The following is a 57,671-nucleotide window of genomic DNA, read 5'->3' as shown; positions in this document are numbered from 1 at the left end:
TCTGATTGCCTTTGGTAGCCGACCGCCTAGTTTTGTGCCGCAGAATGATTACTACGGCTTGTACAGCATTATGATCCCGGTTTACGCGAGCCTATTTATTCCGGCCCGCGCGGCGATCGCGGGAGACTACAAACGGTTTCTTGAACGCAGCGCAAAGATCCAAGCGGGGCTATTGATCTGTGTTTATGCACTCAGTTACGCGCCCGCGCTGTTGGATTTGGATCTCGTCCGCACCGGTGGTGAACCATGGACGGGAAGTAACGTCAGTTTGCTAATCTTTTTAGTGGTTGTCGCACAGCTCGCATCGGTTTTAGAACGCGGGTGGAGCAAGCTTGCCGGACGCCATGTGATCGCAGAAAAAATTAACGGCTCCCGGACGTGGGAAGGCGTTCTCGGTTCGATGGTGACGACGGGTCTGATCGCCGCGTCGTTGTACTGGGCGACTCCCTTTTACCCTTGGGAAGCAGGCGTCTTGGCTGCCGTCGTGACCGTGATGGCTTGCGGAGGGGCGATGACAATGAGCGCGATTAAACGCGATCGCGGCGTGACCGACACCGGGACCTTGGTCCAAGGTCACGCCGGTGTGTTGGATCAAATCGACTGTGTTTGTTTTGCCGCGCCCGTGTTTTACCACCTCACTCGATACTTCTTTTCTGCCTAATGACCCTTCGCCTCTTTGATACGCACGCCCACCTGAATACGGATGCCTTTGATGATAATGTCGACGATGTCGTCAGGCGGGCTCGCGAGGTCGGCGTCGAAGCGATCATGGTCATCGGCATTGATGCCGCTACCAGTCGTCGTGCCTGTGAGTTAGCGGCACAGTTTCCAGGCGTTCTGTATGCCGCCGTTGGCATCCAACCAAATTCGGCTGCCGAAGCCGCACCGGACGACTTTTCGGTCATCGAAGAACTAGCGGGATATCCTGGTGTTCGCGCAATCGGCGAAACGGGGTTGGATTGCTATTGGGATGACACGCCGCTGGAAATGCAGCATGACTACTTTGATCGCCATATAGAGCTTTGTCGTCAGACGGCACTTCCGATGGTCATCCACATGCGTGAAAGTGGTGGATTGATCGTCGACCAGTTGCGGCGTCAAGCGGCCGTTCCCCCTGGCATCATGCACTCCTTCACCGGCGACTGGGAATGTGCCTCGGCATGTTTGGAGTTAGGCCTGCACATCAGTTTTGCCGGAATGGTGACTTTCAAGAAAAGCAATGAACTTCGCGAAGTCGCCAAGCAGGTTCCGGCGGATCGACTGCTCGTCGAAACCGATTCGCCTTACCTGAGCCCCGAGCCGCTGCGTGGAAAACGGCCGAACGAGCCGGCCCGCGTCGAGCACACGCTACGCTGTCTCGCCGAGGTGCGCGGCGTCAGTCCGGAGTCGTTGGCCGAGATCACGACCGACAACGCACGTCGGTTATTTCAGTTGCCGTGATCGTTCGGAACGAGCGTTCCTACCATGCCAATTTACCCGGCATGTATTCGTCGATCAGCTCCAGATAATATGGCTTGAGTGCTTCGACGTCCGGCCGTTGGTCGCTTTTGGTGTAAAGGTCATAAGGGTTGAATTTTTGCACCCACTGGAACATCTGGTGATCGTGATCGTTCAGCAAATGATCGTACGCCGACTCGCGATGTTGGGGATAGAACGAGTGGTAGCGAATCATATAGAGTGCTTCCTCGGGCAGGTAATCTTTGACGACATGGTACAGGTACTCGTCGTGTCCCCAAGACATCAAGACGTTGTCTAGACCCGTGTTTGGTTTGTACACGCCGAACTGCGTGTTGTAGCGGGGATCGTTCGAGTCGGGGTTGTCGGCAAAAAACTCGGCAAGCACAATTCGGTCCGAGAACTTGCAACCAACCGGAAAAGTATCCCCCACGACTGCCCATTGAGGTTCGTCAAACAGGCAAAGGATCTTTCCCAGATCGTGTATCAGGCCGGTCAGGATCATCCACCGCGGATGTCCGTCGGCGCGGATCCCTTCGGCTGTTTGCATCAAGTGCTCAATCTGCGATAGATCCGTATCGGGATCGCTCTCGTCGACAAGCTGATTGAGATATTCCATCGCCTCCCATACCGTCATCGCTCGGCGATCTAGCCCCAGGAATTCGGTGCGTTTCTGTTGAACGAAATCGTACGTTTGATAGCGATGGTTCTGGCGATAAAATTCACGAACACCGGGCCTGGTTTGCTCGCCATAATCGCGGAATTCATCCTTCGCTTTCTCCGCCGGTTGGTCCTGCTCCGGATACCTTTGTTTGAGGTCGTCTTCCCAGTCGTCGAGCGTGTTTAAAGGTCCGTCGTATTTCATATCGAAAGTCATCCAAAGGCGCTATAGGGATCGCGAATCCAGCATCGGATCGGCATGGATACATCAAGCTGATCGTTAAAGGCTTCGCTAATACGACATCATACGCGACCGGCCTGTGGTTGTGATACCGAATCGAACAAACTTTCGTACCACACGCGAGCAAAGTTATTCGGCGTCGCTTTCATCTTCCAAAACGTCTTCGATGTACGCCATTTTGACGATCGTCGAACCGGCAGCCAGCAGGGGCGATGCGACGACGGCTCCAAGAAATCCAAGTGCTACCCCGAGAAATGCTTGAAACGAAATCAACAGTGCCGGTGGCATCGCGACTTGTTTTTGCTGGATCAACGGTGTGATTACATAGCTTTCAAGTAGTTGCAGTCCGACATAGCCAACGGAAACCAAGATCGCGGGCGTCGTACCTTCGGGGAGCGCCACCAATAACGATAGACCAAATGCTACGACGGCTCCGATGTTCGGAACGAAAGTCAAGATCGCAGTCAGTAGTCCGATCGTGGTTGCCATGGGGATTCCTAGCACCGTCAACAAAAGGAATGCACCGAATCCCGTGATCGCCATCGTGGCAAGTCGACCGAGCGTCCAACGCCATAAGGTTTCAACGGTCGCGGAAACGATTTCGGATACACGCTCGCGTTTGTGAACTGAGAAAAGACGCACAAATCCCCGGTGATAGATCGACGGCGAACTCGCTATGAATATTCCGACAAAGAAAATCAGCAGTGCATTGACGAAGAAACCCAAAGTGGTCTGGAAGACCTGGCCGGCGGCACGCGCCGCGTTCTCGATGGGCGACGACCAGCCGTTTGACATCGATGACGTGTTTGTCTGCTCTGATGCTGAGTCACGATTGGCCTTCGGATTCGATTCCGTGTTTCCCGAATTTGCCCGTTGGCCTTTGACAAACTCATTGAGGATCGGAGTTGATTTGACCATTGACTTTACCGTCGGATAGTCGTCGACCGTCTCCAGCAAACGACTCGCTCCTTTTTCAAGAGTGTCTGCCATCCGGTCCATTTGGCTTTGCGCCTGCACGAAGAAGATTAAGACTCCGATTCCCATCAGGACTAGAAGCGCCGTAACGACAATACCGAGGGACCAGGTTTCCGAAAGCGGTGTGGCACGAGCGAGCGCCTTCCGAAGATAAGTGAGGAAGACGCCAAAGATCAATCCGAGGAACAATACTAAGAACACCTCATACGCGAGCAACAGTGAGGTAGCGATGATCGCGGTGAACAGTATCACGAGATAAAAGCTTGAACTCGGAGCAACTCGATCGTTCATGGGGCATGGTCAATAAAAAGGGATGATAAAAGTGGTCTTGTTTGTCGTCGTGTGTGAGCACACCCCGAAGTGACATTGGTTGTCGCACAGCCATGGCCGAAACGATGCGACCAAAGCTGGTTTCGATTGGATCCGGTTTCGAAGTACAGATTAACGTCTCCAAAAATGTTTGGCCGAACACGCTCACGCTGATCTTGTCGAACCAAATCGGCATGATGCGGCGTTCATGCCAACGACTTTGCCATTCGAGAAGTAGGTCGAGATGCATTCGTCATGCCAACAATTGATCTCATTCGTGAAAATCGATGTTGTTTGGCATCATCTTTGCTTCGTTTGCGGTTCGCGTATTGAAAAGTTCTTGCTCTCTACAGTCGTCTGGTGGCGGTAGATTTCCTGGAGCGAGAGAGGTCAATCGTACTTCGTCCGTCTTTGTATTGCGGAGCATTCGGCCTACGGGAATCAGTCACGTTTCACGCACACAAACCGGACTGACGTCGGTTAACTGGTCGGATCCAAAACAAAAGTCAAAACGTCACACCGCTACGAATTTTGAGCCACCACACGGTTCACTCGTAGCGAATCGCCAACCAATGAGAAAAACATGAGATTCCAATACCGATGGCTCTTCAGTCTTGCGCTAGTCACCCTGCCCGCGATCGCGTCGGCTCGCCAATGGTCCGACCAGTCGGGACGCTTTCAAGTGGAAGGTCAGCTTGTCGCCTCTGACGAAGATAAGGTTGTCGTTCGAACGGAAGAACAAGGTTTGCTGGTGCTACGAATCGATCAGCTTTCCAAGGCCGACCAGTCCTACCTGGCTGAGAAAGGATCAAAGTCGCAGAAAACCGATGATACAAGCGAGTCAGATGACGCGTTGACTCCCGCGAAACCAGCAGTCGATACGACTTGGAGACTAACCGATGGTGAAACCGTTACCGGACGTTTAGTCGGTTTCGGAAAACAAACATTGGTTCTGAAGCGTCGGGATAGTGACGTGGTCGTCAACGATGTCGCGCTCGAAGATCTTCCGAAAGCTTATGCGAAGATTTTGCCTGAAGCGATCGAGGCGATCGATAGAGTTGAGATCGAAGACCCGGCTGACCTTGAAGATCATCTGATCGACTTGGGGACCGGACCGTTGGAATATGAAGTCAGCGGCGTGCAGCTTGCGTTGCCAGAAGGCGGGATGATTACGCTGCCGATCAACATTCTAGCCGGTCCAGATGCGTCTGCGGTTCGCCCCGGATTTGAACGCTGGTTGGCCGCACAGAATGAGGCCGTCGAAGAAGACGAACGCAGTCAGTCGAGTCAATTCGAACGGCTGATGCTTGATAGCTACAGTCGGATGTCAGATCGAAGTGTCGCAACCACAGGCAACCTAGATTCGACGGCGATGACCCGGGCGAGGCTGATGGACTTGCAATTGCAGGCTGCGACGGCGGGCGTCACCGACGTTTGGCAAGTCGGACTGATCCCTCGAGTCTCTTATCGATACCCAACGACGGTGGTCGTGTATGCCGAAAATAGTCGCGGCGCTCGTATTGCTGCGTCGGCAAAATATCCCGGTTGGCGAATTGGGCCGATTCGAAAGCTGAGTTACTAAACGAGGCGAGAAATAGTCCCCGGCGATGATCCGAACTCGCTAACGTCTGGCCGACACGGTCGATCCCAGCAAGCCGCCGGGAGTCTCGCGAGATAGCGCCACGTTTCGGCGCTGGTGCGTTTCGGCACTGTGGGATATCGAACAGTCCTTGCTCTGGCTGGACCTAAGAACAAAGGCGAGTGCTAGAAAAACAGCACTCGCCTTTGTCGTATTTGTCGGACATCTCGTCTATCAGCGGTTCGTCATCCGTGATGGGGACAAAAGCAGACGGTTATCGTACTGCGTTGCAATGACGATGAACAATAATATCGAACAAATAAGAACGAGCTTTCAAAGCCATTGATCTTTCACCATTAACACCGCATCCGAACAAACTCTTCAACGATTACCTTAGGCATTCGAATTCGCATGATCGCAAAGAACCTGGATCTCTTGAATCAAGGCTTCGATTCGCGGCAATTCCTTCGCGAAAAGCACCTTTAATTCTTCCAGGTTTCCTCGCCGTGCCATCGCAAGCATCTCTTGGATCTCGATGACCACACCATCAGTTTCATAGGTGCTTAGCATGCCTTTAAGCTTATGCAGTGACGATGCTGCCTTGGCACTGTCGTCCGCATCAAGATCATTCTGGATTCGAGCGAGTACATCAGGGCAGTCTGGTAGCGTCACCGCCGCCATTTCACAGAGAAGCTCGAAGTCGCCATCGAGACGCTGTAGCGCCCCCGCGAAACGTTGTTTAACAGCTAGATTTTCATTCACCGATTCTTACTCCACTCTCAAGACGAATATCGTAACTGGCGATACGGTCACGAAGTTTCCCGCGAGTAATTCCGAGAATAGCCGCCGCCTTACTTTGATTACCTTCCGTTTCGCGGAGCACTCGCAATAGCAAGTAACGTTCCGCATACGCTATGACTTCCGAATACATGTCGGTTGACTTCTGTTCGAACAGGTTGTCCACCAGGGCCGGTAGCCCTAAGCCGTTTGGCTCATCCGCATCGGAGTCGTCATGGGAAAATGGCATTTCGTTTGACATCGAGGCCATCCCGTCAACCGCATCGGTGCGACCGCCCGGGGCCGCGAGCGCCGCCGCCGAATCTTGGCCGATCCCACTAGCGGAATCTCCTACTCCGCCGGCTACCGAAATACCATTACCGGATGAGCCATTTCCAGCCACTGTGGGAGATGGTTGTCCATTTCCGTGAGACGCTGTCGATACGGAGTCTATTGCCGAGGCTGGTCGTTGAGTCGCCGATTTCGCAAGTTCTTCCTTGATCGCATTGGGAAGGACTTCGGGTACTAGGACTGGGAGTGCCGAATCGAGAACACAGCGACGGACGACGGCACGTAGCTGACGGACGTTCCCTGGCCAAGAGTAGCCCTTTAACATCTCCACGGTTTCAGGAGACGCGCCTTCGAGGTCTGGCTTGTTAAACTCGACTTTGGCCTGACTTAAGAAGTGTTGGATCAACATCGGGATATCACTGGGACGCTCCCGGAGCGGCGGAAGGTGAATGGTGACCGCATTTAAACGATACAACAGGTCTTCGCGGAATGTATTTTCAGACACCATTTCTTCGAGCGGCCGGTTGGTCGCAGCGACGATCCGAACGTCGGTCTTTAGTTCGTTATTTCCGCCGATTCGCTCAAACCGCTGATCCTGCAAAACACGAAGTACTTTGGCCTGAACGATGGACGCCATGTCTCCAATTTCATCCAAGAAAAGCGTCCCTTTGTTGCATTGTTCGAACTTTCCGATCCGTCGTGAATCGGCGCCCGTGAACGCTCCTTTCTCATAGCCAAACAACTCGCTTTCAAGAAGCGTATCTGGTAATGCGGCACAGTTGACAGCCAGAAACGGGCCTTCCGCTCGGTGGCTGTATTGAAACAGTGCCCGCGCGACCAACTCCTTCCCTGTCCCGCTTTCACCACGTACCAACACTGGAACATTCTGTTTACTCACGCGTCCGATCGCTTTAAAAACTTCTAGCATCGGCGTGCTGCGTCCAATAAAAAGCTCACCCGATTCTTTGGCAAGTTCTTCGTCGGCGACAATTGCAACCGGCACCGAAGCAAGTTCGCGTTGCTCGATTGCGCGAGAGATAAGGTGACGCAGTGCGGAAACGGATAGTGGTTTGGCGACGTAGTCAAACGCGCCTAATTGCATTGCTTCGATCGCCGTACCGCTGGCCGCCTCGACGGTCATGAAGATGACCGGCAAGCGACGATCCTTTTCTTTGATCTCGCAATAAAGTGCCAATCCATTGCGATCGGGAAGCATGATGTCTAGAAGGACGGCATCAAACTGCCGCCGATTAATCAGCTCTAAACCTTCGTCGGCAGTTTCTGCGGTAACGATATCTGCGACCCCGTCGAGCGCTTTCCTGGTCAACAGGAAAACTGAAGGGTCATCGTCAATTACTAATACGGTAGGCATTCGTGGTGTCATTGGTATGGGGATGCTGGAGAAGGCGATTCCCCGGAGATCGGTTCGTCAAGCGAACGGATTAAGTTGAAACGGATTCGTTTTTATGGGGCTTGCACAGTAGATTTAATCGTGCTCATTGTGATGGCTTGCCGATGCCACGTCGACTGGGAGAGTTGCTTCGGGGCTGGATCCCGCCTGAATCCGCATGGGAACGCTGTCCTTGAAGGTAAGAGTTCGATAGGGAAACGGAATTTCGATGCCTTCACGATCGAGTGCGGACTTGATTGCCGAGACCACTTCGTCACGACTGCGACGGACTTCTCCGGGAGTCGATCCGGTCCACCAAGCAACCTCGTAGTTAACACTTGAGTCGGCGAACTCTTTTGCAAACACCTCGACCAAGCGGTCTCCATCGACGGTGATACAGGCCCGAACTGCGTCGGCGATCACGTCGCGTGCACGATCCACGTCCTCGCCGTAGGCAACGCCGCAGACCAAACGCACACGCCGCGATGACTTATCTGTAAGCACATCGACCGCGGTTTTGAATAGCATCGCATTCGGTACGACTGCCAATTCTCCGTCGAGCCGCCGGATCATCGTGTTTCTGACTGTGATTTCTTCGACTTGACCGGTGAGGTCTTCGCTGGAAATGAAATCGCCAAGATCAAATGGGTATCTCCAAAGGATGAGGATACCGGCAAAAAAGTTTTCAAAGATGTCTTTAAATGCAAACCCGATCGCCACCGATCCGACCCCAAGCAGCGTCAACGCTCGCGTCGGTGTCATCCCGGGGAAGACAACGACTGCTGTCACCAACAAACCTGCGATCCAGACGCCTATGGTTACGAGCTGGAAGATAAGGTCTCTAAGGCTGGGGCGGATTCGCTTTTGGCGACTGAAAATCTTAGTCAGCCCCCAAGCGACTGATTTGGAAACAACACTCGTCAAAACAATGGTGATGACCCCGGCGATTAGTAGTGGCAGACGCCGTAGAAAGTCTTTCCACAGCGCACCAAGGCTCGACGAGATCACACCCCAGTTTTCGGCGATGTCGATTTCGTTTTCGACGTTTGCCAAGTTGTCAACGACAACGACGCCTTCGGTTCGCTCGGCGAGATCAGTTGCCCAGTCCGCATCTTCCTGCGTTTTAAATAAACCGTCAAACGAAACCACGCCGTGATCGGCGGTAATGGTCACGTCAGAAAAATCTTCTCTGGCATCAAAGATGCCGCTAAGCCGTGCTTCAATCGCACGATCACTAACCACCTCTTCCACCTGCACCGAAGAAGACGCAGGTTCATTCGTCGCGGAGTCTTCGGTGGACGCAGATGGCGCGCCTCCGAATTGCATCAGTGCGACAAAGGTGATCAGGAAAACGTGCTGCATTTGGAAAGGTGAATCGAACGAATTAAATAGGGTGAAAGGGACGCTACGTTGTCTCGGCGAACTGCCCACAGGCTTCACTGGCCTGTGCTGGCTCCGTCCTATTGCCGCCGCTCTGTCTAAAGAGTCGACTTAACGGCGTTAGTGGGTTGGGCTGCTGGTCGAAACGTCTACTGACTTAATCTTGTTGGCTGGCCAGCGTTCTGCGCCGATGCTTTCCAGACAAAGTTGCATCACGTCGACGATCCTTGCCCGTGGTCGATCATCAGACGACAGTTTCAAACTGAGGTCAGAACTAACCAGTAGCCCTGAAATCGAATCGTCTTCGTGCAACGACCCGTGGCTGCCACCGGGGTGCTGGCGAACTTCGGGGACGGAAAACTCTGCGCCTGGTTTTGCCGTAACCCAGACAGGGGACGCACCTTCGGTGAACGCGCCCTCGATCCTTTCAAACGCGTTTGGGTAACGTCCTTCGATCACTTTGCCGTGCTCGTCGACTCGGCAATCGACCGTTTCGAGGTCGCCACAGAATGCCCATCGATTTCCGTACGGGTCTTCGGCACGATGAACCCGATGGTGTTCATCGAGATCACAATGGTCATCGTCGTCTCTTCCTCCCGCCCTCCAGAACTCCAATCGTCCCCGATCGGAACTGGCAACGATATATTTCTTCCGCCCATCTAGTTCGACGTTTTCCATGATGATCTGATCGACGTTCGGGTCCTTTAAAACGCGATAGACCACTTCACGCCGGACGTCGAAACACTCGTCGGCAAAGTAGATCGCTGCCGAACGCATGTTGGGGCAAATCAGAAGCTGGACGTCGTCGCTGATCCCGTTGCCAAAATCTCCACGACGAAAATCGTGCAAGTGATCGTCAAGTTGAATGCTATTCATCTCCGCCCCTTTCGGTTCGGATTGCGAATGATCGCCGACCATGATGAAAGAGAAGTCACGCCCGACCACGCCCCAGCCGCCAAGCTGTTCCACAAATTCGCCGAGAAATTCGTCGAATCGAGTTAGCCGCTTGGAAGCAGCCTGTGTCAGTCCTTCCTCATGCGCGTCCGAATCGTTCAGCGGGTAATAGGCAACGGTGAGCGGCGGCAGTTTCCCAGCCTTCGCCATCGCCATAAGGCATGCCGAAGTCGTGTCGTCATGAAACCCATACTTGCCGAACATCCCGGTTTCCATTCCTTCAACCTGGCCGACACCTTCGGGGAGGTCGTGAACGAAGTCACCGAGCTTCAAGTATTTCGGCCCATAAACTTCGTCGCCCAAGCTACCAGCGGCGAGTCGGATACCGATCGGGGTTGAGCGTGAATGGCGGTGTGGTCCCCGGAACCACATGAAGTTCAAACTCGCCGAATCGATCCCCTGTGCAGAAGCCTGTTCGTAGATCAAGGGCGATTTGAGGCGTTCAAAGTTCAGCCGATCACCAAAGTCGACGAGATACTCATGCATTCCCTCTTGGAGGACCAACCGCAAGTCGTCGCCAAAGTATGCCGTATCATTTGTTTCTGAGTCGTACCAACACGCTCCTTCGATTCCGTGTTCCTTTGGGTAACAACCGGTCGCGATGGAACACGTCGCAGCGGGAGTGATCGATGGAAAAATCGAAACACAAGGATGCAACGATCCACCATCCTGGATCATCCGAGCGAGATTGGGCAACCGGTCGGATGCTAGCCAGTCGCGGACCACATCGAACGCCATCGCATCAATGACGAAAAGAATACTCCGTTTGGACACGTTTTACTCCACCATTGCTTCGCGTAAAGTTCGGATCGCCGCATGGCCTTTCTTGACCGTCTCGTACTGCCGAAGTAATACCGCGTTGAGCGCGCTGCCGGCCGTTCGCTTGATCACATCCTCGTAAGCTTGCTTGATATAGTCTTCGCCCCGCTCGGCCTCGATCAGGATGACCTTGGGGTCACCGCCGCTGATCGTCGAACGAAGCTCGATCCAGGAACGGTGTAGCGCGGCCAGCCAAGTCCCCTCGGTAGGAGCTGTTTCTCCAGCGTAGGCGATGTGCTCTCGAAGTTCTTTGACCAGCAAGCTTCTCGTTTCAGCCATGCTTTTAAACAAATCGCTCAGCTGGGCATCGTCGACCTCGCCGGAGATTTCGTCGAACCCTTTTGCGGAGTCCAAGTTTGCCTGGACGAGATTACGTGCGGCTTCGAGCGTTGTCGCGTCAAGTTTGCTCTCAGTTTCAGTATTCATATTGGTTCGATTGAAGGGTCGTCGTGAGGTTTCTGTGGTGAGTGAAGAGCCTCCTTTCGCCTCGATCGCGTCATCGACCTGGTTCCGACGGCGGGACTAGCGATCACGTCTCGGCGACGGTGATCATCATGAAGCAACAACTATGCCAACACGCAACCGGGAAATTGCTTGGCATTTCAGGCTGTGATAGATGGGTGCGCGCCCCGATTTTGTAGGATGTGGATGATCCCAAACCCCTGATTCCCCCAACGAGAGTCCCGTCTGGTCTTCAATCGACCGTCCTGGTCGTAAAGCTGCCGAAGCGTCCCGGTCAAATCGCGCGACAGCATTGGCCGATCGCCGGCCAGCCACAGATTTGGCACGACGGATGCAGATTATCTGATTTCGGAGCAGAGGATTCGCAAGCTGTTCGTGCCCAAGATTTGTACGCCGGAGTTAGCAACTGGGTATGCAAATCGCGGCGGAACAGATCGGTTGGATCATGGCAGCCCGATGCTCTTCATCAAAAGTTGAACCGCTGTAATCGACGTGCTGCTCGTCGAGGTCACAAATTTTGATGTGACCGCGTGCCGAGGATGGTCAAAACACAATGACCATGAGAGTCCTCTGGCCGCAAAACAGAATTTCCACTCAGAGGAGTTTAGAAATGGCAGAGTCAGTGACACAATCGAGTCCAAACCTGAAGACGCAACGGCCGAAGAAGGACCCGCTGCCGAAGGAAGAGCAACCGCTGGGCGAGAAGGCACCGGGAGCGCCGTTCGCCATCGTCGGATGGTCGTATCTACTGGTGCTCGCGATCGTGACAATCATCATCGCCTTTACCGTTTGGTTAGGCCGCTAGTAAATGTGGTCGGTCGATCGAGTTGTCGTCGATCACAGTTTCTATCCGACTGTTAAGTGTTCGTCTGATTGGACGGGTGACGTTAGGCGATCGAGCTTAACGTTGCTGACCTCAAGTTTGGTGCTCTCGGCGTAAATTCCCAGGGCACCACGACTGAAGATTTGGTCGGCGAGAGACAGGATCACACGCCCGTTGATCGTTAATTCGATATAGCTGCCGTGTGCGATTAATTGCAGTTCAGCTGTTCCCGCGACCGGGTTGTACCAGAAACCACTCTGGAGCGTTTGGAATTGCATCATCGTTTCGCCGCTATATTCATCACCCGTTCCCCAAGCTCGCAGTTGCGCGACGCCCTTCTTAAGATCCAGTGAAAGGTAGTAGCCGTCGTGCGTCGATCGATTGATTCGAAAAACGAGTCCACACTTGCCCTGATCGATCATTCGAATCGTAGCTTGGAGCCGAAAGCAATCGGCATCGTCGTTGAATAAGAAAGCTTGGAATCCACTGTAGCTGCTCAGTGTAAGAACGCCATCGTCACAGGTCACGCTGTCGCCAGGACGCGCCGTCTTCATGGGGCCAAGTCGGTTGATCGCTAACGGACCGGTGACGCGGTCATTAAATCCTTCGAATGACTCGACTCTTAAGCGTCCATTCGGATCGCACATCAACCGTTTCGGCGGTGGCATCAGGTTGCGAACCGTCCGGTCGGCTCCGTCGTCTCCAGGGGTGAAAAAGCACCAGAGCAAAACCCCTTTGTCATCGTGACAGATTCTTCCTGCGTAGTTGCCCGACGCCAATAAAACGTTGTCATCATAGCTTTGCCACGGGCGGCCGATTTCCGATGTATGCCAATAGCGGATCTTCGCATCTTCACGAATGCTACCGATCAGAAAGTACTCACCGCGAAGGTTCAACAAGTTTGGTACTTCGATGTCATCGTACAGACCGGGGTGGTGCAGCGGCGGACGTGGACTGAACTGGTTCGGGGCAGTTTCCTCCATCACCGCCACGCATCCTCGGCGAACAACTGGACCGTCTTTGACGCGGCCCGCACAGAGCAACCATCCGCGGTCGTTGTCTCGGTAGTAAAACGGGTCCCGCCATGACACCCAATGCCGACCTTCGTCGATCGACGATTCGTAATACAGTGGGTCTGGTCCAACCGGATATGCACTTTTTCCATCGAACTGATAAGTCGGCTGGGGTGGCCGCCCAGGAAGTTCGTATGGCAAGTCGGATCGGCGATCTACCCAATGCACGCTGGATTTTTTCCAGGTGTAAAGGTTGTCGCTCGTCGCCATGCCCAAACGCTGTTTCAAGCCATGATCACGGCGGGACAATCCGGTGTAAAACATCCTCCAACGCCCAGGATGGTGTGGGTCCGGTCCAACATGCATTGTCCACAGCATCGAATCATCCCAGCTACCGGGATCACCAATGTGCAACGCATTTTCCACCCGCCGCCAGTGAAAACAATCGTCGCTTACCGCGTGCGCGATGTAGTCGTGGTTAGGCAAGACCAGGTGAAACAGATGGTAAATGCCCTCGTGATAGATGATGTCGACGTCGCCGAGAGTCTTTCGGCTTCCAGTGGTTTCGCTGTACATGAATGCAATGCGGGTGAGAAGAACAAGACGAGAGTTGGGAGCGAGCGACGTGAGACAGGAAATCCGATGTAGCGTTCGACACCACTGAAAAGCAGCTGCCGGAGCGATGCGTTCTGCACTACGCCAGACTAATCTCCGAGAAGTGCAACAAGCCTTCTAACACACCCGCCGTCGATGGTTCTACGGCAAAGTAAATACTCGGTGAGTCTAGGGCTTCCATTGCAGAACGAAGGTGGTGATCAGCATTTGCGACCACCACACCGTTGACGCCGCAGTTCATGGCGGCCGAGTCATTGCCGGAATCACCACAGTAAACGGCAGCTTCGAGCGGTCGGTCGTGATGTTCGAGCCACCAGCGGAGCGCGAATCCTTTGTGAACACCCTTAGGTAGTACGTCGATCAAGCCCAGTGGACCGTCGATCTGTTTGCTTACAACGATGGACACGGGGGCTCCACTATCGTTGATCCAGGAGCGGACTTTGCCGCAAACATGTTCCTGGTTGGCGAGTTCAAAGAAGAAGCTGATCTTGAATTCTGACTGGCAATCTTGCGGTTGTGGCCAAATCGCGGGGCCGAGGGCATCGATTTGTCCGAGCACATCGGAAGCCTTCCAGCCTCGGAGGATTTGCCGCAGTCGCTGTGCGTAATCTTCCGATATCTGATAGTTTGGGATCGAACCTTCCCGGTCGGAATCGCCGTTATCACCGGTATCCGAATCGTTTTCTGCCGGGATCAGCACCGTCGTTCCGACATCGCAAATCGCAGCGTCCGGAAGTGGAAGCTTGTGTTTGTCGATCGCTTCCCGAACAAGTTTCCATGATCTGCCGCTGACATACAGCAATTCCAGTTGTTCTACGGCAAGCGTCTCTCGCAGTGTTTCCAATGCGTTCTTTAGCCGTATCGAATCGTCGATCGGAATCAACGTACCATCTAAGTCGGTCGCCAGAGTTTGTATCGGCATCATCGAGATTACTATTGACCGCTGCAGGGTCGGTGAGTGGATAAGAAAAGTGTGTTGGGCGGGGCACTATTAGGCAGAATCAAGTCTGCCGGACCGCCACCAGCGAGGCCGGGAAATGAGTCGGGACATTGATTGACCGTCTCGATCGTTATTATTCACGTGGGCGATTTCGCCAATGATGGCTTCCCGCCCGGTAGATTTGGCTTTGTCCCAACTGTTTCGCTAGCTGATCAACGACCTTGTCGACACGGCGCTCCGCGACCGCTTGGTCTGGATTGTCAAACAGCGATAGTTGCGTCGGTGTATCTCCGGAGACCAGTGACGAAAGTGAAACACCGATCAGTCGCACCGGACGCGGTTGTGTCTGCCGCATGGTATGCAACAGTTCGGTGGCAACACGGATGATGCTCGCCGTATCATCGATCGGTGTCTCAAGTGCTTTGGATTTGGAGAACGTCTGAAAATCCTCGCGGCGATATTTCAAGCCAATCGTTGCCGTCTTTCGTTCGTGGCGTCTGAGTCGCATCGCGGTTTGTTCGCACAGGAAACAAACAACCGAATGCAGGAATTCGAAATCGGATTGATCTTCGGAGAACGTTCGCTCGTGGCTGATTTGTTTTGCCCGGCGGTCGGAAACGACTTCCCGAGAATCGATGCCGTTGGCCAGACGCCACAAATGACAGCCCCACGAACCGAGCTTTTGTTTGAACCAGCTTTCTTCATAGCGACGGATATCGGCGATCCGTCGCAAGCCCAAACGGTGGAGTCGCTGGGCCCCAACTTTCCCGACACCCCATACTCGTTCGACGGGCAACGGGTCTAAAAACTCATGAATCTGATCTTCACGGACGACGACAAAGCCCTTGGGTTTGCCATAGTCACTGGCAATCTTCGCAATAAACTTTCTCGGTGCGACGCCGACACTCGAGGGTAGATTCAACTCCGTCGCGATTTCCGTTTGAATGCGTCGTCCGATCGTTTCGGCGTCCCCGAATAAACGTTCCGTTCCCGAGACATCGAGAAAGGCTTCGTCGAGAGATAGCGGTTGGATGACCGGGGTGTATCGCGTGAAAATCTCGCGGACTTGGCGGCCCACCTCTGCGTAGTGGGCATGTCGACCGCGGACGAAGATCGCGTGGGGGCACAACTTGACGGCACGACTTCCCGGCAAAGCACTGTGAATGCCGTATTCTCGTGCTTCGTAACTGGCGGCCGCTACCACGCCACGACCGCCCCCGCCCCCGACGACTACGGGCTTCCCTCGTAGCTCCGGGCGATCTCGCTGCTCAATCGACGCGTAAAAGGCGTCCATGTCGATATGAAGGATCATGGTCTTCGACCGGTGCGATGAAAAGCGTGATCGAGTGCTTCGTTCTGGTTGAGTATGCGGAGACGCAAGTCTGCCGCTGACGGGCGATCCCACTGTTTGCCGCATTGGGACCGGTGCCAACGGGATGCGGCAAATCCCAATCAACAAACTGGAACACGACACAGATTTTTGTTCCAGTTGAAAAATCGGACGTGATGGGTCAACGGATTGGGGCTGGATGATCATAAACCAGATTTGACGATTTGTCCCGCCATTGATCGAAGTGTGATCAGCAAAGCCATCATTCAGAACAGGCAGCAAATGGAAGCCGGTTGTCTTTAGCCTGCAGATTTCATTGTCGACCGGTTTTCCAGCGACCGGCTCGTCCCAGGGATCTATCCAAATCTCCGCGTCTAGGTCGGGCGGGGGTGCTAACGTGGCTTAGTCGTTAGATTGGCGAGAGATCGACGACAACGCCACGAAGGATCGTTTGCCTTATCCAGCGGTCGTCCCAGGCGAACATGACCGTTGACAAGGCATCGCCGGAATCACGCCAAGGAATCGTCGGGTGGATCACGACTAGGTCGGCAGGATGTCCGACCTGAATACGTCCCGCTTCGGCCCACCCCATCGCTTCCGCGTTGCCGGCCGTGATTTGGTACCAAGCTTCCGATGCCTTGGGGACGCAACTAAAGTCAACAGACCCGGTCGAATCAAATGCGTCCGATTGAAATTGTTTTGCGATCGCGGCTTCGATCATGGCCCGGCCGACACGAACCATCGACCGTTCAAAACCGGCGCCGATGTCACTTCCGAGAGAGAGGCGGACCTGACGGGAAAGATGATCATGGCGGTTCATCACACCGCTTCCCAAAAACGAGTTCGCGGTCGGACAATGGGCGATCACCGCATTCGCATTTCGCAAACGTCCTATTGCCGTTTGATCGAGGTAGATCCCGTGACCGAATACGCTACGCTCGGTCACTAGACCCATTGTTTCGTAAACCCCGGTGTATTCCATCCCATCGAAGTGATCCGAGATGACTTGGCATTCCCGGCGGGTTTCGGCGAGATGAGTTTGGATGGTTGCTCGGAACTCTTTCGCAAGATGGGCGACCGAACGCATCGTTTTTTCGGTACACGAAAGCGCGAATCGGGGAGTGACTGCGGTCGCCATTCGTCTATCGGAAGGAAACAATTGAAGCGCCGATTGAACTTCGTCGATCAAGCGATCGGTTGGAATGGTCAATTCGTCGGGACCGCCACGGTCCATCAATGATTGTCCGATCACGCCTCGGATCCCAGCCTCCGAAAACATCTCCAAGGCAGCGATCGTGGCTTGATAGGAAGACGTCGAATATGCACAAACGCCGGTCGTCCCGACAGAGACACATTGTTCAATGACACGCTTGATCATTTTTCGAGCGTAGTCCAGATCATTCCATTTCGCTTCCGCCGGAAAAATGACTTGCGAAAGCCAATCTAGCAACGGCATTCCCAATGCCCCGATGGAATCGAACTGCGGTAAGTGAAGATGAGTGTCGATTAGTCCGGGCGTGACTAAGGTGTTTTCGTCTCCGAAATCGACCGTCGTTGGTATGGAACCGAACTGGATGTCCGTGATCGTTTCGTCGGTTAGCTCGATCACTCCCGGTTGTAGCGAGCAGGAACGATCGGCTCGGCAGCGAAGAATCTGTCCGCCGACCGTGGTTTTCGTAGACGCCATGCCGTTCAATTACCTGGGCAGCAAGATGTGTGGGCTTCTTTCGAGTCGATTGATCGCGACGATGGCTACATTCGACGTCGGACAATTGAATGTGCCAAACGCAGGGACGGTTCGTAAATGTGTTATGTTGGATTGCTCACCAATCCATTATTGCCAATGTCGTCAGTGAAAGGTCATGACCTACAACTCATTCAGTTCGATTTGCCTCGCATTGGTTGTCATCACGACGAACGGTTGCGGCAATTCCCAGCATTTGCAGGAGCCCCAAATGTCTTCGATCGAATCCGATGATTTTCAATCGTTGCTTGATGCCAGTATGCTGGAATTGCAACTAAAAACGGAAGCCCACAAAGCATGGGGATTGGGAACGTTCGACCGATGGAACATCGACCAGGAAGACGGCAACCTTGTGTTTTCCAATGCCGACGGAACGACCGCAGTGGCCCCTGCGCAGATTATCGGTTCGTTCAGTGCCAACGATCATTCATGGCTATGGGCTTGGGACAACCCGTCGATCGTTGACCCGTTGAAAACGCATTCCCGAAAGGTGAAGGACTACGGCGAAGAACACGGAATCGACAAACTGACAACGCGTAAATGGACAGGAACCGAAGACGACGCGTGGGCGATGGCCGCACTTGCGGTCAAACTTTGTGGGGCAGAAGGCGCCTATCGCGGCCCGGCGGGACAGTCATTTGTGTTTATGACGTTCGGCGAAGTCAGGATCAGCAAGCCCAGCGAATAGTGTTTCGTCAACAACTGAAATGAGCATTGGCCGCAGGGCGTCGCCACGATTTCCGTCCAACCACCGGCGTGGCGTCTGTCGGCTGATCAACCGCTCACAGACGTCTGATCTAGCCGGACAAGAGGATCGATCGCGTTCTCTGCTCGCAAGTTCGTGAAACTTTCGAGCGTTCTTTAGCGATGAAACGCGGCACGGCATCAGGGCTTCATCGTCTCGACAGGCGTTACAGTTTGCCCATTCTTCCGAACCTTTGTGGCCGGTATGTGTTGTAGGTTTGGTAGCTGTTTGAACGATTCGTCGTCGTTATCGAGGTCAGTTTGACTGTAGGGAATGCAAGGGCAGCGACGATCAGTCCTGATGGGCGGAGGAAGCGCTCTTGGAGCTCCGCAGATTGTTGAATTGACCCATACGAACATAGGTGTTACCCGTGCACCCTCACGCGAACTCCGATAGCTGCCGCACTCGCCTGCTGCAGTTGATCACTCCGGTGACCGGTCGGACGAGAACTCTCGTCGCGGCCAAGCTCAGCACGCTCGTGGTGGCTGCGGCATGTTGCGCCCCGACGGCGGTCGGTCAGACGATGCCTTCTGCGGCAGGCAACGGCAACCCGAATGTGCCCGGTGGAGCGTCAACGGCTCCGTTCCGGATGCCGGCGATGGCAAACGCGGGTAGCTATGCCCAAGCGAACGCGTCGCAAATGCCGAACGCTTCGATTCGACCGGTGTCCGCGACTTCGGTGGCGCCGAATCCGACCATCGGTGCGACGACCAGTCAAGCGCCCCAGCTTCGAAAACTGTCCGTCCCACCGGTTCACGCACAGGCCATCGCGACGGCGTTGAACCTGCGGTTTCAAGGCACCCCCGGTGTTACGATTGCCCCGGATCCCAAGAGCGGGCAACTGGTCGTGATGGCACCTCCGGCAACCCAGGCAACCATCGCGGGTCAAGTGAAGCAGATGGTCGCCGGTGCGATTCAACAAACATCCGCTTCGGTTAGTACTCCGTTGACGTTGCGACTGGAAAATATTTCCTGGCGAGAATTCGAACGCGATTTGAAGCAGGCGGCCGGAAGTGACATTCCGATGACGACCCGTAACAACGGGAACGAAGTGACGTTCCAGATGAACGTGGCTCCCATGAAAGGGACGATCGTCCAAGTCGATCGTCGCCAAAATTTCGTCACCGTACATGCTCCCGATCCAGCGCTTCCGGGTTGGGAAAAAATGATCCAAGCGCTCGATCGCGTGCCCCATCGCTACGACGATGTGACCAAAGTCCATCGCCTGGAAGACGCCGAGATGGCGCCTGTCCAACGAACGATGCGGTTACTCAAAGCGCTTCGTAACGATCCATTGCCCGAAGCTCCCGCAAGCGTGTTTGCCAACGCAGTGCTGCAAGCGGATCAATCCGCCGATCCGGCCGCACAACCCGCCGGCGACGGTGGCGAGGTGGCTGACGGCGAAGAAGGCGGCGGTCCGCTAGGCGATGTCCAAATCGAGTACGTCCCTGAACTCGGCCAGATCATTGTCAAAGGAACGACGCGCGACGTGCAGCGTGTGATGGAATTGATTCAAGAAATCGAATCAAAAGCCGAATTGACTCAGCCCGATTCGAAAGTGGTCAGCCTGCAGCATGCCGACGCAAACGCGGTGAGTGAATTGCTGACCCAGTTGTACGAGGACGTGCTCTCGAGCCGGCAAGGGGACGTCAGCATCACATCGCTCGACAATCCGAATGCGTTGTTACTGATCGGGCGGACCGAAGCGATTGCGTCGCTCGAAGAGTTGATCGCGAAGATCGATCAACCCATCGACCCGTCCAGCCGACTGCGTGTCTTCCGGTTGCAAAATGCCTCTGCGGTTGATGCCCAAGAAACCATTCGTGACTTCTTCACCGATCGTCCCGGGTCGGAAGAGGACGTGCGTCCCGGATTAGGAACTCGTGTTCGTGTTTCGGCTGATTACCGGACAAATTCACTGATCGTCAGTGCCGCGCCGCGGGACATGACCGAGGTGACTCGCTTGATCAATGAATTGGATGTCGAGAAAACGACCGCCAAAATGGAATTGCGAGTCTTCCAGTTGCAAAACGCGATCGCCGAAGACCTGGCAACGACACTTCAAGACGCGTTCACCGGAGGCGATGTCACGGCTAGTGAAGACGCGACGGCACCTTCGGCTTCGCTGACAATCGTTTCGGTGGATAGCGATGAACGCAAAGTCGTCGAATCGGGGATTCTCTCCGGGGCAACGATCACGGCCGAAACCGCCGGTAACTCGATCGTCGTCCGAGCCCCCGCGTCAAGCATGCCACTGATCGCCGAGTTGATTCGTCAGCTCGACCGCGCACCGGGAATCGATTCGCTGGTCAAAGTCTTCACCGTTGAAAACGGCGATGCATCACAGTTGACCGCCGCGCTTGAGCAACTCTTCGGCTCAGACGCTTCCAATACCGGAACCGGAGTCGGTGCGGCAAACTTGGCCGGACTACCGGCTTCGACGGCGGCCCAAGAAAGCTCGCTGGTCCCACTTCGATTCTCGACCGACATCCGAACCAACAGCATCGTGGCCAGCGGATCGGCGTCGGACTTGGAAGTCGTCGAAAGCATCTTGATTCGGCTCGATAGCGAAGGTTTTGCCGAGCGGATCACCGAAGTAATCTGGCTCAAGAATAACAACGCAATTGATGTTGCCGCGGCAATCACTAACTACGTCAGTACCCGTCTGCAATCGCAAACGCAAATCCAACAGTTCCAGCAGGGACTAAGTGCCTATGACTTGCTCGACCGTGACATCATCGCCGTTGCCGAGGAATACTCCAACAGCATCTTGTTGAGCGTCTCTCCGCGACTGTATGAAGAAGTGCGATCGTTGATCGATCGGCTCGATCGCCGCCGCCCGATGGTGTTGATCAAGGTTGTCATGGCGGAGGTCAACTTGAATGACCAATTCGAAATTGGAACAGAGCTTGGGCTGCAGGACTCGTTGGCCTTCAGCCGTGACCAAGCCGTCTCGGATATCTTTGGCTCGCGAGCGACCGGGGCGTCTGGGTTTAACTTCAACAACGCCGGAGTCGCGAACGTCAACGATGTCAATCGTGAAAACATCGTTGGCGGTGCGGTTTCGACCTTCGGGCTCGGACAGACCAACCCCTCGATCGGTTACGGTGGATTCGTTTTGAACGCGGCTAGCGAATCGGTCAGCTTGCTGTTCCGCACGCTACAAGATGCCGGTCGAGCACAGATCATCAGCACACCGAAGCTGATGACCGCCGACAACACGATCGCCAGGATCGAAGTCGGTCGCGAGATCGCCCGTTTCCGTGGAAATACGGTTTCCGGCAACGGCGTAATCTCCCCTGAGATCGAAGACATCCAAGTCGGTTTGATCATGGAGATCTTGCCACGAATTGGTCGCGATGGAACGATCGCACTGAACCTCGATGTGACGCGATCGGACCGCGACCAAGGCACCGGAACTTTGGTTCCAACGGGTGTCGATGGTGAAACGGTCTTGATCGAAGACATCATCAACACGACCGCCCAAGTGACCTTGTCCGTCTACAGCGGACAAACCGTGATCGTCGGTGGTTTGATCCAAAAGATCCGTGCCAACCAAAGTCGACGGATGCCAATCTTGTCGAACATTCCGATCGTGGGCAACTTGTTCAAATACGACTACGAAGCGGAGACACGAAACGAATTGTTGATCGTAATGACGCCGATGCTGGTCACGAGTGATCAGGATCTTGAGTACATCAAGCAAACCGAATCGAGTCGAATGAGCTGGTGCTTGGCCGACGTCGTCGAAGCTCACGGTGACGTCGGACTCAGCGGTGGCTATGGACTGTGGGGACCCGCGATCGGACCAACGATCTATCCCGACGTTCAACCGACGATCGATGGCGAAATGGTTGTCGGTGACGTCCCGGCCGGTCTGGTCCCCGATCGCAGCCGTGACCTGGAAGCCGAACTCGCAGACCCGAACGGCAACTTGCCAGTTCCCGGCGGACCGGTCATCACCCCAGCTCCTGGGATCGCACCGCCGGCAATGCTGCAGGAAGAATCCGTGCTGTCTCCCGCAGACGAAACAGTATTGCCTGGCCCAGTCATCAACCAGCAGTCGTTCACGACTCCCAATGGCAACGGCCAAGGCGAGCAGACTCTGCCGGCAAGCTGGATCAACGGCAAGTAACAGCGGAATGGATTCCGCTTCGATCTCGGGTCGCTCTGAAGGTGATCCGAGATCCACGGTGAAAGGACGAATCTTCACGGGGCTGGATCCCGCCCCGGCCCCGTGAAGGTTGACGAGCATCGAATTGCAGAACGTTCGATGTTGAATCACTCACAACCTATCAAATGACGGTCTGACCCATGAAACGACGCCCCTATCAAATCGCAGTCATTGTCGCGTTGGCGGCCGGACCGCTCACGATGACTGGTTGCACGACGCCGACCACGCGTGAAGGCGCAAAGCTTGCCAAGTTCTTCAACACACCCGAGTGGGCGACCAAAGCCCCGTGGTCAAAGAAAGACGACGAGCCACCGAAGCCTTATCCCAATCCATCGAAAGTTGCCGCCACCTGGACGAGCGATGTTTTGGTTCAAGCGGGGCGTACACCGACTCGCGGCTTCGGCGGACGACTGTTTTTCTTCGATGAAAAGTCCAAATCAGTTCCCGTCGAAGGCACGTTGACAGTCCATGGATTCGAAATCGGGGCGACCGGAAAAGACTCTGCCATTCGGCCGTTCAAGTTCACGCCCGAGCAGTTCACCACGCACTTCAGTCAAAGCGATTTTGGGGCGAGCTACAGCGTGTGGATTCCATGGGATGCCGCCGGAGGGATGGAAAAGCGAGTTTCACTGGTCGCGACTTTCCAAACCAAGGAAGGCAAGATTGTCCAGGGAGCGCCCACCACGATTGTCTTGCCTGGCAAGAAGGCACAAGCAGCGATGACCGATGCTTCGTTAGTCTATTCTCCAGAATACCGTCGTCATCTCGATGCGATCGACAACCAAGCGACACGCCCAAGCGGCTTGGTGACGACGACGATTCGGCGTACTCACGCAAAGCTTGAAAACGGCGTTGCGGCACCCATAGAGCCATCGATCCGGAAACGAATCCAGGCGATCGCCGCTGAAACGCAAGCCCTCGCCGCATCGGGCGAAACGCCATCGATCGATATCCCGATGCAGCGTCAAACCCCACAAATTATGGCGGCGAGTGCCGAGATTTCGCGAGACACGAGTCCACGTCAACCGGCGGTACGTCAGGCGTCACCCGCCGCAACAGCCCCTCGCCGAATCAGCATCCAGCCATAACTGGTCGTTATCGACACGCCCCGTTGGCGGCCGCTGTCTCACGCCAAGTCCGCCGAAAGGTTAGCCGATGTCTCTGCAGGTTTGAGACGGGCAGCCCGCTGCTAGTGCCTCGTCCGCCGTTGAAAGGAGGATTAACCGCGGTTTGGTTGCATTAACCGGGGCTAACGCCCGTCGGCTGATTGGCTGAACCCGAGCAGTTGGTGCAGATGGCGCATGAGTGCCCTCGGCTCACCGGGAAGTAAAGCGTGAGCCGACCGAGCTACCGCCGAACTTACGTCGCTAGAACCGAGAAACACCGACGACCGCGGCCTAGGGAACAAATTCGGTGAACCCGCGGCGATCGCCGTCCGGTTAATCGCAAAGCTATACAGATCCGCTCGCACGCGGGCGCGTTATTTCGCATGATCATTCTGCACGGCTAACACGATCCATGAACACACAGAAACCGCGACGGAAGAGCCGAGCGCCGCAACGGCCAGACGGTCCACCGTGGCGGGTTTTGATGCACGATGTCATCTTTGAATCCGATACGCCGGCGGGATGGACATTTGATGTTGGTTTGCTGATCGCCATCCTTTGCAGCATCAGCGTGATTTCGTTGGAAACGATTCCATCGATTGCGAAGCAAGAACTCTTCGTTCTTGAGGCAATCGAATGGTTGCTGACGATTCTATTCTCGATTGAATACGTCGCGAGACTTGTCTGTGCCCGCCACCCGTTGCGATACGCATTTAGCTTCTGGGGCATCGTCGACCTTCTCAGTATTTTGCCGACCTATATCGGGTTCTTCTTTGTCCCGCAAAATCAAACGCGTAGCTTCGCAATCCTGAGGAGTATCCGCCTGCTTAGGGCGTTCCGGGTGCTGAAGCTATGGCGGATGATGAGCGATGCCGACGAGCTCTGGCATGCGGTTTGGAACGCGAGGCACAAGATTATTGTGTTTCTGATCGTCGTCATGGTTGCCGTGACGATTAGTGGGACGCTGATGTACTTCGTCGAAACAATCGTTCCGGCTCTTGTCGCAGGGGTCCGCCCTGAACAGTACGACAGTCGGTTCGATTCCATCCCACAAGCGATGTATTGGGCGATCGTAACGATGACAACCGTCGGTTACGGAGATATTGTCCCGACGACGACGACCGGGAAGGTGATCTCCGCGACCCTGATCTTACTTGGATACAGTCTGATCATCGTTCCGAGCGGCTTCGTCACCGCCGAATTGTCGTCGCGTAGCGAGTCCGAGAAACGGACCGGAGATTCTTGCCCAAGATGTGCGACCGATGAACATTTGGTCGGTGCGATTTATTGCCATCGATGCGGCGAACGATTAGGTCGGAGTCACCAAGACTCTGAAGATCCTCTGAGAAAAGATTCTTAAAAGTTGCCCGAATCGATGCCGAGAATCTTCGTGAATGAATAAAACGTTTTTCAAAAAACGAGCCGAATCGTTCGCATTTTGCGATTGAGTGTCAAAACTGTCCAATCAGGCGGTGGTTGAAAATTCAGCAGACTGTTTCAGATGCAACCGGGAACGTTCCGTTGTGGACTTCGTTTCCCCACGAGAGGATTCACGCTTGCTACGTCGTTCTTCGTCCTGCACCTTTAAAAATGCAACTGTGGTGGGGAACGATAATCCATGGACCGTTTGATAGCTTGCCATACCGTCGGCAGACATGATGAGTGACCTCCAAAAAGGTTGAGTCAAGTGAAAATGTGAATCGTGAAAACGGATCAAGAGAGGGTGCAAACGGTATGCCGAACTTGGCTGCGACGTATCCTTGGCGGAAGCGTAAACTTCAGCGGTTTCGTGAAACATCAACACCCGACCCCCAGCCCCTATGCTTCCTTCGCCACCAAGACCACGACCGTTTCGAGCCGCGATCCTGCTTATTGCGGTCTGGTTATCCGTGGTCAGTCTCGGCCCCGTCAGCCAAGTTTGTGCTCAGCCGGCCGCACCACAGAAGCCAGTGAATCAATATCGTTACTGGACGACAAATTGGTCGTTCGAAGATATCGAAGTCGGCACGCTCGCCGGGCGGTTGGAACGGCTGGGCATCGAGCTTCCAGTCGACGTCGACGGAATCGTCACCGTGAATTTCGAAGTTGGGATTCCGCTCAATGCTCTTCGTACCGGCAAGGCGTATCGAATCGAAGGCACGCTGACGGGACGAAACGTAAAAGCGGATCAACTGGTTCTCGATTCGGTTCGTGCGGAAGTCAAGTTCGATGATGGCACGCTGACATTGCAAAAGCTAGACGCTAAACAAGGCGGCGGAACGATAGCTGGCGATGCGAAGTTCGAGCTTCTTCCGCGCGGTGACTTTTCAGGACAATTACAGCTAAGCCAGTTTCGAACCGAAGCCGTGTTTGATTTGCTCGCGAAATTTGGCGGCAATTGGGCAGAGGCTTGGTCGATCGCGACCGTGGACGGTAAGGTCGATGTCAATGGTCGGACGGATGACTTGAAGATTCCACTGAACTGGAATGTGGCCGGTGAAGTCTCGGCCAACGAAATTCGCTACGGGAAAGAGTTGCAAGTCGACCTTAACGTTCCCGAATTTCGGTTGAAACAACGGCGGGTGACGATTCAAAATACGAGCCTTCGGTCGAGCCAGACGCGGCCATCAGGACAACCTATCTTTCTAGCAAACCTGTCCGGTTCGGTTGATCTTGCAGACACGCCGAAAGTCGACCTTCGTCTGACAGCCGACGACTTACCACTGGGGATGTTCAGCAAAGCGGTCGAAGGGAAAATCGATGTCGACGGACGAGTCCAAGGAACGGTTTCGACCGAGGCAATCAAAAACGACGCGACTGATCCACTTCAGATTAGGGCGGCGATCGCGTCACCTCGTCTTAAAATCGCTGGCTTAGATCTCGGGCGTTTGGAACACGATCTCACATTGGATCGTCAACGTTTTCGGTTGGCTCCTCGTGCCCCGATCGAACCGGACGACACTTCACTCGCTCGCATTCGGTCGTTGTCTGCTCAATACGCGGTCTCGGATGAGCGACTTCAAGTCAATGCGTTCGAAGCCGAATTGTTCCAGGGAAAGCTCAACGGTACGGCAAGCTTAGCGTTGACCTCGCGGGGCCAGCATCAGTTCGACGTGCGCTGGGATGATCTCTCCCCCGAAGTTACGATCACGCTACCGCTTGCGACCAAACCAACCACGCTTGCTGCCACAACGTCGGGAAGATTGAATTGGCGAGTCGAGGCGGATCAACTCGATCAACCGCTGGCTCATCGCGGAGCGGCGATCGTTCGCATCAGCCAACTCACCGCCTCCGGAGAGAGCTTGGGACGGTTAATCGCAGAAGTCAGCGTCGACGGTGACGGTATCGAAGCGGCGGTCGATGGGGAAATCCTTGGCGGCCGGTTGACCGTTCATTCGACGACAACGCCGGACCCACAGGCTTCTTGGGCCGATTTGCTTCGATACACCGTCGTGGATCGTTTTTCTTTAAACGACACGTCACTCGAACAAGCAAGTGTGCTCATGGGACATCAGCGTGGTGTTTATGGAGGACGCCTGGATGTTCAATCAGGCATTGTCGACCTGAACAATCTTCGTGAACCGATCGAAATTCAAGCGGCGCTTCGCTCGGTCCGTATCAGCGGAAAAGAACTTTCGCCGTCGTTGGCTGTCACACTTCGAGTGCGAGACGGCGTCGCAAACATTCAGTCGCTACGCGGCGTTTACGCCGGCGGGCTCCTGACCGGGCAAGGCGTCTGGTCATTTGACGCGGGGATGCCTGGCACGGGCCAGAGAAATATCTCGCTTCGATTGACACGTGCGAAAGGCAGTCAGATCTTGTTGCCGGTCAGTGCCGAAGCCGGTCAATGGTTATCTGGCATTGTCAGTGGACAGGTTACCGTAACTGGGACAGGACAAGGGTTCATCAACAAGCTTCGTGTCACCGGAAACGTTGTCGCCGACAACGCGACCGCGTTCGACCTACCAGTCGGTGACGCACACAGTTCGCTCGTCGTGACCTACGATGTTCCCACGTCGCGATGGTCGGCAAAGTTTCCCAATGTGAAATCGTCACTCGCCGGTGGCTCTGTCTCGGGGGCATTGCGATTGGCTTCTTCGGCGTCGCATCGTGGGACGCTGGATATGGATAGTCGCTGGAAGGTGGCTCACGTCGATTTCGAGCAATTGTTGAGCACTTACGTTGGAACAACAACGATCGGTCAAGGCGACGTCACCGGTGATCTGACGCTCAGCGGTCGCCGGATCAGTGGCGCGCGGCAATTGCGAGGCCAGTTCCGTTTCCGACTTGGTGGCACCGATGCCTCGGCCGTCCCTGGTTTGTCGACTGCGGGCGTCCTTTTGGGCGCGAGTGCACTTGTCGGAACGAGATTTAACGAAGGGATCGCTACCGGACGCATCGCTTCCGGAGCAATCGTTCTCGAAGAAGTCGCATTGGTTTCCGATCGAGTCGCCGTGAAAGCCGAAGGTCGGGTCGGTCTGCTCGATACGCGTATGAACGTTGGCGTTGTGCTTTCGACCGGAAACTTTCAAGGCCAAGACTTGCTAGTCGACTTGGTAGGGCTTTCCGACCTGATCTTTGCCAGCCCGTTCGGCCAGATCAATCGTTTGCTGAGCGATCGAACATTTGTGTTTGAAATTAATGGGACGGCGAGTTCGCCGATCATTCGTCTGCTGCCCGGCGAATCGCTGCAAGCAAACGTCAGGCGATTTGCGGTTCAAGAGTTGATCACGATCACGGTCGCCGACGGATTGTTTTCGAACTGATAAGCTGTGACGGTTCAAACAGCGTTGTCAAATTCTCTGCTGGCAGCGGTCGATCTGATTGAACATGTGCAAAACAATCAATCGAATCGGCCTTTCGGTGTTGTCGTTGTTTCCAATCCTGGCGTCAGCGGGGTGTAGCGTCTTAGGCTTTTCGGCCTATCCGATCGCTCACGTGATGACTGAGGACACGAAGGAAATCTTGGACCAAACCACACGTTGTCCGGATGTGCCACGTGAATTGGCCAAGCAAGTGCGACCGATGCATACGCTCGCACCTGGGGACGAATTGCTGGTCGAAGTTCTCGAAGCCGATGATCTGTCGATTCAACTTCCGGCAGATCAGCGAATCATGGCCGATGGCACGATTGACCTCGGACGCTATGGTCGCGTCGTCGTATCGAGCATGACGATCGAGCAGGCCGAATCGACCGTTCAGGAGATCGTCAGCAAAGCCGAACGCGATTCAGTGCGTGTCAATATTCGATTGATCCAGCCGATCCACCGGTACTACGTCATCGGGGAAGTGAATTCGCCAGGAGCATATTCGTTGACCGGTCATGAAACCGTCCTTGATGCACTCATGGAAGCAGGCGGATTAACGGCCCGTGCGTCGGCGTGCGACATCTTGCTTGCTCGTCCGACGAGTCCCTGCTCTTGTCGTGTGACATTGCCGGTCTGTTACCGTTCGATCACGCAGTTGGGCGATTCGACGACCAACTACCATCTCAAACCCGGTGACCGTATTTTCGTGTCACGGCAATCGTTTTGCGAAGAAATGTTTGCCTACGTCAAGGGAAGCCAAACGTGTGAGCGATGTTGCAAGAAGCAGGTCGCATGCCGAGACGCAAGTTTGATCGAATCGGATGCGTTGGACTTCGTGATGCCAGGTGTCGTCGAAATTCCCCCGGTCGACCCTCCGTCCTATGGAATCGATGGTTCTGCCGGTATCGATGGGGCGCCCGCAGGCGTGGAAAGTTATCAGTTGCAGGATAATCCTCCGCAACCGCAGCAAGCTGACGGACGCGATCGCCGACTTCAACCCTCCAGTGCCGAAGATTTGACCGCGCCGAAGAATCCCCCGCGGAACTTTGATGGGGAGTTGAACTTTGGTGAACTGCTTGATGGAGACGAATGACCGTCGTCCACCGTTAGCGGACGCGCGGAGCGTTTCGGCGCCCCCGGTGATTTGTCTAACCCCATTGTTCGGGTTCGGCTCATTAGCCGACGAGCGTTAGCTCCGGTTATTGCGCTGAAACCGTGGCTAACGCCATGCGGCTAAACTAGTTCGCTGGTAGCGGAACGCGCGGAGCGTTTCGGGAACACCCGTCCGCCGATAGTTTCGGTAAACTCGTTCCGACGTCGCTTATGGTTGCGTTTGTGCGATCAGCGGAAAACTTGAGCGGCGTCCAATCCAGTTGAACGAAGTCGATCGGGAATAGCGTTTGCACATCCAGGCACACATGAACAAGCCAGAAAAAATTCTTGTGTGCGGAGCGACGGGGTACGTCGGTGGCCGATTGGTCCGGCAGTTACTCGATGAGGGGTACGAAGTCGTCTGCTTGGTTCGCAGCCCCGGAAAACTTGCCAAGTTCTCGTGGAACAAGGATCCTAAGCTGCGAGTGGTTGAAGGCGGGATCAACGACGAAGACAAGTTGCGGTCGGCGCTCGAAGGTGTCGACGTGGCTTATTATCTCGTTCACTCGATGCAGTCCGCTGGCGGTTCATACGCCGAGCGTGATCGCGAGTTGGCAACGGCATTTCTGCGAGCGGCCGAGGAATCAAGCTGTCGCCGGATCATCTATCTTGGCGGCCTCGGCGAATTGGGTGAGAACTTGTCCAATCACCTCAACAGCCGACGCGAGGTGGCAGACATTCTGCAGGGCGGAACGATCGAGACGACGGTATTCCGGGCCGCGATGATCATCGGTTCGGGATCGGCTTCATTCGAGACGCTGCGTTATTTAGTCGAACGATTGCCGATCATGATCACCCCGCGATGGGTGACTACGGAAACACAACCGATAGCGATTCGAGACGTGCTGCGCTATTTAGTTGACTGTCTGACGATTCCCGAAACCGCAGGTCGCACGATTGATATTGGCGGCCGTGGTGTCATGACCTATCAGCAGATCATGCAAATTGCGGCAAACAAGCTGGGACTGTCCCACCGCAAGATTTTCCCGATTCCTGTGCTGACGCCGAAACTCAGCAGCCTATGGATCGGGTTGGTCACTCCCGTCAGTAGCCGGATCGCTCGCCCGTTGGCAGAAGGACTGCGGAACCGAACCGTATGCCGTAATGACGACGCGTTGAAATTGATGCCCGGCGAATGCTTGACGATCGAAGATGCGATCGAAGCGGCGATTGGGAGGACACGTGAAGGCTTGGTTGAAACCCGCTGGTCGACGGCAGGCGAGATGCCACACGATCCCGACTGGGCCGGCGGGACGACATTAAAAGACGAACGCAGCGTGATCGTTGATGCCCCCGTCGAAGACACATTTGACGAGATCAAATCGATCGGCGGCCAGCATGGTTACTGGGGCGCAGGACCGCTCTGGACCCTGCGTGGTTGGCTTGATCAACTGATCGGCGGCCCCGGTTTGCGACGAGGAAGGCGGCATCCTACCGAACTTCACTTCGGAGAAGCGGTCGATTTTTGGCGAGTCACCAAGATGACTCCAAATGAGCAGTTGCGGTTGCGGGCCGAAATGTGGCTACCCGGCGAGGCTGAACTGGATTTCGTTGTTTCCAGGACCGAAGAGGATGCCTCACGGATTGATATGACCGCAAGGTTCCGCCCACGCGGTTTACTTGGCTTGGCCTATTGGTACTCCGTTTATCCGCTGCACTGGATTGTGTTCCCTGTCATGTTGCGAGGTATCAAGCGTGCCGTGGAAAAGGACGCGGCGAGCTAAATGGTTTGGCACATTGCTTGCACGCTACCTGTGGAGTGATCGGAAGTTGGGTGCCTTAATCGTGCACGCCAGACTTCTTCGGCAAAAACCTATGCCACGCAGAAACCAAAGCCACAAGGAGCCATGCAATGGATAAGCACGAAAAACTGATCAGTTTGCTAGAAGACTTTAACAACGCCATGCTTGTCACACGAACCAGTGCCGGTGAGTTGGACGCTCGACCGATGGCCATTGCCGATGTAGAGGAAAATGGCACACTTTGGTTCGTAAGCGACCGGAACTCTGGGAAAATTGCCGACCTGATGCTCGATCAAGACGTCGCGGTCACGATGCAAAGTTCCAACAAGTTCGTATCCGTGACAGGAAAATGCCAGGCCGTTGAAGACCGTCAGAAAGTCGATGATTTGTGGAACGAAGCATTCAAGGTATGGTTCCCGGAAGGAAAGTCAGACCCATCAATCATCTTGCTGCGTATTGATCCGGCCCGTGGTGAGTATTGGGATAACTCGGGGTTGCAAGGAATCAAGTACCTCGTCAAGGCAGGTAAGGCGTATTGGCAGGGTGAACGCCCGACGCCGGACGCTTCAATCAACGCTGCTGTGACAATGTAGACGCAAGAGATCTATCATTCGGTCGTCCTCGGTTAGCTTCGAGCCATGTTGCGGTTTGAGTGTCTCGTCAATCTATAAAGGTTGCATAGCCGATCGGCGTCAACTGTGGTGTCTTGGGAATAACCGCAGCGAGTGCCCATCGGCTGAAAATGAACACTTGTGTTTTTTGATGAAATGAAACACTAAGATTTTGACGTTCGTCGACTAACGCGAGCATGAAAGCAATCGATTGGGAGGAGGCGGGATCTGTTCGACTGGACTGAATGCTTCACATGGGATAAGCGAAGCCGATCATGCTATCTCGATCGGTTTGCGTCGACGATCTCGGCGAGTTCCTCGCGAAGTGATGCAAGGATTTCTGGCTGGCGTTCGATCAAGTTATTCGTTTCGCCGAGGTCGTCTTGAAGATGATAAAGTTGCCCGCGGTACGGCTTGTTGCGATCGAGTTTTTTACCGCGGTCACTAAAGCCGCCAGAGCCGTCCCCTTCGATCAACTTCCAAGGTCCGCGTCGATAGGTCATCAAACCGCGACCGCTTTTGAGTGCGAGCGAAGGTCGTCGCGGCCGATCGGAAGGTTTGCCGGTTAATTCGCTCAGGAAACTGAAGCTGTCAGGGCCTGCATCCGAAACGTTCCCCACGCAGTGCTTCGAATCGACCAGCTCATCCATCGTTGCGAGGAAGTCAACGAAGCTGATTAGGGCACTCGACGTTGATTGCGGTTCGACGACACCGGGCCAGCGAACGATCATGGGCATGCGGTGGCCTGCTTCCCAGGCATCTGCTTTCATGCCTCGTAACCCTGCGGCACTATCATGACCGAACTTTTGAACGTCCTTGTCGTACCAAGTCGGGCCGTTGTCGCTCGTAAAAATCACCATGGTATTGTCTTTCATGCCCGATGATTCCAGCGTATCGAGCACCTGGCCGATCATCGAATCGACCATTGTCATGAAGTCGCCGTACATTCCGGCTCCCGATTGACCCTGGAACGCTTTCGTCGGCAACCAGGGAGTGTGCGGCGACGGGTACGCCAGATAGAGCATCAGTGGCTTGTGATTTTCTTGATGCGATTCAATCACACGGCATGCTTCCTCGGTGAATCGTGGGGTGACGTCGACGAGGTCCAACTCCGGAGCAATGCCACCGGCTCGCCAAAAGGCTCCTTGAATTTCGTTCCAGTGCCCGCCGCTTTGATTAGCCTCGATCGATTCAGACGGCGGCGAAATTGCTTCTCGATCGCGAATGTAGAAATATGGTGGAATGTCCGTCGAGGCTCGGATCCCAAAGAAGGTATCGAAGCCCCGGTCGGCCGGCCCGCCTCGGAGTGGGCGGTCGTAGCCTTTCTCTTCAAATCCAACGTGCCACTTGCCAACCATCGCAGTTCGGTAACCGGCGTCACGAAGCAGCGACGGTAGAGTGACTTCGTTTTCCTCGATCAACGGTTGCTGCGACCACTTGCCCACGTTAATCCGGAATGGATAGCGACCGGTCATCAGGCCGTATCGTGACATGTGACAAAGCGGACCTGAAGCGTGGGCGTCGGTAAATTTCATCCCCTCGGCGGCCAGCCGGTCGATGTTTGGCGTAGGGATCTTGCTTTCCGGGTTAAAACAGCCGGGATCGCCATAGCCCATGTCGTCGACCAAAACGATCAGAATGTTCGGCAGTTTTTCGGCAGCCTCGGCGGTAGCGGAGCCGATGGAAGTCAACGCGAAGAGCAGGAAAACAAGCGCAGGCAGAGTATTTAAAGGCAGAGCAATCAAATTTCGCATGGTGTGTTTTGGGGAATTGTTCCAGCCAATCGAATTAGACCTCGCCGAAAATTGCTCCACCTTGCTCGCGAGCCGACATCGTTGAACGCGGCCCCGCATTTTTGCTGGGATTGGCGCCAATGGCACGACGTCGTCGTGTTGGGACCGTGATTTTCGGACGAGGCGCTTAGAAACGCAGAATCAGCCCAAATTGTAAGCTGATCGTCGGCGTGGCGTTTGCCCACCTTCAAACCGGCCTGGAAAAGACGCTAAACTTTCTCGTTCGACACCATTCCAACCTTAAACCCAAGGATGCTCATCATGTCCGCTGAAGAAACTCTGATGGATGCCGAAGAACGCATGGAAAAGGCGATTGCCGTGTTGGGAAACCAACTCTCGGGAATTCGAACCGGCCGTGCGACCCCGGGTTTGGTTGATTCGCTTAAAGTGGAAGCTTACGGTTCGACGTCACCGCTGAAGCAACTTGCTTCGATCGGTGTACCCGAGCCGCAGCAGATTTTGATTCGCCCGTATGACGCGGGGACGATCAAGGATATTGAAAAAGCGATTGTCGGAAGCGACCTCGGCCTGAACCCTCAAAACGACGGCCGGGTGATCCGACTGAACGTTCCCGCCTTATCGACTGACGTGCGAAAGAAAATGGTCTCTCGCATCAAGGAACTCGCCGAAGACGCCAAAATTTCGATCCGTAACATCCGTCGCGATGCGAACAAGCAAGCCGACCAGTTGGAAAAGGACAAGGAGCTGTCGGAGGATGATCGCGACAAGACGAAAGATGAAGTCCAAGAGTTGACCAAGAAGTACGAAGAGCAGGTCAACGAATTGGCGAAAACGCGTGAAGCCGAGGTTATGGAAAGCTAATCGCGATGCCCTCGGGCCTTTTTCCAGATCGAATTAGGAGTTAAGCGACGCGGTGACCGCGGATCCCAAGTCAGTCCCTCGAAAGAATCGAGTCAACGTTTTTGCGATTGTCGGCGGTCCACTCGCGGCCATCGTCGTCGGGGGAGCGTTGATCGCTTATGGGCATCAGTCACCGGTCGCGATTGCCGCCGCCATCGTCACTTGGTGCGCGGTTTGGTGGATCACCGAACCGATTCCGATCGCTGTCACCTCGCTGCTTCCGCTGGCAATCTTTCCGGCGACCGGGGTGCTTTCTTCGTCCCAAATCGCCGGCGCGTTTGGTCACCAACTGGTCCTGTTGTTTATGGGCGGGTTGATGTTGTCGATGGCGATGGAACGCAGCAATGCGCATCGACGGTTGGCACTGATCATGGTTCGTCTGTTCGGCGGACATGGTGAAAGCGGCGCCGACCCGCGCCGCGTCGTGTTCGGATTCATGGCCGCCGCGGCGGTCTTAAGCATGTGGATTTCCAACGGCGCGACGGCGTTGATGATGTTGCCGATTGCGCTAGCCGTGGTCGATCGGTCATCCAATACTGCACTGGCGCCCTGTCTGTTGATGGGGATTGCGTTTGCCGCTAGCGTCGGCGGAACTGGTACACCGATCGGTACACCGCCCAACCTGATCTTTATCGACAACTACAAGAAAATCGGCGGCCCCGAACCGTCTTTTTTGCAATGGGCCGCATGGACTTGGCCCATCATCGCGATCATGCTGCCGATCCAGGCACTTTGGTTAACCCGCCGACTACCCAGTCGAGAACGACTGACCATGCCGGAAGTCGGTGCCTGGCGTTCGGAGGAAAAACGTACGCTCGCAGTGTTCGCAATCACCGCCACGCTATGGGTGACACGAACGGCGCCGTTTGGAGGCTGGAGCACGTGGTTGCATCTTCCCGATGCTCACGATTCCAGCGTCGCGTTGTTGGCTGTCGTCGCAATGCATCTGATCCCAAATGGCAAGGGAGAAATGTTGCTCACGTGGAACGATGCGGTCCGGATACCTTGGGGGATTCTGCTGTTGTGCGCCGGTGGGTTCGCGATTGCCGAAGCCTTTCGTTCGACCGGAATCAGTCTGATGATCGGACAACAGCTTTCTGGACTGGGAGATCTGCATCCGTTCTGGATCGTTGCGGTCATCTGCCTTGCGGTGACATTTTTAACCGAGGTGACCAGCAACACGGCAACGGCCAATTTGCTGTTGCCAATTCTGGCACTGATTCCGGCCGATGACCCAAAGTTAATCATGATCCCGGCGACGATCAGCGCCAGTTTTGCGTTCATGATGCCCGCGGCGACGTTCCCCAACGCGATTGTCTTTGCCAGCGGCAAGATTCGTGTCAGTGAAATGGTTCGTGAAGGCTTTGCGCTAAACCTCATTGGTGTCATTGTCGTCGCGACGGTGAGCTATTTCCTGCTTTAGCAACTGCGTAAATTCCCGTAACACGGATCGCGGTGAGTTGACGGTGCACTGGTAGGCGGAATGCTATTTCACCGGGTTCATGTGTCCACCCAGTCGTCCGAATTCGCTATAATCAACCAGCTCTGATGGGGATTCCTGAATCGGTGTTCGGCGATCGCCTGACACCGGGTTTCAATCTAGAAAGACACTGCTTTGAAACCTGCATTCGAATATCAGCTTTCCAATCCGTTTTCGACCAGCTTTATTGCGCCGTCGAAGGTTCGCTATCGGTTCAACCATGGCGTCAGTGGAGGGAACCCGCAGACCGTTGAGATGCATCTGGAAGGTTTACTGGCAACGCTTCGGAAAACCCGTCGCGGATTGATCCTAGGGCCACACGGAACCGGCAAGTCGACGCTGCTACACACGTTTCTTCCGAAGTTGCAGCGAAGTTATCCGATGGTCGCGTTTCATCAGATCAACAACGACCCTTCGATCGGATGGATCGGACGAATGAAAGAACGGTCTCGTGCGAGTGGCAGAATTCGCAAGGAGCTGGCCGAATTGCCGCGTGAAGGCTTGTTGATCGTCGATGGCTGGGAACAGCTTTATCGGGTATCGAGATTGCGGATCCTCAAGACGGCCGCGGCTAAGAAAATCACCATTCTTGCGACGTCGCATCAGCGGATGACGGGATGGAGTACGATTCATGAAACCAAGCCGACGTCGAAGTTGATCCAATCGCTTGCCGGTGATCTGCTTGCAGACACTCCTTACGAAATTCGCAAGCTAGTTGACAGTTACCTCAAGCAATGTAGGGTGACGCCGAAAACCAACGTCCGAGATCTATGGTTTGAAATGTACGATCTGGTCGAGGACGCGCACTCCAGCGGACCACAATCGGTGGTCTAATTTCACGGCGGCATCTCATGCGTCTCCCCGTTATCCTTGTCCAGAATAGCCCTGCCAACGGTAGCGCCGTCGCCGAGGCTTTGGTGGCCTCGTTGATCGGACACCCAGGATTGGATTTGACCCTCGTCGACCGATTCGATTCGCTTGCACCTGATTCAACTGATCGGATGACGCTCGCAGGAATCACCGTGCCAGCCGCCGTACTCGATTGGCGAACCCCGGAAGAACTATTCACGACACTTCAGGGGATCGAATTTCAAGGTTACCGCTGTGCCCATCAGCTCGACCCCGATCCGGGGCCGCCGGATTCAGCTCATCGCCGCCGTTTGTTCCTGTTCGATCTCAACGACCATCGTGATGCCAAACGGATCGTTGCCGAACTGGATCGAATTCGAGATTCGCTTAGCGTCAAGACGGTTTCACTTGGCGGGCTTGCACCGCCAAAGCCTGCACCGCAAAACGCTGGCGTTGAGAAAGCCGCACCGAATCATCCCCCTGCGAACACTGTTTCGTCAGTGCCAAATTCCAAGACCAAGCACCCCCCTATCACTCTGAACCAAGATCCGACCGACGACACGCTGAACGAGCTGCTCGATCAGCTTGACGATTTAGATGTCTAAAGCGTTCGAAAGTGAAGGCGGGAACGGATGCGGGGGCTTGGTCCCAACACAACCGAATGCTTTGGCATTGGGGTCGTGCATTCGGCTTCACCTTTCCGCTAGCGGTAGCAAGACGAGGGGTCGCAAATAGCTTCGTAGGCTAATCAGAACACGGTGAACCGAACCTGTCAAAAACGCGGGCGGCTTCTCAACCGTTGATCACAGCCGGCGGTCACGTAAGTTGGTATTGAAACGATTTCCGAGGCATTCCGATCCTCAGCCGTAGAGAAATTCGATTGGGGCATCGATGTCTGGGTGGAGGCTTTGGTGAACCGGACAATGTCGCGCCGCGGTTTCCAGGCGTGTCCTCATCGCTGGTTCTTCTACTAGGCCAGCTGGGATGGCAACGACACAGCGAAGCGCGCCGATGCGTCGCACCGGTTTTTGGATCATTTCTTTGGTCACACGGACTTCGGTTCCGGTCAAATCCAAGTCATGTCGCTCACTGACAAGTCCCAGGATTGTCAGAATGCAGGTCCCCAGTGCAGTTGCGACCAAGTCCGTGGGGGAGAACGATTCGCCTTTCCCGCCGTTGTCGACCGGCGCATCGGTTTCCAGTTCGCGACGACTCGGCCCATGCGTTGCTTTACAACCTAAGGATCCCGAATACACCGCGTGAATTTCGACTGCCATGGACTACGTTCCCCTCAGTGGGTTGGAATGGTGACGATCTAAGTCAGCCGTCAATAAGGCCGCATCGGAAAGCTCTGATCGTATCAGCGTAATCGTGAAAACGGCAGCCCGGCACCGTCGCGATTACATGTCACGCTGCCGGGAAACCCTCTCGATCACAAGCCGAAAAACTGAACCCAAACCGTTCCTGGATGGTGACTTGGCAGAAAAGTTTATTTTTTTCGATGGAATTTTCGAGCATTGGATTAGCGTTAAGTGACGATTACGGTTGTTGAGGGCGCATTACGCGTTTTTCAACATTCGGGAATTAGCTTGGCCGATTCATCTCGACGCCCAGGCCGGCTCCTGTTATCACTCCGCCCCATTCATAGTCCCGTTTCTCCAGAAACATCCGCTGGCCGGATTCGCTGAGCATTAGCGTCAGGAACAGAATCTCGTCAGTTGGGAGAGTAGGCCGATGGCTACCACGATCACACGCGATGGGCGTAGCGCCCAAACGATCCACCGAATCGACTCTGTTTTGTCGAATCACCGCGAACTCGCCGAGTTTCGGATGGAATTGGATATCACAATGGAAGGATCACGAATTGTACTTCGTGGTCAGTTGCCAACGGTAGCACTGAAACAAGCGTTGGTACCGGCCATTCGCCAAGCGGGCGTTTTGGGCCAGGTTTGTAACTGCGTCGAAGTCAGCTAGTCCGACCGACCGGTTACGATCACTGCAGCATTCTGCCGACGCCTGCCGTGCGATCTTTTCGCTTCGGCTCGCGCGGTGGGGTCATGCCTTCGAACAGTTTTTCGAACCGCAGGCCGACGTTCTCAAGTGCCTTTCGCTGGATCGTCGGGTCGTTGATCGGCCCGGCGACTTCGACCGTCCACAGCGTGTAGCGATCGGCAGCGAGCGGTCGGAGGATTCGAGTGAAGGTGTTCCGGGGCGAGACGCGTGTATTGAACGTCAGGTCGATGTTGCGGCGTCGGTCCATCGTTCCGCTGCCGTGAAGTGCGATCAGGCTGCCCCAGAGTTTCAAGTTGTTGAACTCGACTTGGTCCTCGATCAACGTGTAATCGATCTCGGCGTTGGTGAACGCAGATTCTTCGTTGGGAGTGATTGAGAGCACATTGAGTAGCTGGACCAAGACCGGCAACTGATATAGGTTCGCGCCGCCGATTGTCGCTTTGCCGCGTCCTCGCAGCAGGTCCCGCGTTCCGAGCACGCCTTCAAGGTTCATGTTCGCGTCAAGCGTTCCGGCAAGCGCCTGTTCGGCTTGCCCGAGTTCGGAAAGTGCGACGGGAACGGAAGCATCGGCGAGTGACATCTGGACGTTAAAACTTGCGTCGGACAATGTCATCAGTCCATCAACACGCAAACTACCGTCAAACAATTGCCCTTCGATCGGTCGTGCCTCCGCCGTACCGGTTTGGCGGAGACCCAAACGCAGACGCTCGTCACGGATTTGGAATGGCCCGCGGATCTGTGTGATTTGTAATTCGTCGACGTGCATCGAATCGATCTGGACTTCGCCTTGGGCAGAAATGCCGGAGGCGTCTTTGCGGCCACGGATGTCCAGTTCACCTCGCAACGAATGGACAGGACCAACGTCACCGATGCGGTTGCCTTCAAGTTGTAGCTTTAAGTCCCAACCAAATACCGGATCGGGGTGTGTCGCATCAGAAAGCAAGGTCTCGGTCAATCCGCTTAATCCGACCGGTCCGCGCAGATTCAGTTCGCGAACCGCTGCCCTCATTTGCTCGGGGAGCGCGGCGGCGAGTTCCGCATCCGGAACGAGCCGACTGCCGTTGTGAACGTCGATCGCCAACAGCCAACGCCCATCAGAAATGCGTTTACAACTGCCGTCGGCAGAAACGTTCGTGCCGCCGTGTTCGGCATGAACCGAATCGATGTAGACGCTGCCCTTTTCATACCGCATCAACCCCTGCGTGATATCCAAACGGTACGGTAACGATCTCGGTTGCAGACGCAGGGTTTCCGCGCCCACTTGGTGATGATCGTACTGCCGCGCGACAACGCCTAGATCTAGCGGTGTCCCATGACCGCGGCGGACGACATTGATTTTTAGCTGATCAAGCACACCACTGGGTGCCAAACTATCCCAAGTCTCCTGTGATGTTTCCGGAAGCGCCCTCCGCAAGGCTTCATCAAGGGCGATACTCATCGCGTCAAAGTTCAACTCCATCGCGTCACCGGGGGGAGCCGTTCGCGGTGTCGCCGGCCCGCCCTGCTGTTCCCGTGGGATTGGCATGCGGTATGTGCCATCACACTGAATCAGTCCGCCGTTGGAATTGGCGCCCTGGAATCCCGTCAGCTTAACCAAGTGATCCTGAACTTGGATGTTTCCCGTGACGTTGTGAAGCGGATAAGGGAAATGATCGAATCGCAACGTTCCATCGCTAATCTGCAATTCGAAATTCCGATGCTTGCTGCCATCGGCGTCTGTCCGCAACGTTCCGCGGACCAGGTGAACTCCACCGAGTGGATTGAGTGAGCGAACGAACTGCTCCAGTTTAGTCGTCGATTCTCCACGCGGCGTCAACGCGTTTAGCAAGTCATTGTTGATCGCGATCGGGGCGTCCATGGCGACGGAAAAGACCATCGGCTCGCGGGGCTGAGGCTTTGAGGGAACGTCAAAGAGGCACTGCATCAAGCGGCCGCCCACTCGCCCGCTCATCAACGTGCTTTTTAAACGACCTGAATCGACGGTCACCGTTCCGCTGAGCTGACGTACGGGGTAGGGAAACTTGTCAAAATTAATGTCGACGCCTTTGCAGCGAAGTTCGGCACTGGTTTCAATCTTGCCCGCGATCAGATCAAAGCGAGCCCGCGGGACATCGATCATGCCACTCGGTTCCAGTTTCCTCCAGCCGTCCTTTAGCTTCTCCGGGATCACCGCGGCGAATCGCTGATCGAGCATCAAGTCATAGACCGAAACGTCTACTCCGCCGCGAAGTCGATCCAGAGCGAACGATGTGTTCGCCGACGTGGTTGAATTGGCAAAACCAGCGACTCCGGTCATCGCTTCGATCTGGCCACCGAATACCAAACGCGCTTCACCCCAATAACCTTGGCAGGCGTCGAAACGGACCTTGGGGTGACCGGTTTCATTGATCGATGCGGTCACGATTCCACGAATTCCCTGGACCGGCATGACCGACGCGGGGTGATGAAAGGAACCGCTGTGAACTTTGCTTTCGACGTTCACACCGCCAAGCTTTCCAGAGCGTAGATCTGCCGTCACGGTGGTGTCGGCAGTCAGTTGCAGACCACGAACGTGTTCGATCGATTTGAGTCGCTCTCGGTACGGTGGCGGGATCTGATCGACTAGGTTCCCGTCGAAGCGGGCACCCTTGATGTCGCACGATACTTTGCCGCTGCGTCCGACCAAGTCCATCTGGACACTAAAGCTGTCGGCGAGCGTCGACGCGCCGATGGCTTGGATCGATGTCTTGCACGCAACCGCCTGGGATGTGTTCCCGGTGTCGTGGGTGACGACATGATTGAGCATCACCGCCTTCGTCACGTCGACCTGAATCGGACGACTGCCTTCGACCTTCGATTCGTAAGTAAGTTGGGCGTTGCGGATCTCAAGTCGGGGGCAGATATCGTCGCCAAATTTCGGGGGCGGATATAACCGTTCCAAGGAAAGTTTTCCGTCCGATTCCAACCAAGCATGCCCGCGAACCCCACTGATCAACACCCGCTTGGTGACAATCGGGTTTTCCTTGTCGAGCAATTTTGCCAAGTCGGCTTTCGCAAATACGACCACCCGGTCGATCCGCAGAAGCTCCCGCGAAGGGCCATCGGTTAGGCCTAGTCGTTCGATCGCTTGTTCGATTACCGGAATCGCCGAAACGTGTTCGGTTGGCACACCCAGACGGATGTCTTCGAGAATCAGACCGACACTCGGTTCGACCCGGCCGTGACCAATGCTGACTTCCAGTCCTGGATACTTCTCGCGGAGTATATCCTGCGCATGACGCCGAATTTGGTTTCCGACGGTCTGGGGGCCAATGAAGCGAACCAGGAAAACGATCGCCGCAATCAACAAAACGACCACCATCCAACGAGACGTCTTTCCCGTTGGCGCACGTTTGATCGATTCGGCGTCCTTGCCGTTCACGCGTTTACGATTCTATGACGAGGGGGGGGAGACTTGCTAAGCCGTCGCCCCGCCGTCGACTTGGGGGGACGAAACCTGCATCCGGTGCGGCCGAGACCGCTGCCATCAAAGCACAGATACTAGTGCCCGCTTCAGGCTGTAATCCACCCCAAAAACTGCCAGAAACGGTACAGCCAAGGGGACTGCCAGGGGCCTTGCAGTGCGGTCGAGACTGAGAACACGCTGAATGCAAGCAACAATAACGCGAGGCCTCTTCCCCAGTTTCTCTCCGATAGCCAGTTTACCGGGTGACTGAGCGTTAACAGCCAAAGCGGTGCGAACCAAAGCATCCAACGAAAGCACACGCTGACGCCGCCATAGTTGCGATCGATTTCCGGGCGCATCACATAAAATGCGATGCAGACGATCGACGCGGTTCCGATAGCTGCTAGCAACAGTTGATGTTCGCGGCGCTCAACTCGAAACAGTCCTGCCAGACCAAAGGGAACCAGGCACCACAATGGCGTCAGCGAGAACAGCCCATAGTGACCGATGGTCATGTTGGCGAAATAAACCAAGCGTGAGGGTTCACCAAGATCGACGCCCCTGCGTCGACCGTCGACCCAATAGCTGCTGGGATAGTCATACCAATCATCCCAGTGCCGCAGTTCAGTCGAGCCATTGGGATGACGAATCAATGCGTACTGTTGCGACCCATCGACGAGGACACGTCGACGATTCGGTTCGCGCGATTCGAATTGCTGGACGGTGGACGAATTGCTTGCCAGTGATTGTTCGACCAGCCAAGCCTTTGTCGCTTCAGGCGTCTGATCCGGCGACGTCGCTCGTGCCGCGATGATCGGTCCGTTGCCACGGTGGGTGTAAGGGGGACGCAAGCTATGGTGGGCAATCCAGTTGGTGCCGAAAAACGCAACGGCGACGACCACGACCCCCAGTGTATATCCGACCAATCCTTCGCGTCGGACCAGCAAGAGCAACCCGCCAAAGAACACCGTCATCGAAAGTGCCGGAAGTTCGTTGGCAGCCAAAAAACCTCCTGCCAAACCGGCCAGCAGCCACCAACCGAAGCCTAATTTGCGGTCCATCGATCCGACATAAATTGCCATCACCGTTGCCGCCGATGCCGCCGCGGGCAGGTGATTGCTAAGCGAGATCGAAAAAGGAAGCAGCATCGTTCCCAGGCAAGTCGCGGTGGCAAGAAAACACTTCGCCCACGGACGCAACGACAGTCGATCGACCGAGAAGATCGTTGCCAGCAGATAGATTGCCAGCGTCGGTACATTAACCAACCACAAGATGACACGTCCCAAGTAGATCGGCTGGTCACTCAGCCACATCCCCATCGTATTGGCCACACAGTAGTAGACACCGGCATAAATTGTCGGCAACAGCGGCGGCTTACTGCTGTAGTAATGCAGCTTTCCGTCGTCGCCGACGTGCCGCACCAAGTCAATCGTGGCCCACGGACGACGGTTTTGTTTGGCACCGCGACGGTTCAGGTAGTCGTCGATTTCGTAGGTGCCATATTCGACCAACGCGGCGATGGTGCACCACCGCGAACGATCATTTGCGCTCAGGAATGCCGTGTCGCCTTCGCGGCTGATTACAACCGCGATTCGCCCCGACACGACGGCCAGGGTCGCGATGATCAACAGCGCGTAGATTCCGCGAACGCCTTTCGAATTGGGGTCAACCTCGCTCATCGGTCGTCTCCGTTTCTTCGGCGATGCTGTATGGCGACTTGGAGTGCTCTGACAGCGATACGATTAACTCCGACAACAGACCCGCTAAAAACAACTGTGACCCCAGCAGCAGCGCGGTGATGCAGTAATAAAACAGCGGCGATCGATGCAGATGGAAATCTTCTAATGACTCGATTTGCCAAGACAAAATGCGGTGGCACGAAAGGTACACCATGCCCAACCCACCGGTGATGAAGAAGAGCATTCCGATCGCACCGATAAAGTGGAACGGGCGTTTGCCAAAGGTCGTTAAAAAGAAGATCGATAGCAGGTCAAGAAAACCTTTGGCCAAACGCGACACACCGTACTTGCTCTGGCCAAATTGGCGGGCATGATGGACGACCGGTACTTCGCCGATTCGCCACCCGCGGGCGGCGGCCAACACCGGTACAAATCGATGGCGTTCGCCGTACAGCGTGACGTCTTTGGTGACCGCTTGGCGATAGGCTTTGAAGCCGCAGTTATGATCGTTCAATTTCACGCCGGTCAATCGACTGACCAACCAGTTAAACACCTTGCTGGGCAGCGTTTTGTCCAGCGGGTCGTTGCGTTTTTGTTTCCATCCGCTGACCACATCGTTGCCTTCGGCCAGTTTATCGAGGAACTTCGGGATCTCGACCGGGTCGTCTTGAAGGTCCGCATCCAGGGTGAAGACAACCTCTCCTTCGGCACGCGCGAATCCGGCAGCTAGCGCGGCAGCTTTGCCAAAGTTTCGTCGAAAGCGGAAGCCTCGCACATGGTCCAAACGTTCCGCCAGTTCGACGATTCGTGGCCAGGTTTGGTCGGTCGAACCGTCGTCAACGAACAGGATGTCATGCCGTAGTCCCAGTTCACCGCAAACCGCATCAATCTGTTCGACCAGCGTCGCGATCGTGTCTTCTTCGTTCATCGTAGGGATCACAAAGGACGCCGATCCCGGTGTGTCATTCATCGCGTTTCGCAGTCTCTTGTGGCAGAATTTTCCGGCTATCTTATCTCGCCGGGGTCACCACGGAAACAATGGACTCGGGCGCAAAGACGAACAGGTAGGTGTTTCGTCCGTCAACAATCTCCACGCTCGATTGGTGCGATGCGGAAAAAGCTTGCCCGGTGGGGCCAAGAGGCGAAAGGCCGATGGCGTGCTTGCCGACTGGCAATTCGGCACGCAAGACTTGGAATTCTCGTGGTAACATCGACCAACATCGTGTGTCGGCATTTTCGGTCGCGGCCCACGCATTCGCGGCGGCAAACTGAAAAATAGATGCGGCATTACCGTTAAGCCCGATCATGTTCGAGGCCGCCGAAACACTCGCTTCTTTCAACGCCCGGCGGGCGACGGCTCGGCCAATGATCCACGGCATCTCGGCGTCCAATCGTTCGCTTGCCAGCCGAGCCACGTCGGTGAGCGGCTGTGTCGCACCGAGGAACGGCCCTTGTCCGATCGAGACCCCGACTGCCGAGATCTGCGTCGGCGGCACATAGACCTGAGGCACTTTCACCTCTGCAATCGTTGGCAACACGATCGTGTCGTTGTCTGACTCATCATCGCCGTTTTCGTTCAAACTGACGTGACGTACCAGCGTCGACGCGATCTGCAGCGACTGGGTTGTGGTCGGTGCGACCGTTTCGATCAATTGAGGTCCCGCGCCGACAAATGCGATCACGTAAACCACACCGTGCCCGGATCGACTGTGAACACCGTCGCCTACCCGCGCGATGTCCTCGGCAGCTGGCAAGAACGAGGGTTCGATCGCACTGACCAATCGAAACGAACGCAACGCGTCATCGTAGTTTTGGTGCGTCGCTTCACGGAGCGTCCCGTGAAGGTACGGCGCTAGGGCGATCGAAAAGGTCTTCGCCTCTGAGTCCGACTTTGCCTCGGCAGTCAACTCGTTCGCCAAGCTTTGCGCCTGCAAACAATAGGCGCCGGCGTCACCACTGTCCGAAGCAAGTGCGGTGATCGCCAGCATCGATCGAAGTAAGACCTGTTCGTAACCAGCCAGTTGAAACTCGCGTTTGGTATCGTCGACCGCCAGCGATGCGGCGTCATCCAAGCCAACACGCGTCGATGTATCGAATCGATCACGTAACAGACGCAAGTCCGATTCGGCTTCGTCGGACCGACCCTGGGCGAGCTTGACCATCGCCAAGTCGAGTTCGCTGACCGTTCTCAACTTCCCACGCTGTTGGGAGAGTTGTTCGAGGGTCTCAGCGGCGGTTTGCAAGTCGCCTTGGCGAAATGCGGTGCGAGCATCAATCAATTGCGGCCCCGACGCTCGGCATCCCGCGAAGAAAACGATCGCGGCCAAGAGCGGCAGTGGGGTGAATCTCCGTGGCCAGATCGGCCGACGGAGACCTTGCGGTGATTGTCGAAACGGAAACGACATCGATCGTTTTAACGAACTCAACCGTCACCTTGGTCGAAGGGGCCGTAGTTCCACCATTTGCCAGCTCGGGTCTTCGAGTAGCCTTTGCGGATCTTCGCCGACTCCTTCAAAAAGTCGCCGCTATGAACGTTGACCATTTCCAAGGTCAGCAGGTAATCCCGTTGGCTGGTCTTATTGCGGTCGGTCGTGCCGCTGGTGATCGTCGCGAACAGCAAGTAATCGACCGGCGTCCCGCTACGGCCGAGCGTCGCGGTGAAGGCGTCGCGATTGGCTGGTAGAAACAGCGAATCGGGACGCAAACGGCATTCACGCAGCGCCGTTTCGACCACGCGTCGACTGATGGCACGATACGAGCCTGAATTGATTTGGCTGTCGATTTGTTCGTAGAGCTGGTCCTTGAAATCGCCCAACTCTTCGGCACTTTTGTTTTCGATTCCGACAAAACAAATCGTTGCCGGTCCAGGCGTCAACGCGGCGTTAATCGCTTGCGGATCTAGGTTCATGTCATCGGAAGCTTCGAATGCGACCGGGCGGACATCAGGCGGGCATCGTGACAACAACTGCGCGACGGACTGTTCCACCAGCGGGTTCCAGGTCGCTGCCCCGGCGGCGTGGCTGCCGACTAAATCCTTGTCGTCATTGGCAAGCAGATGCCCGTATTGCCGTCCCGCACATCCACCGATTGCTGTCAAAACCAAGACGAAAGCGATGCTTTGACCGATCTGCATGGCAGACAGTCTGGCAATTAAGGGTTGCCGAGAGAGGCGGCGGGGGCGTCGATCCATGACGTGTCCTTCGTTTGAGGCACCAAAAACGCTCCGGAACGGACCATCTGCACGCGGGGTTTCGATACGAGGGGAATGGTTCGCATCCGAAACGGCTTGTCAGGCGAGCTGGCTTCCCACTGGGACGCCAAAAACGTGTTACAAGACGAAAATTCCGCAGGGTCACTTGCCGGAACTGGCTTAGGTATCAAAATGTGCGTCCGTCGGACCAGGGTGATCTATGATTTGGCAAGTCAAATGCCGGTGAACCTTCCCAATTTCGGGGCTTTCCCGGTCTTGAGTGAAGGTAAATCGATTCCCAGTCCACACCGATACCGGATTTATCGGCATTGCGACGTGTGCTAATCCACTCGTTGCCGCCGCAAACTGTCGCTGCCGGTCATTGTCTGCAATCAAATTGCCTGCAATTTAGTCGTCGCCTGCGTTCGTTTGAGTCGACCCATTGCGGCGGCTGCCACGGTGCCGCCTGCCGTCCAAACAGCGGTTTTTCGATTCGCCAACCGGTTCCTTCCGCTGGCCAGCCGATTACATTACCCGCTTTCCCTCCCCGAATATCAATCCATTCCGGTTTTTTGATGAGTGTTGCCCTAGTCGATTCCGTGTCCAAAAGCTTGGCCTCGAACGCTGCCGTCATTCCAAGTGTTGGCGACACCCCACGATGGAGAACCGGTGGCGTGGTCGCGAATCCCACCGTCGCCGCCGACATGGACGACGACGATGACGATGATGATGACGACGACGATATGGACGACGACGGCGATGACTTCGACGACATGGGGGGGGAGGAAGTCGACGACGAATTCAACGACGGGCTCGATGACGACGACGACCTCGATGATTTTGACGACATCGACGAAGACGATTTCGACGATGACTTCGATGACGATTTCGAAGAAGAGCTAAACGACGACTACGAAATCGAAATCGACGACGAAATCAGTGACGAGTTCGGTCTGAGCACCGGTAAAGACGAAGAAGAAAACGAAGACATCGAACTCGATGATTTCGAAGATTTCGAAAACGTCTGATCCATTTGTTTTCGAGAAGACCCGAAACCGCGGCTAACGCCGATCGGCTGATTGTTCAGACACGTTCGTTAACCGTCGTGCGATTTATAACGCGGCGGCAAGTTCGCGATTCAGTTTGGCGTTGCCGATCCATTCACGGATCTCTTCGAGGTCTGGCAGGTTGCCTCCCCGCAAAATCCGTTTGCCTTCGTTGCTTTTTGCGATCGGATTGATCAACTCGAATAACGCATCGGGGTCTTGATCGGCGACCGCTTCCGGGGTGGTCACATCGGCGGCTACCAATAGCTGTGCGTCATGGCCGCGAAGCATGGGGATGCGACAGACCAGGATCGCTTGATATTGCCAGATCTGGATGACATCGGCATCGATTCGGCGATGATCGAGCGAGTCGGCGACGGTCTCCGGATCGGCTTGGATCAGATCGTCGACGGTGTAGATTCCGATGGCTTCGAGGCGTTCCGCCATTCGCGAGCCGATCGAAGGTGCGTCGACGATGGGACTGCTGCGTTGGAGGTAGAACTTCAGTTCGTCTTGGTCGTTTTGTTGTGAGGCGACTTTGCGGTCGTAGTCGCGTTCCTGACGGACGCGATGCGACGAGGACGAATCGGATCGTCGTGATCGCAATCGACGTGACGATGACCGCGTTCCGGATTCACGCGAGGAGCGCTCGCGTGAAGATCGACCACCACCGTTGACCGAATGACTGCTCGACCCATTGCGTCGGCTGCGAAGGCCCGACGTCGAAGTACTCGATCGGCGATGCCCTTCGGATTGAGACGGTGCGGACTCCCGCTGTTGCGACTGACGCAGGCCGGCGACGCGGTCATTGCTACGCGATTGGCGGCCATTTAAACGGGTCGATCGACTTTGACTCGACCGCGATCGTCCGGAGCTTGAGCGAACGACACGCCCATGGTCATCGGTGAATTCGTATTCGTAGCGGTCTTGATCAAGGTTAAGGTCCAGGCGTTGACCGATCGAAGGACTGCGTCGGCCTTGGCGAATGACTCGGCCATCGACAGTTTGTCGGTCACTTCGACCGTTACGTCGATCGGACAACGTTGGGTCAGCTAGGGGCTGAATTCCCGCGGCGGCGATCCAACTTGTGATGCGTGACAGTTCATAGCTCGTCCCGCTTAGCAAAATGCGTTGTCCACGTTCGGTTGCCAAGAAAGCTTCGACGCGATCGAGCAAGTCATTTGGGTCGGTTGCGGCCAAGTGGCCGGGATCGGTGATCCCGCAGCCCACGAGGACGCGGGCATCGAATCCACGTAGTTGTGGCACATTGCACACCAACCGGCATTCTGACTGCCAGCGGCGGATCGTTGCGGCGGTCACGCTTGCCAGTCCCAGTGCGTCGGAAAGTCGGTTGGGATCCTGATTCATCAGGTGAGTGATATGCGTGACGTTCAGCGTTCGCAGCCGTGACGCGGCGACGGCGTCAACGGATGGCGCCTGATCGATCGGGCTATCGATCGTTAAAAAAAAAGGAGACGCCGAGGGGCGTTCGGAACCCTGGGAACTCGCCGGCGATTGCCCGCCGCGACGCTGGTCTTGACCGGCATGATGCGGGTTAGGTCGGGGCGTCGGTGCCGTCGTGTACGAGTCACTGTAGTAATAGCCGTCGTTCCAATGGCTGGGGCCGCCGACATGTGAGCCGAAGGCGACGCCCGAATCGGTCCCCGGATAATCGCCCGGAGTGTCCCGGCGGGGGGCATCGGCAGGATGAGTGACTGGCGTTCGAAGCGGACCGGAGGACGGGTAGACGTTGTAGTGGCCAGTGCCACTGTGTTGGCTAAGGCGATCGGTTTGACCGGGGCCGTATGAAGGAGCTTGACTCGATCGGTTCACCCCGTAACCGGCTGCGGCATCGCTTGAGTTTGGGGACGAAGGGTAGCCTGCGATTCCGTAAGCCTCTTGCCAGATCGCATCGAGGTTGCGGTTCACGTCGGCGAACGATCGTCCGATCGGATTGCCATAAAAGTACTCGTCATAGTACTGGTCGATCATCACATCGCTTTGTTGCAGTGGATCGATCGATTCTCCCTGCAGAAAACTCCCGGCCTGAGCAGCCGCGTGCGGTCCGACATAGGTTTCCGAGGAATAGTGGGGGCGCCAAACCGGGCGGTGCTCGTGAGCGACCCGTTCGCCATGGATTTGAAAGAATCGCCCGCCGCGACGGCTGACTTGATCGGCGAACATCACATCACTGGTGAGCACGATTAACTGACGACCGTTCTTGGCGTAGTCATTCAGTGCGGCGATCACGGCAAAGTTCAGTTCACCTGGATCGCCTTCGCCGCGAGCGAAGCCGTTTGACGACACACCTTGTAGATCGCTTGCCGGTGCGACGTTCGTCCCATAGGCCACTGTCGATGGCGTTTGTAGCAGTTCTCGATGGGCTTCGATGACCAGCGGGATCGCGCGGCCGGTTCGGGCTAGCAGATCGCCGGCGGCCAATCGGACCGCCAACGCGGCCAACGCTCGATCGATCGCCGGGCACGTCGCCTCATCGCGTCCATCCAAATGGGCATGCCCGGTGTTGTTGGCGCCGGTAGTGAATTCCGCCGGGTTCCAGTCGACGCGGCGGAGTCGGCCGCCGGAAAGTCGCACCAGCCATGCGCTCGCTTCGTCAGCCAACGGAATTGCGCTGCGATAATTCACTTGGGGCGCACCGAGTTTTTCTAATAACTCTTCTTTGCGACGACGCAGCCAAGTCATTCGGGCCGGCTCGTTCACCGGTTTGCTTCGTTCGATCGCATCAAGCTCTTCACGAATCACCCGAATCTCAGCTTCGACGGCGACCGACGAGCCTGATGGATGCGTGGTCGCCATGTCAAGCGAACGCAATGAGTGCCTTAGGTCTGTCGCCCGCGACACACAGCGGTCGAGTTCATTGGCGGTGCGTTGTAGTTCAACGGTTCGGTCGGCGATCTCGCGTTGCAGGTGTTCGGTGTACCACGGCGACCAGGATTGTTGGTGGTATCGCTGATCCAACCAAGACGGATAGCGAACGAGATCGGATTGATGGTGGTCTCGGACCAAATTCGCACGGTGCACCATCAAGCGTTCGATCGTCCCCACGATCCATTTTTCCGTCGCTTGAAGGTCCATCCATTCGCGATGGCGATGATCGGCGAGTGCCAACTCGTTCAATTCGGTTCGCAGGTTCGTAAACCCAAACCCATGACGCCGCGCCGCGGCAAGTTCTTCCCGGAGTGCTCGCAGATGGCCATGGAGTCCGGCGTCTTGATGACGTGACCAGTTCAGCGGCAAAGACGCATGCCCGGTCCAGTCGCCATACCACGACCAAGCCGCTCGGCCATGGCGTCCGTAGTATTGATCGAGTGATTCGATTCTGCGGATCAAGCCTTCTAAGCGTAGGTCGATTTCATCAGGCCAAGCGTTCGCTAGCGACGGTGCGATCTCGGACCAACTGTGAAGCTGTGACGGTGTAACCGAAGGGTGTCCGGCAAAGTAATCCAGCGACGACGCGAGGTATCGCATTCGTTCTCGTTGCAGCATCGCATCGCTCAGGGGCAACGCCCCCGCACGACGGGCGAACTGTTGCAATGCGTGACGCTGATGATCGGCCAAGACGACATCACGGAGGCTATGAAGTTCTGATAAGACCTGGCGCCAACGAATGATTTGACCATCGACTTCGGTTAATCGTTCACGCAGGCGAGCTTCGATTTCGATTCGGCTTGGCGACAATGAAACGCCCGCCGATGTCGGCATTTGCGTGCTGGCATAAGGAGACGATGTTACCGGCGAAGAGTATCGGATACGGTTTCGGTCGGCTTGCAAGTGATCGAGCCAACGGACCAGTTCACCGTGACGGACACGCAATTGCCAGATGCGTTGTTGAAGCGTATTCCATTCGGCGGAAGCCTGATACGACGCATCGTCGTAACGGGGCAACCCGGCGTGGGAATCGAGTTGCACATGGCGATAGAGTTCGCTCAGACGCGATCGCAATTGTTCGCGACGGGCCTCCGCGCTGGCATCCGGAGTCGGCGTATTGGGATAGGTCGCAAGTTCCGCTTCGACGCGTGCGAGTTCATCCCGGATTGCCCGTCGGGCGACCTCGGCGTCACCGGTTTCGGCAGGCGAAAGTCCGCTGACGGCGGATGCGTTTCGTGGCAGTTGGGCGAACAAAGCGGGATCGTTCAGTCCGGCGGTAAGACACGCCGCGATGACGCGTGAAACGTTGGTCACCGCGGTGTCGGTGACGACGCCGTCGACGATCGCTTCGGGAATTCGAATCGATTCGAGCGCCCGCGACGCGTCGTTGGAATCGGCGATGCCATTGATCCAACTGCCGTGAAGCCAGTCGAATCGATGGGCGGTTTCGCCCCGGGTTTCGAATTCAATCGTCCGGCGACCGGTGGAGGTTCCGTCGTGCTCTCGGCGGCAATGGATCTTTCCGTTGCGATCTGCCCAGACGACGCGGCCGGCCGAAGAACTCATCATTCCCAGCGGATACTCACGCCGGACGAGCGAGTCGCGGATGAATCGGACGAGTGCCGTCTTGCCTGATCCTTCGGGGGTGCAAACGACGTTTAAGCCTTCTGAAAAAGGCCCTAGTTCGACGCGATTGAGTGGGCCATGCGTGTCAATGTCAATGCGATCCAACAACATGGTCAGGCTCCTCCTTGGCCTCTATCTACTGCATTGTTTGGGATCACTCCGGCGTCTGACTTACTTGTGCAAACGGTTGCGGGATTGGAGTGACTTCGATGCGGGACGGCCGAACTTTAGTGAAAAGCGAGTTTCACGGAAAGGTCGATTTGAGAACCGCCTTGACGTCGACCCGGCAAAATTTGTAACCCGGCACGCGTGAGACACATTAGACGCCCCCGATACCGTTTTTTCCCGTTTCTAGCCGTGGCAGCGACCGTGTTGTCGGTCGCCCTGGGCGGATGCGCGTCGCTGGCGACTTGGTCAGAGCCGGAAAAAAAAGAAGCTCAAACAAAACGAGGGGCGTCGCCGCTGCGAAAAATTCGTCGCTCGATCGAAGTCGAAGCTCAGTTCGTTAAAATTCGGTTCAATCCCAACGAACCCGATCAACTACAGTCGATGTGGCAATGGGTCGACGAGACGATCCTGCCCGCCGGAACCCGCAAAGCGTTGCAAGCGAACGGTTTGCGAGTCGGGAAGGCAGCCCAGCCAGAACGGCTAAAGTCGCGTCTGGACGGCTTGCGAAGCCAGGAAGCACGCGATGAACTCGACGCATTTCTAACTTCCGCCGGTGTCGCCAGCCACCAAAGCGAAGGCAAACAAACGATCCCAATGCGGCTGGGCCGTCGTCACGAATTGCCCGTGCGGCTTCCGATGGTCGGCGAACACGTGGTCTTGGTCGATGACGAGCCGCAGCCGGTCGGACGGACATTGCTAAATCCGCACTTCTTATTCGCGATCACTCCGCAGCCGGCGCGTTCGCCAGCGAAAGTCCGCTTGTCGATGCGTCCCGAGATCCCCTACGGCGACGTGCAAATGGATGGTTTGCAGGCGAGCGCGGCCTTTCGAATTGACGTCCGTCGTCAGGCTTGGGTGCTCGATCAGCTGGCATTCGAACTCGCCGGGGGTGAAGGCGATTTGTTTGTGATCGCCGAAACCGCCACACGTCACGGCTTGGGAAGAATGATGCTCGGCGGAAAAGACGTGAACCAACTCGAAGAGCAAACGATCATCCTGCTGCGGGTCGCCAACATCCCGACGCCCGCAGAAGAAATCTAGAGCCGATCGGAAATCTGTGCCGCGACCACCGCGCCTACAGTTGATCTTCAAAAGCAGCCGAATGGCGTTAGCCACGGTTGTTGGCTCGCCAGTCACGCATCAGTCGAATGGCGTTCGCCACCGTTATTAGAACGCCCAGTTTCTTTGCCGCAACAAACGCATCGAACTCCGGCCAACATCTTCGCCAGCAGTGGGGCCTGAGCCAACCGCAGTCCGCTCACAAGCATCCGCTTCACGGGGTGACTTTCAATTGAAACTGCCAATCCGGCTAAAACGCTACGACCAAACGGCGTCGGTATTCCGTTTCTGGCGAGTTGTGACCTTGTAGTGATTCGACCCACGACTTGGTGCCGACCGGTTCAATGCCAAAGTTGCCTCCTACGAGAAAACCGCTCGATCCGATATGATCGGCAACCTTTGTGGGCCCGTTAGTTTTTCCCACCCCTCACCTCCGTCCGTTCGCGATCCATGAAGACAGACGAATTACGCGAAAAGTACCTGGACTTCTTCGAATCCAAAGGCTGCGTCCGCAAACCAAGTGACGTTTTGGTCCCCACTTGGGACCCCTCGGTATTGTTCACGCCGGCCGGAATGAACCAGTTTAAAGACCATTTTCTGGGCAAGGTCAAATTGGATTTTACGCGTGCAACGACCTGTCAGAAGTGCTTGCGGACCGGTGACATCGAGAACGTGGGACGCACCGCGTTTCACCACACATTCTTCGAAATGCTCGGCAACTTTTCCTTTGGCGATTATTTCAAAAAGGAAGCGATCGCGTGGGCCTGGGAATTCCTTACGAGCAAAAAGTGGTTGGGGATCGATCCGAGTCGCCTGACGGTGACGGTTTACAAAGACGACGACGAAGCGTTTGGGATTTGGAACCAATCGATCGGATTGCCGGAAAGCCGAATCACCCGGATGGACGAAGACGAAAACTTTTGGCCGGCGTCCGCCCCGAGCGAGGGGCCCGACGGCGTTTGTGGACCCTGCAGCGAAATCTACTACTTGCTCGAAGACGGTAGCGAAGTCGAAATCTGGAACCTCGTCTTCACGCAGTTCAATCGCGTCGGTGATCCACCGGACAACTTGAAACCACTACCCAGCCAGAACATCGACACCGGGATGGGGTTAGAGCGAACGGCGAGCGTTTTGCAGGGCGTGCCGACTAACTTTCACATCGATACGCTGCGTCCGATCGTCGACGCCGCGGCCGATGTGGTGAGCGTGAAGTACGAACTCGACAGCGACAACGGGCGACGACTCCGACGGATTACCGATCACGCCCGTGCTTGCACCTTTGCGATCCATGAAAACGTTTATCCTGGACGAGACAAGGCCAAATACGTCGTCCGGCGGTTGATCCGCCGCGCCGTTTTGGACGGTTACCAAATGGACCTGCGCGAGCCGTTTCTGCACAAGCTTGTCCCGGCGGTCGCCGAGGCGAGCAAGACCGCGTATCCAGAACTTTCCGAAACGATCGAACGCGTCAGCGAAGTGATCGAAGCAGAAGAGAATGCTTTTTTCGGCACCATCGACGGGGGTATGAAACGTATCGAACAGTTGTTCGGTGAAATGGAAGACGAAGCCGCCGTGATGGTCCCCGGTAAAGAAGCCGCGTCGCTGAATACGACCTACGGAGTTCCTCCAGAACTACTGCAAACAATCGCGGCCGAGCGAAACTTCACGTTCGACTGGGACGGGTATAAACATGCGATGCACCAGCATGCGATCGATAGCGGCGCCGGCCAGGTCGAATTGTTCCAAACCGGGCCGCTGGAAACACTCAAAGAAGCACTCCGCGAAACCCCCTTTATAGGTTACGACGCGACCGAAGCATCGGCGGTGGTCAAAGGCATTATCACCGGCGATGGCCACGGCAAAGAAGACGACGGGCAGTTGCTCAGTAAACTCAGTCGTCCGGGTGAAGCAGAGCTTCGCTTGGTGCTCGATCATTCGCCGTTTTATGGCGAATCAGGTGGGCAAATTGGAGATACCGGAACCATCGGCTCTGATGACTTTGAATTCCAAGTGACCGATACCAAGAAGCACGGCGGCTTGATCGTGCATCACGGAAAACTCGTTCGCGGTGAAATCAAAGAGGGCGTGCAGTGCACCGCGACGGTGGACGTCCAACGACGTGATGCTCTTGCCCGAGCCCACTCGGCAACGCACATCTTGCACCACGCGTTGCACACCAACGTCGGCGAGCATGCTCAGCAACAAGGTAGCAAGGTCGAAGAAGATCGCTTGCGATTCGACTTTACGAATCAGAAGCCGATTGACGACGAAATCCTTTCGAAAATCGAACGCGACGTCGTTACCCGTATCGACGAAAAAGCGGGCGTCAGTTGGAAAGACGTTCCACTCGCCGAAGCGCGTCAAGCTGGTGCGATGATGCTGTTCGGCGAAAAATACCCCGACCCGGTTCGCATGGTCACCATTGGTGACTACAGCAAAGAACTTTGCGGTGGCACACACGTTTCCAATACCGGTGACGTTGCGTCGTTCGAATTGATGGCCGAAGAGAGCGTCTCTGCGGGCACCCGGCGAATCGTCGCGCTCACTGGTGAGCGGGCCAAGGAACATCGCGAAACGACTCAGCAGTTGCTTGATCAATTGGCCGAAACGCTGGGAACCGATGCCGCGAAAGTTGGCGGTGCGGTCGCCGAATTGTCTGACGAAGTTCGACAATTGCGAAAGGAACTTACCGCAGGAAAACCGTCCGAACATGCGGCGGCGTTTAGCGTCAGTGCTGACTGTGCCAAAGACAAGGTCGAAAACTACTTCGGTGTTCGGGACGTCGTTCGTCAAGTTTCGCGACGGCTGAACGTTTCCCAAGAAGACGTGATCGGCCGGGTCGAAGCGTTGTTGGCCGAGCGAGCCGAATTGATCGAGCAACTGAAGCAAGCAACAGCCGGTGGAAAAATCACGGCCGACGACCTGATCGCCCAAGGCGAAGAGGTCGAAGGTTGCATGGTTGTTGTGGCCGAAGTCCCCGGTGCAAATCCAAATGTAATGCGTGGTTGGATCGATCAGATTCGCAAAAAGTCCCCCGGCGGATCCGCGGTATTGTTAGCGACGGTTCAAGGCGAGAAAGTATTGCTTGTCGGTGGCCTATCGAAGTGTTTGGTCGAAAAGGGTCACAAGGCTGGCCAGTGGGTCGGTGCCGCGGCCAAAGTGGTCGGCGGTGGTGGCGGTGGTCGACCGGATATGGCACAGGCCGGTGGTAAAGACCCGTCGAAGTTACCCGAAGCGATCGAGCAAGCGAAAACGCAGATGAAAAGTATGCTCACCGCATAGGCCGAGCATGTCAATTGTGATGCGATCGACCTGCTGAAGCGAGTTTGAACGTTGCGACGTCGTCGTCCGGGTGCACGTCGATTGATTGCCGTGCCGGCTCTATCGTCTTCGTCGGACCGTTCAGTCTCCCGAATGTATTGGTATCTAAGCAGTTGAACACGAAAGATTCGGCTTAAGTCATTTCACTCTCCCACTGGGCATTGGTATCTACACAAGTGCGAAGGGGAGAGCTTTGGCT

39 protein-coding genes (1 of these 39 running past the window's edge) are annotated in these 57,671 nt (G+C 55.6%); 20 read left to right on the top strand and 19 right to left on the bottom strand.

What is annotated here, in order from left to right; translation table 11 throughout:
• Both FYC48_RS06640 and FYC48_RS06635 read left to right on the top strand, forming a co-directional pair.
• Nucleotides 1-661, top strand: partial view of a phosphatidate cytidylyltransferase gene (locus FYC48_RS06640; RefSeq protein WP_230778636.1) — the 3' portion only. The gene continues 425 nt to the left of window position 1, outside the view; only the last 661 of its 1,086 coding nucleotides appear in the window; the start codon falls outside the window, past its left edge; it ends in the stop codon at nt 659-661.
• Nucleotides 661-1,440, top strand: coding sequence for a TatD family hydrolase (locus FYC48_RS06635; RefSeq protein WP_149495922.1), 780 nt, complete (start codon nt 661-663; stop codon nt 1,438-1,440). Before FYC48_RS06640 ends, FYC48_RS06635 begins: the two co-directional genes overlap by 1 nt.
• A 19-nt stretch (nt 1,441-1,459) precedes the next feature.
• Here the strand turns inward: FYC48_RS06635 and FYC48_RS06630 are convergent, their stop codons facing one another.
• Nucleotides 1,460-2,332 (bottom strand): inositol oxygenase family protein, encoded by an 873-nt coding sequence (locus FYC48_RS06630; RefSeq protein ID WP_149495921.1) that lies wholly within the window; start codon nt 2,330-2,332, stop codon nt 1,460-1,462.
• A gap of 153 nt (nt 2,333-2,485) precedes the next feature.
• On the bottom strand, nt 2,486-3,622 hold the full coding sequence (locus FYC48_RS06625) for an AI-2E family transporter (RefSeq protein WP_149495920.1): 1,137 nt from the start codon (nt 3,620-3,622) through the stop codon (nt 2,486-2,488).
• A gap of 601 nt (nt 3,623-4,223) precedes the next feature.
• Between FYC48_RS06625 and FYC48_RS06620 the strand changes: the two genes are divergently transcribed.
• Nucleotides 4,224-5,222, top strand: coding sequence for an SHD1 domain-containing protein (locus FYC48_RS06620; protein WP_149495919.1), 999 nt, complete (start codon nt 4,224-4,226; stop codon nt 5,220-5,222).
• 390 nt (nt 5,223-5,612) lie between these two features.
• Here FYC48_RS06620 and FYC48_RS06615 read toward each other — a convergent pair whose 3' ends face one another.
• From FYC48_RS06615 to FYC48_RS06595, 5 genes are all read right to left on the bottom strand, one after another.
• A complete protein-coding gene (locus FYC48_RS06615) occupies nt 5,613-5,981 on the bottom strand; it encodes an Hpt domain-containing protein (RefSeq protein WP_149495918.1) in 369 nt (122 codons plus the stop codon).
• Nucleotides 5,974-7,659 (bottom strand): sigma-54-dependent transcriptional regulator, encoded by a 1,686-nt coding sequence (locus tag FYC48_RS06610; RefSeq protein WP_149495917.1) that lies wholly within the window; start codon nt 7,657-7,659, stop codon nt 5,974-5,976. Before FYC48_RS06610 ends, FYC48_RS06615 begins: the two co-directional genes overlap by 8 nt.
• 114 nt (nt 7,660-7,773) lie before the next feature.
• Nucleotides 7,774-9,039: a mechanosensitive ion channel family protein gene (locus FYC48_RS06605; RefSeq protein ID WP_149495916.1), complete on the bottom strand. Its 1,266-nt coding sequence runs from the start codon at nt 9,037-9,039 to the stop codon at nt 7,774-7,776.
• Nucleotides 9,040-9,177: 138 nt separating this feature from the next.
• Nucleotides 9,178-10,785: an alkaline phosphatase family protein gene (locus tag FYC48_RS06600; RefSeq protein WP_149495915.1), complete on the bottom strand. Its 1,608-nt coding sequence runs from the start codon at nt 10,783-10,785 to the stop codon at nt 9,178-9,180.
• A gap of 3 nt (nt 10,786-10,788) precedes the next feature.
• Nucleotides 10,789-11,256 carry a PA2169 family four-helix-bundle protein gene (locus FYC48_RS06595; protein WP_149495914.1) on the bottom strand — a complete coding sequence of 156 codons (468 nt, stop codon included), beginning with the start codon at nt 11,254-11,256 and terminating at the stop codon, nt 10,789-10,791.
• Nucleotides 11,257-11,902: 646 nt separating this feature from the next.
• On the opposite strand from FYC48_RS06595, the gene FYC48_RS06590 reads away from it, so the two are divergent.
• Nucleotides 11,903-12,097, top strand: a complete 195-nt coding sequence (locus FYC48_RS06590; RefSeq protein ID WP_149495913.1) for a hypothetical protein — start codon at nt 11,903-11,905, stop codon at nt 12,095-12,097.
• Between the two features lie 41 nt (nt 12,098-12,138).
• Here the strand turns inward: FYC48_RS06590 and FYC48_RS06585 are convergent, their stop codons facing one another.
• From FYC48_RS06585 to FYC48_RS06570, 4 genes are all read right to left on the bottom strand, one after another.
• The gene (locus FYC48_RS06585; protein ID WP_149495912.1) at nt 12,139-13,704 is read right to left on the bottom strand and encodes a glycoside hydrolase family protein; all 1,566 of its coding nucleotides are present in this window, start codon (nt 13,702-13,704) and stop codon (nt 12,139-12,141) included.
• A 118-nt stretch (nt 13,705-13,822) separates the two neighbouring features.
• Entirely contained in the window at nt 13,823-14,668 is an 846-nt protein-coding gene (locus FYC48_RS06580) for an HAD-IIB family hydrolase (RefSeq protein ID WP_149495911.1), read from the bottom strand.
• Between the two features lie 148 nt (nt 14,669-14,816).
• A complete protein-coding gene (locus tag FYC48_RS06575) occupies nt 14,817-16,100 on the bottom strand; it encodes a DNA polymerase IV (RefSeq protein ID WP_149496131.1) in 1,284 nt (427 codons plus the stop codon).
• Between the two features lie 322 nt (nt 16,101-16,422).
• Entirely contained in the window at nt 16,423-17,700 is a 1,278-nt protein-coding gene (locus FYC48_RS06570; protein WP_149495910.1) for an amidohydrolase family protein, read from the bottom strand.
• 268 nt (nt 17,701-17,968) lie between these two features.
• Here FYC48_RS06570 and FYC48_RS06565 point away from each other — a divergent pair, with 268 nt between their 5' ends.
• From FYC48_RS06565 to FYC48_RS06530, 8 genes are all read left to right on the top strand, one after another.
• On the top strand, nt 17,969-18,445 hold the full coding sequence (locus tag FYC48_RS06565; protein ID WP_149495909.1) for a DUF6882 domain-containing protein: 477 nt from the start codon (nt 17,969-17,971) through the stop codon (nt 18,443-18,445).
• Between the two features lie 427 nt (nt 18,446-18,872).
• Nucleotides 18,873-22,637: a secretin N-terminal domain-containing protein gene (locus FYC48_RS06560; RefSeq protein ID WP_235034121.1), complete on the top strand. Its 3,765-nt coding sequence runs from the start codon at nt 18,873-18,875 to the stop codon at nt 22,635-22,637.
• 179 nt (nt 22,638-22,816) lie between these two features.
• Complete coding sequence (locus tag FYC48_RS06555) at nt 22,817-23,764, top strand: hypothetical protein (protein WP_149495908.1); 948 nt, start codon at nt 22,817-22,819, stop codon at nt 23,762-23,764.
• Nucleotides 23,765-24,266: 502 nt separating this feature from the next.
• Nucleotides 24,267-25,142, top strand: coding sequence for an ion transporter (locus FYC48_RS06550; RefSeq protein ID WP_230778576.1), 876 nt, complete (start codon nt 24,267-24,269; stop codon nt 25,140-25,142).
• 589 nt (nt 25,143-25,731) lie between these two features.
• The gene (locus FYC48_RS06545; protein ID WP_160149365.1) at nt 25,732-28,527 is read left to right on the top strand and encodes an AsmA-like C-terminal region-containing protein; all 2,796 of its coding nucleotides are present in this window, start codon (nt 25,732-25,734) and stop codon (nt 28,525-28,527) included.
• Nucleotides 28,528-28,591: 64 nt separating this feature from the next.
• A complete protein-coding gene (locus tag FYC48_RS06540) occupies nt 28,592-29,662 on the top strand; it encodes a polysaccharide biosynthesis/export family protein (RefSeq protein WP_149495905.1) in 1,071 nt (356 codons plus the stop codon).
• 325 nt (nt 29,663-29,987) lie between these two features.
• The gene (locus tag FYC48_RS06535) at nt 29,988-31,445 is read left to right on the top strand and encodes an SDR family oxidoreductase (protein ID WP_149495904.1); all 1,458 of its coding nucleotides are present in this window, start codon (nt 29,988-29,990) and stop codon (nt 31,443-31,445) included.
• A gap of 128 nt (nt 31,446-31,573) precedes the next feature.
• Nucleotides 31,574-32,056 (top strand): pyridoxamine 5'-phosphate oxidase family protein, encoded by a 483-nt coding sequence (locus FYC48_RS06530; protein WP_149495903.1) that lies wholly within the window; start codon nt 31,574-31,576, stop codon nt 32,054-32,056.
• 296 nt (nt 32,057-32,352) lie between these two features.
• On the opposite strand, the gene FYC48_RS06525 is transcribed toward FYC48_RS06530, so the two are convergent.
• The gene (locus FYC48_RS06525; protein WP_149495902.1) at nt 32,353-33,828 is read right to left on the bottom strand and encodes a sulfatase family protein; all 1,476 of its coding nucleotides are present in this window, start codon (nt 33,826-33,828) and stop codon (nt 32,353-32,355) included.
• A gap of 300 nt (nt 33,829-34,128) precedes the next feature.
• Between FYC48_RS06525 and frr the strand changes: the two genes are divergently transcribed.
• From frr to FYC48_RS06505, 4 genes are all read left to right on the top strand, one after another.
• Complete coding sequence (gene frr, locus FYC48_RS06520) at nt 34,129-34,689, top strand: ribosome recycling factor (protein WP_149495901.1); 561 nt, start codon at nt 34,129-34,131, stop codon at nt 34,687-34,689.
• A 52-nt stretch (nt 34,690-34,741) separates the two neighbouring features.
• Nucleotides 34,742-36,151, top strand: coding sequence for an SLC13 family permease (locus FYC48_RS06515; RefSeq protein ID WP_149495900.1), 1,410 nt, complete (start codon nt 34,742-34,744; stop codon nt 36,149-36,151).
• Between the two features lie 192 nt (nt 36,152-36,343).
• The gene (locus FYC48_RS06510; protein ID WP_149495899.1) at nt 36,344-37,042 is read left to right on the top strand and encodes an ATP-binding protein; all 699 of its coding nucleotides are present in this window, start codon (nt 36,344-36,346) and stop codon (nt 37,040-37,042) included.
• A gap of 17 nt (nt 37,043-37,059) precedes the next feature.
• Nucleotides 37,060-37,662, top strand: a complete 603-nt coding sequence (locus tag FYC48_RS06505) for a hypothetical protein (RefSeq protein ID WP_149495898.1) — start codon at nt 37,060-37,062, stop codon at nt 37,660-37,662.
• A 255-nt stretch (nt 37,663-37,917) separates the two neighbouring features.
• Here the strand turns inward: FYC48_RS06505 and FYC48_RS06500 are convergent, their stop codons facing one another.
• Nucleotides 37,918-38,334 (bottom strand): OsmC family protein, encoded by a 417-nt coding sequence (locus tag FYC48_RS06500; protein ID WP_149495897.1) that lies wholly within the window; start codon nt 38,332-38,334, stop codon nt 37,918-37,920.
• Between the two features lie 457 nt (nt 38,335-38,791).
• Between FYC48_RS06500 and FYC48_RS06495 the strand changes: the two genes are divergently transcribed.
• Nucleotides 38,792-39,031 carry a hypothetical protein gene (locus tag FYC48_RS06495; RefSeq protein ID WP_149495896.1) on the top strand — a complete coding sequence of 80 codons (240 nt, stop codon included), beginning with the start codon at nt 38,792-38,794 and terminating at the stop codon, nt 39,029-39,031.
• Nucleotides 39,032-39,050: 19 nt separating this feature from the next.
• On the opposite strand, the gene FYC48_RS06490 is transcribed toward FYC48_RS06495, so the two are convergent.
• From FYC48_RS06490 to FYC48_RS06470, 5 genes are all read right to left on the bottom strand, one after another.
• Nucleotides 39,051-42,470 carry a CBS domain-containing protein gene (locus FYC48_RS06490; RefSeq protein WP_149495895.1) on the bottom strand — a complete coding sequence of 1,140 codons (3,420 nt, stop codon included), beginning with the start codon at nt 42,468-42,470 and terminating at the stop codon, nt 39,051-39,053.
• A gap of 131 nt (nt 42,471-42,601) precedes the next feature.
• Complete coding sequence (locus FYC48_RS06485) at nt 42,602-44,173, bottom strand: hypothetical protein (RefSeq protein WP_235034120.1); 1,572 nt, start codon at nt 44,171-44,173, stop codon at nt 42,602-42,604.
• Complete coding sequence (locus tag FYC48_RS06480) at nt 44,160-45,143, bottom strand: glycosyltransferase family 2 protein (protein ID WP_149495894.1); 984 nt, start codon at nt 45,141-45,143, stop codon at nt 44,160-44,162. Before FYC48_RS06480 ends, FYC48_RS06485 begins: the two co-directional genes overlap by 14 nt.
• A 40-nt stretch (nt 45,144-45,183) precedes the next feature.
• Nucleotides 45,184-46,578 carry a hypothetical protein gene (locus FYC48_RS06475; protein ID WP_235034119.1) on the bottom strand — a complete coding sequence of 465 codons (1,395 nt, stop codon included), beginning with the start codon at nt 46,576-46,578 and terminating at the stop codon, nt 45,184-45,186.
• A 17-nt stretch (nt 46,579-46,595) separates the two neighbouring features.
• The gene (locus FYC48_RS06470) at nt 46,596-47,363 is read right to left on the bottom strand and encodes a penicillin-binding protein activator LpoB (RefSeq protein WP_149495893.1); all 768 of its coding nucleotides are present in this window, start codon (nt 47,361-47,363) and stop codon (nt 46,596-46,598) included.
• Between the two features lie 575 nt (nt 47,364-47,938).
• On the opposite strand from FYC48_RS06470, the gene FYC48_RS06465 reads away from it, so the two are divergent.
• On the top strand, nt 47,939-48,391 hold the full coding sequence (locus FYC48_RS06465) for a hypothetical protein (protein WP_149495892.1): 453 nt from the start codon (nt 47,939-47,941) through the stop codon (nt 48,389-48,391).
• Nucleotides 48,392-48,475: 84 nt separating this feature from the next.
• On the opposite strand, the gene FYC48_RS06460 is transcribed toward FYC48_RS06465, so the two are convergent.
• Complete coding sequence (locus tag FYC48_RS06460; protein ID WP_149495891.1) at nt 48,476-53,035, bottom strand: DUF4332 domain-containing protein; 4,560 nt, start codon at nt 53,033-53,035, stop codon at nt 48,476-48,478.
• A 246-nt stretch (nt 53,036-53,281) separates the two neighbouring features.
• Here FYC48_RS06460 and FYC48_RS06455 point away from each other — a divergent pair, with 246 nt between their 5' ends.
• Nucleotides 53,282-54,133 (top strand): hypothetical protein, encoded by an 852-nt coding sequence (locus FYC48_RS06455; protein ID WP_149495890.1) that lies wholly within the window; start codon nt 53,282-53,284, stop codon nt 54,131-54,133.
• A 468-nt stretch (nt 54,134-54,601) separates the two neighbouring features.
• Nucleotides 54,602-57,433 carry an alanine--tRNA ligase gene (gene alaS / locus FYC48_RS06450; RefSeq protein WP_149495889.1) on the top strand — a complete coding sequence of 944 codons (2,832 nt, stop codon included), beginning with the start codon at nt 54,602-54,604 and terminating at the stop codon, nt 57,431-57,433.
• Nucleotides 57,434-57,671: the final 238 nt, after the last annotated feature.

It is taken from the genome of Roseiconus lacunae (assembly GCF_008312935.1).
GTDB classification, from domain to species: domain Bacteria; phylum Planctomycetota; class Planctomycetia; order Pirellulales; family Pirellulaceae; genus Stieleria; species Stieleria lacunae.
Note: the sequence above shows the minus strand (reverse complement) of the source record. Positions and strands in the feature narration are given on the sequence as shown.

Bases quoted from the DNA above. Each gene is read 5' to 3' on its own strand.
- FYC48_RS06480 (WP_149495894.1), bottom strand. From the start codon at position 45,143: ATGAATGACACACCGGGATCGGCGTCCTTTGTGATCCCTACGATGAAC.
- FYC48_RS06580 (WP_149495911.1), bottom strand. From the start codon at position 14,668: ATGATGCCGATACAAACTCTGGCGACCGACTTAGATGGTACGTTGATT.
- FYC48_RS06460 (WP_149495891.1), bottom strand. From the start codon at position 53,035: ATGTTGTTGGATCGCATTGACATTGACACGCATGGCCCACTCAATCGC.
- FYC48_RS06630 (WP_149495921.1), bottom strand. From the start codon at position 2,332: ATGACTTTCGATATGAAATACGACGGACCTTTAAACACGCTCGACGAC.
- FYC48_RS06565 (WP_149495909.1), top strand. From the start codon at position 17,969: ATGTCTTCGATCGAATCCGATGATTTTCAATCGTTGCTTGATGCCAGT.
- FYC48_RS06505 (WP_149495898.1), top strand. From the start codon at position 37,060: ATGCGTCTCCCCGTTATCCTTGTCCAGAATAGCCCTGCCAACGGTAGC.
- FYC48_RS06575 (WP_149496131.1), bottom strand. From the start codon at position 16,100: ATGCGGCAAACAGTGGGATCGCCCGTCAGCGGCAGACTTGCGTCTCCG.
- FYC48_RS06595 (WP_149495914.1), bottom strand. From the start codon at position 11,256: ATGAATACTGAAACTGAGAGCAAACTTGACGCGACAACGCTCGAAGCC.
- FYC48_RS06570 (WP_149495910.1), bottom strand. From the start codon at position 17,700: ATGGCGTCTACGAAAACCACGGTCGGCGGACAGATTCTTCGCTGCCGA.
- FYC48_RS06590 (WP_149495913.1), top strand. From the start codon at position 11,903: ATGGCAGAGTCAGTGACACAATCGAGTCCAAACCTGAAGACGCAACGG.
- FYC48_RS06525 (WP_149495902.1), bottom strand. From the start codon at position 33,828: ATGCGAAATTTGATTGCTCTGCCTTTAAATACTCTGCCTGCGCTTGTT.
- FYC48_RS06620 (WP_149495919.1), top strand. From the start codon at position 4,224: ATGAGATTCCAATACCGATGGCTCTTCAGTCTTGCGCTAGTCACCCTG.
- FYC48_RS06500 (WP_149495897.1), bottom strand. From the start codon at position 38,334: ATGGCAGTCGAAATTCACGCGGTGTATTCGGGATCCTTAGGTTGTAAA.
- FYC48_RS06625 (WP_149495920.1), bottom strand. From the start codon at position 3,622: ATGAACGATCGAGTTGCTCCGAGTTCAAGCTTTTATCTCGTGATACTG.
- FYC48_RS06470 (WP_149495893.1), bottom strand. From the start codon at position 47,363: ATGGATCGACGCCCCCGCCGCCTCTCTCGGCAACCCTTAATTGCCAGA.
- FYC48_RS06555 (WP_149495908.1), top strand. From the start codon at position 22,817: ATGAAACGACGCCCCTATCAAATCGCAGTCATTGTCGCGTTGGCGGCC.
- FYC48_RS06465 (WP_149495892.1), top strand. From the start codon at position 47,939: ATGAGTGTTGCCCTAGTCGATTCCGTGTCCAAAAGCTTGGCCTCGAAC.
- alaS (WP_149495889.1), top strand. From the start codon at position 54,602: ATGAAGACAGACGAATTACGCGAAAAGTACCTGGACTTCTTCGAATCC.
- FYC48_RS06495 (WP_149495896.1), top strand. From the start codon at position 38,792: ATGGCTACCACGATCACACGCGATGGGCGTAGCGCCCAAACGATCCAC.
- FYC48_RS06610 (WP_149495917.1), bottom strand. From the start codon at position 7,659: ATGCCTACCGTATTAGTAATTGACGATGACCCTTCAGTTTTCCTGTTG.
- FYC48_RS06475 (WP_235034119.1), bottom strand. From the start codon at position 46,578: ATGTCGTTTCCGTTTCGACAATCACCGCAAGGTCTCCGTCGGCCGATC.
- FYC48_RS06550 (WP_230778576.1), top strand. From the start codon at position 24,267: ATGCACGATGTCATCTTTGAATCCGATACGCCGGCGGGATGGACATTT.
- FYC48_RS06585 (WP_149495912.1), bottom strand. From the start codon at position 13,704: ATGTACAGCGAAACCACTGGAAGCCGAAAGACTCTCGGCGACGTCGAC.
- FYC48_RS06535 (WP_149495904.1), top strand. From the start codon at position 29,988: ATGAACAAGCCAGAAAAAATTCTTGTGTGCGGAGCGACGGGGTACGTC.
- frr (WP_149495901.1), top strand. From the start codon at position 34,129: ATGTCCGCTGAAGAAACTCTGATGGATGCCGAAGAACGCATGGAAAAG.
- FYC48_RS06605 (WP_149495916.1), bottom strand. From the start codon at position 9,039: ATGCAGCACGTTTTCCTGATCACCTTTGTCGCACTGATGCAATTCGGA.
- FYC48_RS06530 (WP_149495903.1), top strand. From the start codon at position 31,574: ATGGATAAGCACGAAAAACTGATCAGTTTGCTAGAAGACTTTAACAAC.
- FYC48_RS06635 (WP_149495922.1), top strand. From the start codon at position 661: ATGACCCTTCGCCTCTTTGATACGCACGCCCACCTGAATACGGATGCC.
- FYC48_RS06540 (WP_149495905.1), top strand. From the start codon at position 28,592: ATGTGCAAAACAATCAATCGAATCGGCCTTTCGGTGTTGTCGTTGTTT.
- FYC48_RS06485 (WP_235034120.1), bottom strand. From the start codon at position 44,173: ATGAGCGAGGTTGACCCCAATTCGAAAGGCGTTCGCGGAATCTACGCG.